This is a genomic window from Parabacteroides sp. AF21-43 (genome assembly GCF_003635435.1).
Taxonomy (GTDB): Bacteria; Bacteroidota; Bacteroidia; order Bacteroidales; family Tannerellaceae; genus Parabacteroides; species Parabacteroides distasonis.
Map to the genome: position 1 here is coordinate 230,686 of NZ_QTMG01000002.1, position 57,671 is coordinate 288,356.

The 57,671-nt window shown below is 47.0% G+C and carries 42 protein-coding genes (2 of these 42 only partly in view); 20 read left to right on the forward strand and 22 right to left on the reverse strand.

The window, feature by feature from the left end; all coding sequences use genetic code 11:
* The 4 genes from DWX84_RS02860 to recQ form a co-directional block, all read right to left on the reverse strand.
* Positions 1-266, reverse strand: partial view of a TonB-dependent receptor gene (locus DWX84_RS02860; RefSeq protein WP_122377417.1) — the 5' portion only. The gene continues 2,224 nt to the left of window position 1, outside the view; 266 of the gene's 2,490 nt are visible here — the first part of the coding sequence; the start codon lies at positions 264-266; its stop codon lies beyond the left edge, outside the window.
* Positions 267-280: 14 nt separating this feature from the next.
* Positions 281-1,798: a DUF6850 family outer membrane beta-barrel protein gene (locus DWX84_RS02865; RefSeq protein ID WP_005862189.1), complete on the reverse strand. Its 1,518-nt coding sequence runs from the start codon at positions 1,796-1,798 to the stop codon at positions 281-283.
* A gap of 6 nt (positions 1,799-1,804) precedes the next feature.
* On the reverse strand, positions 1,805-2,983 hold the full coding sequence (locus tag DWX84_RS02870; RefSeq protein WP_005862191.1) for a DUF4876 domain-containing protein: 1,179 nt from the start codon (positions 2,981-2,983) through the stop codon (positions 1,805-1,807).
* Positions 2,984-3,077: 94 nt separating this feature from the next.
* The gene (gene recQ / locus DWX84_RS02875; protein WP_005862193.1) at positions 3,078-4,913 is read right to left on the reverse strand and encodes a DNA helicase RecQ; all 1,836 of its coding nucleotides are present in this window, start codon (positions 4,911-4,913) and stop codon (positions 3,078-3,080) included.
* A 108-nt stretch (positions 4,914-5,021) separates the two neighbouring features.
* Here recQ and DWX84_RS02880 point away from each other — a divergent pair, with 108 nt between their 5' ends.
* The 10 genes from DWX84_RS02880 (at position 5,022) to DWX84_RS02925 (ending at position 23,317) form a co-directional block, all read left to right on the forward strand.
* Positions 5,022-6,287: a DEAD/DEAH box helicase gene (locus tag DWX84_RS02880; protein ID WP_005862195.1), complete on the forward strand. Its 1,266-nt coding sequence runs from the start codon at positions 5,022-5,024 to the stop codon at positions 6,285-6,287.
* A gap of 284 nt (positions 6,288-6,571) precedes the next feature.
* Positions 6,572-7,174 (forward strand): RNA polymerase sigma-70 factor, encoded by a 603-nt coding sequence (locus DWX84_RS02885; protein WP_008772119.1) that lies wholly within the window; start codon positions 6,572-6,574, stop codon positions 7,172-7,174.
* Positions 7,175-7,255: 81 nt separating this feature from the next.
* On the forward strand, positions 7,256-8,278 hold the full coding sequence (locus DWX84_RS02890; RefSeq protein ID WP_057318931.1) for a FecR family protein: 1,023 nt from the start codon (positions 7,256-7,258) through the stop codon (positions 8,276-8,278).
* Between the two features lie 77 nt (positions 8,279-8,355).
* Complete coding sequence (locus DWX84_RS02895) at positions 8,356-11,658, forward strand: SusC/RagA family TonB-linked outer membrane protein (protein WP_122377418.1); 3,303 nt, start codon at positions 8,356-8,358, stop codon at positions 11,656-11,658.
* Between the two features lie 14 nt (positions 11,659-11,672).
* A complete protein-coding gene (locus DWX84_RS02900; RefSeq protein ID WP_044545791.1) occupies positions 11,673-13,364 on the forward strand; it encodes a RagB/SusD family nutrient uptake outer membrane protein in 1,692 nt (563 codons plus the stop codon).
* Between the two features lie 6 nt (positions 13,365-13,370).
* Positions 13,371-14,897, forward strand: a complete 1,527-nt coding sequence (locus tag DWX84_RS02905) for an arylsulfatase (protein WP_122297347.1) — start codon at positions 13,371-13,373, stop codon at positions 14,895-14,897.
* A gap of 100 nt (positions 14,898-14,997) precedes the next feature.
* A complete protein-coding gene (locus DWX84_RS02910; RefSeq protein WP_048927325.1) occupies positions 14,998-16,398 on the forward strand; it encodes a Gfo/Idh/MocA family protein in 1,401 nt (466 codons plus the stop codon).
* 145 nt (positions 16,399-16,543) lie between these two features.
* Positions 16,544-17,800, forward strand: coding sequence for a Gfo/Idh/MocA family oxidoreductase (locus tag DWX84_RS02915; RefSeq protein ID WP_005856828.1), 1,257 nt, complete (start codon positions 16,544-16,546; stop codon positions 17,798-17,800).
* A 12-nt stretch (positions 17,801-17,812) separates the two neighbouring features.
* Complete coding sequence (locus DWX84_RS02920; protein ID WP_122377419.1) at positions 17,813-21,280, forward strand: DUF1080 domain-containing protein; 3,468 nt, start codon at positions 17,813-17,815, stop codon at positions 21,278-21,280.
* A gap of 138 nt (positions 21,281-21,418) precedes the next feature.
* The gene (locus DWX84_RS02925) at positions 21,419-23,317 is read left to right on the forward strand and encodes a PAS domain-containing sensor histidine kinase (RefSeq protein WP_048927323.1); all 1,899 of its coding nucleotides are present in this window, start codon (positions 21,419-21,421) and stop codon (positions 23,315-23,317) included.
* Here DWX84_RS02925 and upp read toward each other — a convergent pair.
* The 3 genes from upp to DWX84_RS02940 all read right to left on the reverse strand — a co-directional run bounded on the left by upp (position 23,260) and on the right by DWX84_RS02940 (position 25,370).
* The gene (upp, locus tag DWX84_RS02930) at positions 23,260-23,913 is read right to left on the reverse strand and encodes a uracil phosphoribosyltransferase (protein WP_005862213.1); all 654 of its coding nucleotides are present in this window, start codon (positions 23,911-23,913) and stop codon (positions 23,260-23,262) included. The genes DWX84_RS02925 and upp overlap by 58 nt on opposite strands.
* A gap of 153 nt (positions 23,914-24,066) precedes the next feature.
* Positions 24,067-24,351 (reverse strand): HU family DNA-binding protein, encoded by a 285-nt coding sequence (locus tag DWX84_RS02935; RefSeq protein WP_005856836.1) that lies wholly within the window; start codon positions 24,349-24,351, stop codon positions 24,067-24,069.
* A 182-nt stretch (positions 24,352-24,533) separates the two neighbouring features.
* A complete protein-coding gene (locus DWX84_RS02940) occupies positions 24,534-25,370 on the reverse strand; it encodes a hypothetical protein (RefSeq protein WP_022192159.1) in 837 nt (278 codons plus the stop codon).
* A 100-nt stretch (positions 25,371-25,470) separates the two neighbouring features.
* Here DWX84_RS02940 and murB point away from each other — a divergent pair, with 100 nt between their 5' ends.
* The 4 genes from murB to DWX84_RS02960 all read left to right on the forward strand — a co-directional run bounded on the left by murB (position 25,471) and on the right by DWX84_RS02960 (position 30,848).
* Complete coding sequence (murB, locus tag DWX84_RS02945; protein ID WP_022192160.1) at positions 25,471-26,484, forward strand: UDP-N-acetylmuramate dehydrogenase; 1,014 nt, start codon at positions 25,471-25,473, stop codon at positions 26,482-26,484.
* The gene (locus DWX84_RS02950; RefSeq protein WP_005862219.1) at positions 26,484-27,239 is read left to right on the forward strand and encodes an MBL fold metallo-hydrolase; all 756 of its coding nucleotides are present in this window, start codon (positions 26,484-26,486) and stop codon (positions 27,237-27,239) included. The genes murB and DWX84_RS02950 overlap by 1 nt, the downstream gene beginning before the upstream one ends.
* 117 nt (positions 27,240-27,356) lie before the next feature.
* Positions 27,357-29,735: an SLBB domain-containing protein gene (locus DWX84_RS02955; RefSeq protein WP_048927322.1), complete on the forward strand. Its 2,379-nt coding sequence runs from the start codon at positions 27,357-27,359 to the stop codon at positions 29,733-29,735.
* A gap of 6 nt (positions 29,736-29,741) precedes the next feature.
* Positions 29,742-30,848: a Wzz/FepE/Etk N-terminal domain-containing protein gene (locus DWX84_RS02960; protein ID WP_048927321.1), complete on the forward strand. Its 1,107-nt coding sequence runs from the start codon at positions 29,742-29,744 to the stop codon at positions 30,846-30,848.
* On the opposite strand, the gene DWX84_RS02965 is transcribed toward DWX84_RS02960, so the two are convergent.
* The 13 genes from DWX84_RS02965 to DWX84_RS03025 all read right to left on the reverse strand — a co-directional run bounded on the left by DWX84_RS02965 (position 30,845) and on the right by DWX84_RS03025 (position 48,640).
* Positions 30,845-31,702 carry a hypothetical protein gene (locus DWX84_RS02965; RefSeq protein WP_229040535.1) on the reverse strand — a complete coding sequence of 286 codons (858 nt, stop codon included), beginning with the start codon at positions 31,700-31,702 and terminating at the stop codon, positions 30,845-30,847. The two genes, DWX84_RS02960 and DWX84_RS02965, sit on opposite strands and share 4 nt — an antisense overlap.
* 20 nt (positions 31,703-31,722) lie before the next feature.
* On the reverse strand, positions 31,723-32,361 hold the full coding sequence (gene nth, locus DWX84_RS02970) for an endonuclease III (protein ID WP_048927319.1): 639 nt from the start codon (positions 32,359-32,361) through the stop codon (positions 31,723-31,725).
* 168 nt (positions 32,362-32,529) lie between these two features.
* Complete coding sequence (locus DWX84_RS02975) at positions 32,530-35,043, reverse strand: beta-N-acetylglucosaminidase domain-containing protein (protein ID WP_048927318.1); 2,514 nt, start codon at positions 35,041-35,043, stop codon at positions 32,530-32,532.
* Positions 35,044-35,145: 102 nt separating this feature from the next.
* Positions 35,146-36,744, reverse strand: coding sequence for a DUF3857 domain-containing protein (locus tag DWX84_RS02980; RefSeq protein ID WP_048927317.1), 1,599 nt, complete (start codon positions 36,742-36,744; stop codon positions 35,146-35,148).
* 13 nt (positions 36,745-36,757) lie between these two features.
* Positions 36,758-38,719: a DUF3857 domain-containing protein gene (locus DWX84_RS02985; RefSeq protein WP_048927316.1), complete on the reverse strand. Its 1,962-nt coding sequence runs from the start codon at positions 38,717-38,719 to the stop codon at positions 36,758-36,760.
* Between the two features lie 2 nt (positions 38,720-38,721).
* Positions 38,722-39,720, reverse strand: a complete 999-nt coding sequence (locus DWX84_RS02990; RefSeq protein WP_048927315.1) for an AMP-binding protein — start codon at positions 39,718-39,720, stop codon at positions 38,722-38,724.
* Between the two features lie 3 nt (positions 39,721-39,723).
* Positions 39,724-40,776 carry an o-succinylbenzoate synthase gene (locus tag DWX84_RS02995; RefSeq protein WP_048927314.1) on the reverse strand — a complete coding sequence of 351 codons (1,053 nt, stop codon included), beginning with the start codon at positions 40,774-40,776 and terminating at the stop codon, positions 39,724-39,726.
* Positions 40,777-40,803: 27 nt separating this feature from the next.
* Entirely contained in the window at positions 40,804-41,628 is an 825-nt protein-coding gene (menB, locus tag DWX84_RS03000) for a 1,4-dihydroxy-2-naphthoyl-CoA synthase (protein WP_048927313.1), read from the reverse strand.
* A gap of 3 nt (positions 41,629-41,631) precedes the next feature.
* Positions 41,632-43,320, reverse strand: a complete 1,689-nt coding sequence (gene menD, locus DWX84_RS03005) for a 2-succinyl-5-enolpyruvyl-6-hydroxy-3-cyclohexene-1-carboxylic-acid synthase (RefSeq protein ID WP_022192642.1) — start codon at positions 43,318-43,320, stop codon at positions 41,632-41,634.
* Between the two features lie 14 nt (positions 43,321-43,334).
* Positions 43,335-44,432 (reverse strand): isochorismate synthase, encoded by a 1,098-nt coding sequence (locus tag DWX84_RS03010; RefSeq protein WP_048927312.1) that lies wholly within the window; start codon positions 44,430-44,432, stop codon positions 43,335-43,337.
* Positions 44,429-45,661, reverse strand: coding sequence for a Cof-type HAD-IIB family hydrolase (locus tag DWX84_RS03015; protein WP_005862246.1), 1,233 nt, complete (start codon positions 45,659-45,661; stop codon positions 44,429-44,431). Before DWX84_RS03015 ends, DWX84_RS03010 begins: the two co-directional genes overlap by 4 nt.
* 260 nt (positions 45,662-45,921) lie before the next feature.
* On the reverse strand, positions 45,922-46,728 hold the full coding sequence (locus tag DWX84_RS03020; protein ID WP_121961046.1) for a Cof-type HAD-IIB family hydrolase: 807 nt from the start codon (positions 46,726-46,728) through the stop codon (positions 45,922-45,924).
* A complete protein-coding gene (locus tag DWX84_RS03025; RefSeq protein WP_048927311.1) occupies positions 46,718-48,640 on the reverse strand; it encodes an AAA domain-containing protein in 1,923 nt (640 codons plus the stop codon). Before DWX84_RS03025 ends, DWX84_RS03020 begins: the two co-directional genes overlap by 11 nt.
* Before the next feature lie 185 nt (positions 48,641-48,825).
* On the opposite strand from DWX84_RS03025, the gene DWX84_RS03030 reads away from it, so the two are divergent.
* Genes DWX84_RS03030 through guaD form a run of 4 tightly spaced genes read left to right on the forward strand, consistent with a single transcriptional unit; the run spans position 48,826 to position 52,799 of the window.
* The gene (locus DWX84_RS03030) at positions 48,826-49,197 is read left to right on the forward strand and encodes an Hpt domain-containing protein (RefSeq protein WP_005856873.1); all 372 of its coding nucleotides are present in this window, start codon (positions 48,826-48,828) and stop codon (positions 49,195-49,197) included.
* Positions 49,198-49,241: 44 nt separating this feature from the next.
* Entirely contained in the window at positions 49,242-50,534 is a 1,293-nt protein-coding gene (locus DWX84_RS03035) for a serine dehydratase subunit alpha family protein (protein WP_048927310.1), read from the forward strand.
* Between the two features lie 9 nt (positions 50,535-50,543).
* Positions 50,544-51,446: a cation diffusion facilitator family transporter gene (locus DWX84_RS03040; protein ID WP_009017469.1), complete on the forward strand. Its 903-nt coding sequence runs from the start codon at positions 50,544-50,546 to the stop codon at positions 51,444-51,446.
* Positions 51,447-51,458: 12 nt separating this feature from the next.
* Complete coding sequence (gene guaD, locus DWX84_RS03045; RefSeq protein WP_083434101.1) at positions 51,459-52,799, forward strand: guanine deaminase; 1,341 nt, start codon at positions 51,459-51,461, stop codon at positions 52,797-52,799.
* Here the strand turns inward: guaD and DWX84_RS03050 are convergent.
* Positions 52,764-53,732: a 4Fe-4S binding protein gene (locus DWX84_RS03050; RefSeq protein ID WP_048927308.1), complete on the reverse strand. Its 969-nt coding sequence runs from the start codon at positions 53,730-53,732 to the stop codon at positions 52,764-52,766. The two genes, guaD and DWX84_RS03050, sit on opposite strands and share 36 nt — an antisense overlap.
* Before the next feature lie 44 nt (positions 53,733-53,776).
* On the reverse strand, positions 53,777-55,045 hold the full coding sequence (locus DWX84_RS03055; RefSeq protein ID WP_005856883.1) for a DUF5103 domain-containing protein: 1,269 nt from the start codon (positions 55,043-55,045) through the stop codon (positions 53,777-53,779).
* 132 nt (positions 55,046-55,177) lie between these two features.
* On the opposite strand from DWX84_RS03055, the gene DWX84_RS03060 reads away from it, so the two are divergent.
* Both DWX84_RS03060 and DWX84_RS03065 read left to right on the forward strand, forming a co-directional pair.
* Positions 55,178-56,524, forward strand: a complete 1,347-nt coding sequence (locus tag DWX84_RS03060; protein ID WP_008772142.1) for a Na(+)-translocating NADH-quinone reductase subunit A — start codon at positions 55,178-55,180, stop codon at positions 56,522-56,524.
* Between the two features lie 23 nt (positions 56,525-56,547).
* Positions 56,548-57,671, forward strand: partial view of an NADH:ubiquinone reductase (Na(+)-transporting) subunit B gene (locus tag DWX84_RS03065; protein WP_048927307.1) — the 5' portion only. 79 nt of this gene lie beyond the right edge of the window; only the first 1,124 of its 1,203 coding nucleotides appear in the window; the start codon lies at positions 56,548-56,550; the stop codon falls past the right edge of the window.

The window sequence follows — 57,671 nt, forward strand, 5'->3', positions numbered from 1 at the left end:
GAATTATTGGTGAGACCTCCCGGTAATAATTGTGTCAGATCAGCGATCGTGATCGGTTGCGTGTGTTCTAATGTTGATGCAGGAAGCAAGGAAACCGTACCCGGAGTCTTAGACTCGATGGCTGTTACCAAAATGTTGGGTAAATAAAAGGACAGAGTATCCGGTTGCTTTTGCCCGTGAAGGTAATTGCCCGGATGAAGTGATGACAATAAGAGAAATATCGTCACGATCTTTATTGGTGTTTTGTACAAAGTTGAGTAACGCATAGTATTAAGACCTATTATAGCCAGATGACAATACTGAGATTTCCGCCCCCTCCGAGGGGCGATTGAGGACTTGTCGTTTGTTCGAGACTACCTATTAAACGAAATCCCGCTGATAAGGCGGAATGAATGGGATGCCGATATTCCATTTCCGCACCGATACCCAGACGGGTTGCCGTGCGAGCAATAAAATCCTCGTTCACTTTTTGCATGTTCTGCTCTAGCTTGATTTCTGCAGAGCCATTCTCATCCTTCTGCGTTTCCTTCTCCCATTTGATCTCGGTGCCATAGCCCGACACGATATACACGGACGGGCGGATACTTAGCTTGTTTTCTTTAGGTAGGCGGATTTGTCGAAGAAACGCGATCTCTCCGTGGAAGAGTCCTGTATATTGTTTGACCGTAAAAGGATATATGTAGAAATCATTTTCCAAACGATTCCATCCGACAGTCATTTGCCATGTGGATACCTTTTCGCCCGAAGTATCATTCTTTGTCGCCTCGTAACTTAGTTGGGTAGATAACATCCGTTGCCTTGCTAGGCGATAGGTGGCGAATGTAGTCCATATGGCAGACGAGCTTGTGGTGGGATTCCGTTGTAATATGCGGTTGGCCGTAGTTTGGTTGAATCGGGCTGTGGGCGACCAGATATGCGTCCACGATTTATTCGTTCGGGTAAAACGACCTTGGTAACTGATTTGATGCAGCCGTTCTTCCCAGCCTCTCAAGTTGCCGGAGTTATTTGGATTGTCCGCTAATTGCTGGGTCTCGTAGAAGAGATCATGGAAAAGACTCCAATGCTCTTTTAGGGTTTCCGTTTGCAAGGAAACACCTAGGCGTTTTCCTTGGCTGCGAAACAGGAAACTTCCCGATAATTCTTGCATCGGAAGCCAATACCCCAGAGGAAATGTATAAAGTTTATCTTTACTATCCGTATCATACGTTAATTCCTCTGTTCGATGGGTATAATGGATCGAGGCTCCAAAACGTCTGCGTACTTGTTCGTAAACGACACCTCCTGATATCCGGATTAAGTGTGCCATCCCATGGTAGATATGGTAAGAGGAGCGATCTTCGTTGCTTGTAGCTGTATAGTCTCCATCTATCCCGACCTTGATTTTCGGGGATAAGACGTAAGCCGCTTGTCCGTAGATCCTGTATTTCTCGATGCGTTGTGGCTCTCCCAAGGAATCGCCGGCCGTAATCAGATAGTCCGGTTGCGATAATAAATTCCATTTTCTCCCTTCCAGTAGGCTTTGCGACCAATCGATACCACCCGCCAGCCAAAGCAGACCCAGCTTTCGGTTACCGGATACATAAGCCCTATAGGTCTGTGTTTGATCCGGCTGGTCGCTGGCAGGTAAGGCGGCTTGATGGATCAAATAACTTAAACCAGCTTCCATAGCGCTGTCCTTAGGCACATAGCTGATGCTGACAGGATTGGCGGATAAAGCCCATGCGCTCTCTTGTTGAGCCCATGACCGTGAGGCATAGACAGATAGTGATATCATATATAGAATGATAGTGATCTTCATAGAGGCTTACCGTTTTAAGGAAGGTGGACTTTTCTCGAAATCCTCGGCGGTGTTATTGGAATCTTTCCAGCGGAAGCGTTTCCCCTCTTGCTCATATTTCCGACGCATTGCCAGGCCGGAGCCGCCGGACGTGGCTATACCCGGACTCACATCCATAGAAGATGGGATACGTGTGTAAGCTACCGTAGAGGTTGAAGAGACGAAATTTGCGATATCCAGCACCCAATCAGCGGGTATATGGAGGTATTTTAGCGTATTGAAACTCTCAGGTTCTTTTTGGATGTGATCCGGATTGGCGATCCATTCTCTTAAGTCCGTTTTGGGACGGAACAAGAGGATCGTCGGGCCGTTCATGGAAAACAGATAGGAGAAACCGGTGCCACGCCATACCAAGTTTAGAGGTTTTACACCGGCGGAGATTTGGCTTCCGGTCAAGATAGGATCCCAAAAAGCCCATTCCACGCTGGATAAATCGAGCGAGGCCGGAACTCCCACTTCGCTATTGGTATGGTTTATGGCGTTAATCGCTATCGTTTGTCGCTCCCCCGGTTGAATGGGATATTCGGCTCCCGTTCCCGGAAACTCCCAGCACATCATGAATAAAGGTATTTCTTTCATATCGGTATGGAGCATCCATCCGGAAGGCTTTGTCACGCTTACGGGTCCTGCTTGTGCGATACATAGGCCATCTAGGAAAATCAAGTCATCGGAGTTATTGACCAACGTGAGGTATTGATCTTTGTTATAGACATTTTTCCCGTCAGGCCAGAGACAACCGCTGAAATAAATCTCGCTAATCAGTAGACGGCCTCGTTCGGACACTTCCAAAGGTATTTCCACGGATCGTTCTTCTCCATTGGCCTCGAACTGGATATTGGAGAGGCTACCACTCAATATATAATCCCTGTTGCCAGTCGTGGTTTCCTGATTTGCGGAGATTGCGCATATGCCAGCGGTTAGTTCAAATAGAGCGAGTCCATTTGTGTCGGTGGTCGTGGTGTAGACACAGCCTATACTTTGATTGATTAGTGTGACCGGGATATTCGCCAAGGAGATATCTGCGTATCCGGAAGGTTTCTTCAATTGGATATGGATACTCCCCGTTTTGAAATACTCATTCTCGCATCCTGCCAGAAAACACAGACAGAGCAGGTGGGTGAGGAGAGAAAGATGTTTGTCTATCATGAATATGGGGCATTGTGCTTAATAACTGTAGACAAATATATGTGATTTTTTTATATTTCCATTTAGGAGCTAAAAACATTAACATGTGTTCTTCTTATTTCGGTAGCTTCAGCACGAACCGGATCAAGGCCACGAACACCTTCCCGTACCGGTCCAGCTTGATTTGCCCCACGCCCCGGATGTCGCTGAACTGGTCCAAGGTGACCGGTTTCTTCTCCACCATGTCTTCCAAGGAATCGTCGGAGAAGATGATATAAGCCGGCGTATGCTCTCGCTCGGCAATTTGCTTGCGAAGCTGTCGGAGGGAGTCCAGCAAGGTCTCGTCCGTGGAGGCGGACCGGATCGGCCGGATCGGCTGGGCTTTGAAGGAAGATTTCCGCTCGCCTCTCCGGACGGGGCGTGTCAGCTCATCCGGTTCCCGATAGATGACGAGCTGGGCCTTTTGCTCCCCGTACAGGACACGCCTGCCTAACGGGGTCATCCGCAAGACACGCTCGGCGGCGTAGTCGATCTCCATGTACCCGAGTTGGATCATCTGGTAAATGTACTCCTTCCATTCCTTATAAGAGAGGTCCCGTCCGGCGCCGTACGTCTTTAGCTTATCGTATCCTCTCTCCAAGAGTTCCGCCCGACCGGAGGCACGTAATATGTCGATCAGCATTTGCATGCCTACATGCTCGCCGGTCCGGATGACGGCGCTCAGCGCTTTTTGTATCAAGACACTGCCATCGAAGCGTTGCGGAGGGTTCTTGCACACGTCGCAGTTGCCGCAATCATGGTCCGCTTCCTCGCCGAAGTAACTGAGCAGGACACGGCGGCGGCACATATCGGACTCGCAATACCGTCTCATCCGGTTTAGCTTCTCCAAGTTCACCTCGCTTTGGCCACTCTCCTCGGCGAAACGGCGAAGTACGATCAAGTCGCTCAAGGAATAGAACAGGAGGGTATCGCTTTTCATCCCGTCCCTTCCGGCACGGCCGATCTCTTGGTAGTAATTCTCGATACTCCCCGGCATGCTGTAATGCACGACCCAACGGACATTACTCTTGTCGATACCCATCCCGAAAGCTACCGTGGCGCACACCACGTCCACCCGGTCGTTGATGAAATCGTTCTGGGCCTGTTCCCGTTGGGCGGGCAGGAGGCCGGCGTGGTAGGCGATCGCCTTGATATTATACATCGCCAACTCATCGGCCAGCTCGGTCGTATCGTTGCGGCGCATGCAATAGATGATACCGCTCTGCTCCCGGTGCCCCCGGATGAAATGGACGATGGCGGCGATCTTCTCTTTCTTGTTAAGTCCCCGGCGTACCGTGAGGGAGATATTCGGGCGGTCGAATGACGATATGAACGTTTGGGGCGTGCGAAGCCGTAACTGCTCTAGGATATCCTTCCGGGTGATTTTATCGGCGGTAGCGGTCAGGGCCACGACCGGGACTTTCGGGAAACGTTCCTTCAAGATCGCCAGTTGCGTGTATTCCGGACGGAAGTCATGTCCCCAATGCGATACGCAATGCGCCTCGTCGATAGCGATGAGCGAGATGTCCAGCCGGGGCAGGAACCAGTCCGCTTCCATCTTGATCCGTTCCGGGGAGATATACAATAATTTGATCTTGCCCTGCACGCAAAGTTGCTTCACCTGTTGTTGCTCCTCTTCCGGCATCATACTGTTCAACGCCGCCGCCGGGATGCCGTTGGCGATCAACCCCTCTACTTGATCCTTCATCAAGGCGATCAAGGGGGACACCACCAAAGCCGTACCCGGCAGATAGATAGCCGGTAGCTGGAAACAGATCGACTTGCCTCCACCCGTGGGCATCAGCACCAACGAGTCCTCTTTCTGTAAGATACGCTGTATGATGTCCGCCTGCAAGGGACGGAAGGAGGTATATCCGAAGAACTTCTTCAGTAGTAGTAATAATTCTTTCATATCGCTTTACGGGCATAAAAAGCGCAAAGATAGTTTATATCATAAAGTTTTACTACCTTTGCCCGCATTATTTACATAACGAGCCGTGATGGCTCACCCTATTTTAGAATGACATTTGAAGATTTAGATTTGATAGAGCCGATACGTAAGGCTCTCGTGCAAGAAGGTTATACGACTCCAACACCTATACAATCAGAAGCGATTCCCATCGTTTCGCAAGGTTATGATTTATTGGGTTGCGCCCAGACAGGAACCGGTAAGACGGCGGCGTTCTCCATCCCGATTATCCAGCGGTTATATCTCCAGAAGAAGAAAGGTTACAAACGGGGTATCAAGGCATTGATCCTTACGCCTACCCGTGAGCTTGCCATCCAGATCGGAGAGAGCTTTGCCGCTTACGGCCGTTTCGCCGGATTACGCCATACGGTGATATTCGGCGGGGTGGGACAGAAGCCCCAGACGGAAGCCTTGGAAAGAGGCATCGATATATTAATCGCTACGCCGGGACGTCTGCTGGACTTGATCGGACAAGGATTCATCCACTTGGATACCTTGGAGTATTTCGTCTTAGACGAGGCGGACCGTATGTTGGACATGGGCTTTATCCATGACATCAAGCGTATTTTACCGCTATTGCCCAAGAAACGCCAGTCCTTGTTCTTCTCCGCTACCATGCCCCCTGAGATCGAGCGCTTGGCAGGTACGATCTTGAGCGAGCCGCAAAAGGTGGAAGTAACCCCGGCCTCATCGACCGTGGATGCGATCGACCAATCCGTTTATTTCGTCGAGAAGGCCGAGAAGATCAACTTGCTGAAAAGCTTGTTGGAGAACCCGGAACTGGAATCCGTATTGATCTTTACCCGTACGAAACACGGGGCGGACAAGGTGGCCCGTGTCTTGTCGAAAGCGGAGATAGGGGCGGAGGCGATCCATGGCAACAAGAGCCAGACCGCTCGCCAGCGTGCCTTGACGAATTTCAAGGATCATACGACCCGTGTGCTGATCGCTACGGATATCGCCGCCCGTGGAATCGACGTGGATCATCTGACGCACGTCATTAACTATGAGCTTCCTAACGTACCCGAGACTTATGTACATCGGATCGGGCGTACGGGTCGTGCGGGCCGTGAAGGTGTGGCTTTCTCTTTCTGCGACGCCGAGGAGGTACCTTTGTTGAAAGATATCCAGAAACTGATCGGCAAGGAAGTCCCCGTAGCTGGTGGCCATATGTATGAGACCAAGGAGGTGAAAGCCGCCGTAGCCGAGAAGAAAGAAGCGATCAAGCAAGAGTCGAAACGCCGTAATATGTTCGGAAGCAAACGTGACGGCAGTTACTGGCGTAACAAGAAGCGTGCCGCCAATTCCTCTAAGTAATCTAAGTTATTGTATTGCAACGATGTATAGTGCCAGTCCTTTCCATAGCATTGGCACAGTCGTGCCACGCCGGTGGCATAGCCGTGCCACAACGATGGCAAGGGCGTGCCATAAGGATGGCACAGCTATGCCACCCATATGCCACCCGGTTCGTCACCTAAGTATCCAAACAGTCCGCTTTAGCGAGCTGTTTGGCGCTATTACCCTATACTTTCTTTTAAAATGAGGTAATCTCTGGAATATTTCATTATTTTTGTGATTCAATTGTGAGTGAAACTTAAGGGTTGACGTTTGTGCTGATTGTAAAGGAGGACATAATATCTCGGATCAATAATGGCGATGCCAAAGCATTTGAACAATTATATACGACCTTCTACGTGTACTTGTGCGCCGTAGCGACTAAATATGTCTATAATTCGGAGGCGGCACGTGAGATCGTTAATGATGTTTTTATGAATGTATGGAATCACCATTCGGCGTTAATACATCCGGTAAACGCTTATTTAATTCGCTCGGTACGTAATTATTGCCTGAATTATTTAAGAGATAAACGCCAGCAAGAAGTCCCTTTATCAGATGTACAAGAAAACTTATTGTCGATACAAGAGTTGCAGATAGACGCCGATCCCCATCCGTTGGCTTATCTGGAGAATAAGGAATTCGAGGAGAAAATCTATCGTGCCGTGGATTCCTTGCCCGCTAAATGCCGGGATATCTTCGTGCAATATCTTTACCATAACAAGACCTATGAGGAAATAGCGATAACAAATCATATCAGTTCCAGTACGGTACGAGTACAGATCAAGATCGGTTTGGCGAAGTTGCGTGAACTTTTAGGCGATCTTTACCCTCTTTTCTTACTTATATTTAATTTTTTCGAAAAATAATTGGAATCTCCTTAAACGGAATCTCTAAAACATGTGTATATAATAGAAACCGGGTTAAAAACCGGCTCCTTTGTTAATATCATGGAAATAGAGAATAAACACATAGAAGATTTAATTTATAGCTACCTCATGGGAGATATATCCGAGGAGGGGCGAAATGAATTACTACAATGGTTGGAAACGGATGACGCTCATAAACAGTGCCTTTCCGAGATGGCGGATTGTTGGGCGACGGCGCATGTACCTTTGTTTGCCTCTGATATGAAAGCCGATTTCCAAAAACATTTCGGGGCACTTATCGATCCCGCTATTCCTTCTGAAAAGAATCATTGGCTAAATTTTCGGTTTTTAGGAAAAGTTGCCGCCTCGGTCTTGATCGTGGTATCGGTGGGGACTGCCTCTTATTATATAGGTACGAGACATAATCAGCCGAAATCTGCCGCCTTGGCTTATTTTGAGACGACAACTCCTATGGGAGCCCAAACGAAAGTCGTTTTGCCGGATCAATCCGTGGTTTGGGTCAACGCAGGTTCCACGTTGAGATATGGCAGTGATTTCAATACGAACGGACGTAGCGTACAATTGGATGGTGAGGCTTACTTCGAGATTACCCGGGATTCCCTTAAGCCTTTTATCGTAAAATCAAAGAGATTGGATATCAAGGTTCTAGGAACTAGCTTTAACGTAAAGGCTTACGGAATGGATGAAACGACCGATGTCACTCTGGTGTCGGGAAAAGTAAACGTGAGCTTGCGGGATGAGGTTGCCCATGCGGGCGATGTGACCTTGACTCCAAACCGGAAACTAAGCTTTAATAAGCAGACCAATAAGGTAAGAGTCAGTGAGGTGGATGCCAAGGATGCTCTCTCTTGGATGGACGGTAGCCTGAAATTCTCCGAACAACCTTTCATGAGTATCGCCAAGGATTTGGAACGTAAGTTCAACGTGCGTATCCGCGTCGAGAGCGATCCTTTGAGAAAGGAAATCTTCTCCGGCAGCTTTACGAAAGATTATTCGTTGGATAAGATCCTTCGTGAGGTGGACGTGGATCACAAATATGTGTGGACTCGTTCGGGAGATGAGATTATTATAAAAGATAAATAAAAATACAAACCTTAATCCTAAGGTGTAAGTGTGGAAAATAGTATAAACGAGAAAATTATTTATTAAATCTAACTTTAATGGAAATGAACTATTTCAAGAAGACCGGTAAGATGATGGTAGCCGCATGTATGCTTGCGGGACTGCCGTTTATTCCCGGTACGGTTTCAGCGTCCGAACTTCAGACACAAATGATGTCTGTTCAAATGGAAAGTACGACATTAAAAGAACTTTTCGATTTGATCGAGGAAAAATTTAATTACACGTTCCTTATCCGTAACAATGACATCAATCTGAATGAGCGTATCTCAATCGACATGTCGAACCGTTCGGTCGAGGAGATTTTGACGACGGCGCTGAAAAATCAGCATGCTGATTTTATTGTAAACAACAATAGGATTGTTGTTTACAAGTCATCTTCTAATCCAAATGAATTGAGAAACGCGGAGAGAATGGTGGCGCAGCAGACAATTACGATTTCAGGTACCATTGTTGACGCGGTGACGGGTGAGCCGGTAATCGGCGCGAACGTGCTTGTGAAAGGCACTACGAACGGTACCAGTACCGATTTCGATGGAAAGTTTAGTTTGGAAGCTCCGGCCGGAGCTACTTTAGTCGTTTCTTACATCGGTTATGTGAACCACGAGGTTAAGGCGACTAGCGCTCCGATGACTATCCGTATCAAGGAAGACACTCAGAACCTTGAGGAGGTGGTTGTTGTTGGTTACGGCGTGCAAAAAAAGGAAAGCTTGACGGGTGCCATGCAGGTGGTGAGCAACGAGAAATTGTTGGATGCCACTAGCCCTACGGTCGAGAACTTATTGTCTGGTAAGGCTCCGGGCGTACAGGTTACTTCGGGTGGTGGTCAGCCGGGCGCTGCCGGTAAGGTGGTGATCCGTGGTAAGTCTACGGTAAACGGTAGCACGGACCCTCTTTGGATCGTGGATGGCGTAATCGTCGGTACGGATGCGGGTAGCTTGAACCCGGCTGATATCGAGTCTATGTCTATCTTGAAGGATGCCGCTTCAACCGCTATCTATGGTTCTCAAGGAGCGAACGGTGTTATCGTGGTGACTACGAAGAAAGGTAAGATCGGAAAAGCTACGATTAACGCTTCCGTAAAGATGGGTGTGAACCAGTTGCACCGTGGAAACATGAATATGATGAACGGCGAGGAATTATATGATTATTATAAATCTTTCGCAAATCAAGACGCCCTTCCGAGTTATTTTACGGAGGATTTGCGCAACCGTAACTTCGACTGGTGGAAAGAGGGTACGCATCTGGGCTTCGCTCAAGATTACAATGTTTCTGTTTCCGGAGGTTCCGAGAAGATCAAGACTTATACTTCCGTTGGTTACTACGATGAGGATGGTGCCGTGAAAGGATATGACTACAAGCGTTATAACTTACGTTTCAATGTGGATTACCAAGCGACGGATTGGTTGACTATCAAACCTAAAGTATGGGCTACCCGTAGCGACGTGATGGACCAGCAACAAGATCTAGGCGCTATCATGTACGTTAATTTCCCTTGGGACTCCCCGTATGACGAGAATGGCGACTTGATCCAGCAATACAGACCTTCAAACTGGATTAATAGTGATGCTACCAATTACTTGTATGATCTGCAATGGAATTACGACAAAAGCACCTCTTATGAGTTCATGGGTAACTTTGACTTCGATATCAAGTTTACCGATTGGTTGACTTTCTCATCCGTGAATAACTATAAATATAATAGTATCCTTTTTAAGAGCTATCAGGATCCTCGTTCTAAGGCGGGAGAGGCAGATAACGGATTATTGCAAGATAAAACCACTGCCTCCTATAGAGTATACAGTAACCAATTGCTCCGTTTCAACAAAGTATTCGATAAGCACTCTATCAACGCTATCTTGGCTTATGAGTGGAATACCTATACACAAGAGATCAAGGATCAGACAGCGGCTAGTTTCGCTCCGGGTTTCTCTGTAGCCGATGTCGCTACTACTCCTAAGACGATAAAGGGAGAGCAAAAAGAGTGGGCCGTACAATCTTATTTGTTCAATGCCAACTATGCGTATGATAATCGTTATTTGTTGTCTTTCTCATTCCGTCGGGATGGTGCCTCCAACTTTGGTACGGACGCTAAATATGGTAATTTCTTCTCCGTCAGCGGTGGTTGGAATATCCATCAGGAGGAATTCTTCAAGGCTAAGGATTGGGTACAACAGTTGAAGTTACGTGCAAGTTATGGTTCCGTAGGTAACCGTCCGACCGAATTATATTCTCAATATACGGTGTACGCCATGTCTACGGGATATAATGGTGATCCGGGTGCGGTAATCGAACAGAAGGAAAACAAGAACCTGACTTGGGAGAAGACTTATACGGCAGGTGTAGGTATCGACGCTATCTTGTTTGATCGTTTGACTATCAACTTGGATTATTATAATAAGAAAACAACCGATTTGCTTTACAAAGTGCCTCTGCCTGGTGTAACGGGTATTGTTGGTATCTATCGTAATGTGGGTGCCGTCAAGAATAATGGTTTCGAGGTCTCGATGAACGTGGACATCTTGAAAGGGGGCGATTGGAGTTGGAGCGTCGCAGCTAACTTAGGTCTGAACCGTAATAAGATCACTGAGTTATATGGTGGCAAGAGCGAGATCATCACTTCTAACGCCGGTTCAAGTTATGCCATTTCGATGGATAAGATATTGACTCCGGGACAAGACGTGGATACTTGGTATGGTACCGAATGGGCAGGCGTAGATCCGGAGACAGGTTCTCCGTTATGGTATACCACGAATGAGAATGGGGAACGTGTAACGACCTCGAATTATAGTGACGCATCTAAGCACCAGACTATAATAGGTAAGTTGAGCCCCGATTTCTACGGAGGTTTCTCTACTGACTTATCTTGGAAAAACATTGATCTCTCCGCTGTCTTCGGTTATTCCGTAGGAGGTGATATTTATAATTACGACCGTTCGATGTATGATAGTGACGGCGCTTATGTAAATTATAACCAGATGAATTTGAAGGAAGGTTGGAATCGTTGGGAAAAACCGGGCGATATCGCTACCCACCCCAAGGCGGAATATGGCAATAAGAGCCAATCCAGCAAGGGATCTTCCCGTTATCTGGAGGACGCTAGCTACTTACGCTTACGTAGCTTGACGTTAGGCTATACATTACCTTGGAAGATTCAGTATGTAGATAATATCCGTCTTTCTTTCTCGGGTGAGAACTTGTTTGTCCTTTCCGGTTTCTCCGGAGTTGACCCGGAACTTCCGGCTGAGGTTGGCAATAAATACAAGGCAGGCTCGGTTGGTGTGGCGATCTCTCCGTACCCACAAGCTCGTAAATTCATGTTTGGTCTAAATGTTACATTTTAATTAAAGGAATCATAATGAAAAAAATCGCTATAGTGGCTCTTGCGGCAGCGGCCACGTTCATAACAAGCTGTGATATCGAACGTCTACCTTACGATAAGTACACGGAAGACAAGATCATGGAGGACAAAGATGCCGCGGTGGATGTTTTGCTAAACGGTTGTTACGCAAAACTGAAAAAGGCATCCGAACACTTGCATTATTGTGGTGAGTTCCCGGGGGATAACGTTTGTAAGGATAAACCGACAACCAATCCGTTCGGTACTTATTTTACCTATCAGCATACGGTAAATAACGGTGGTCTTACTACGGTTTGGAACAGTGCCTATAATATCATCTCACAGACTAGTTCTTTGATGAAGATGATTAATGAGGGCGAGTCTGCTGAGTTGGATCAGAAGTTGGGCGAGGCTTATTATATGCGCGGCATGATGTACTTCTATCTTTGCCGTGTGTTTGGCCGTCCTTATTATCAGGAACCGGAGAAGAATCTGGGCTTGCCGATCGTAAACGGTATGCCTGAGGATATGGATAATCTGGATCTTCCGGATCGTTCGTCCGTGAAGGATACGTATGATCAAGCTCTGTCTGACTTGAAAAAGGCGGAAGAGCTGATGACAACGTTTAAATCTACCGCTTATGCCTCAAAATATGCGGCTCAAGCTTTATTGGCGAAGGTCTATATGTATATGAGTGGCACGTTTGAGAATCCGAATAAGGAATATGCCCAATTATCTTATGATTATGCGAATACGGTAATCGAGAGTGGCCAGTTCTCTATGTTGGACCGTGCTAACTTTATGCGTTATAATGAGTTCGCTCCGGATGCCGCTTCACAGACAGAGACTATTTTCGCCGTGAAGTTTATAGCCTCAGACTGGGAAGATTGGGGTGATCCGCTAGGAAGTATGTACGCTGAGATCGATGGTCAAGGCTGGGGTGAGGTTTACGCCAGCGCTAAGTATATGGATTTGTTGCATGAGACAGGAAAAGGAACCGATGCACGTGAGGCGTTTATCCATCCGCAATATAAGGAAGACGCCAATGGAAATCAGATCCCCGCTTTCCGTTTTGTAGCTAACTTATATACGGACGGCAAGATTTCCGGTTACGTATATCGTCAAGGTGAGACCAAGGAAGTAGGAGGTAAGTTAATCGCTACGGTAGATGGTGAAGAATATACATTAACTCCGGTAGATGTGGACAATAAGCGTTATTCTATTAGCTATAAGGGAGAAACGTATGAGGGAGATTATGACTACTTTATGTTGGAAAGTCAAGGTAACCCGAAATTCTATAGCTATAAGTGCTCTAAGCAAGATGGCTATCCTCACCTTTATTCTCCGGTTATCTCTCGCTTAGGTGAGTTATACCTGATTCGCGCCGAGGCTAGCGCTAAATTAGGAAACTATACAAAAGCATTAGCCGATTTGAATACCGTTCGTACCCGTTCCTTACCTAACGCCGGATATAAATCTTTGGATGCGACAAACGCTCATGAGCTTATCATGAAAGAACGTCAGTTGGAATTAGCTTATGAGGCTGACCGTGGTTTTGATGTATATCGTGTAGGCGATACGATGAAACGTCATTACCCGGGATTCCATGACGGCGTGCCTGAATATCCTGCTACCAGCCCGTTGGCTATCCAGTATATTCCGCAGTCTGAGATTAACGCTTATCCGGGTACATTAACTCAGAATCCGTAATAAGCGATGAATAAGTATTGTATAATGAGTGTGTTGGCAGGGTTTTCCTTGCCAACAACTTTAATAGCTCAATCAGCTCCCCGGCAACCTAACGTGGTGATCATCGTAGCTGATGATCTCGGGTATGGTGATCTAAGCTGTTACGGGGCTCATCGCATACAGACTCCGGGAATGGATCGTATCGCAAATGAAGGCATACGCTTTACGCAAGGTTATTGTACGGCGGCTACTTCTACCCCCAGCCGGTATTCCTTGCTTACCGGATTATATCCTTGGACAAATAGGGAAGCCAAAATACTTCCCGGCAATGCGGCTCTGATTATCAATACTCAACAGGTTACCTTGCCGAAGGTGATGAAGCAAGCGGGCTATGTCACCGGCTCGGTCGGCAAATGGCATCTGGGATTAGGTGACGGGGCGGTAGACTGGAACAAGCTGGTTTATCCCGGAGCGAAAGAGATCGGTTACGACTATTCTTTTATCCAAGCTGCTACCAATGACCGGGTTCCCTGTATCTTTATCGAGAATGGGAGAGGTGTAAACCTCGATCCGAACGATCCTCTCTATGTCAGTTATAAGGAGAATTTCCCCGGGGAACCGACTGGGAGGGATAATCCTGAATTACTGAGAATGCTCCCGAGTGTCGGGCATGCCGGCGCTATCGTAAACGGTGTACCTCGAATTGGTTTCCAGAAAGGAGGCAAGACCGCCCAATGGAAAGATGAGGATATGGCAGAGTTGTTCCTTGAGGAGGCGAAAGGTTTTATGAAAGAGAATAAGGATAAACCTTTCTTCCTGTACTATGGCTTGCATCAACCGCATGTACCTCGTGTACCGAACGAGAGATTTGCGGGTAAGTCGGGGATGGGACCTCGTGGAGATGTTATCTTGGAAGCGGATTGGTGCGTGACCGAATTCTTGAAGGAAATGGATAAGTTGGGGCTAACGGAAAATACATTAGTTATTTTCACTAGCGATAACGGACCGGTTCTGGATGACGGTTATCAAGATCAAGCCGTGGAATTGGTAGGGGATCATAAGATGGCCGGACCGCTTCGTGGAGGAAAGACGAGCTTGTATGATGGTGGGACCTGTATCCCGTTCATGCTTCGTTGGCCTGCGGAAGTTAAGCCGGGCGCTGTGTCGGATGCCTTGGTTTGCCAGATGGATTTGTTAGCCTCGCTGTCGGCGTTGATCGGACAGACCTATTCTGATAAGGTAGATAGCCAAAACACCTTGCCTGTATTTCTAGGAAAAGGTGGTAATGGGCGAAAGGAACTTGTCTTGGAAGGTTATTTCAATTATGCGCTACGTGATGGTGATTGGGTCATGATCCCACCGTATCCGGATACCTATGGCGATGCGGAGGAGGCTGCCTTTGCCGGAAATAGTAACTGTTATCAATTATATAATGTAAAGGAAGACATCGGTCAGCAAGTTAATTTGGCGGAAAAAGAACCTATAAGACTTCGACAGATGATGATGACCTTCGAGAGGCTAAAAAGGGAAACCGGAAAGATAACGAACTTTTAGTCTTGGACTCTTTATTTTTCAAAATACTCAATAACGTTTTGATTGAAAAAATATTTTTTTAATTTTGTATCCTCAAAACACAAACTAATTTATAAAATATATGGAAAACACTCGTCGTTCATTCCTTAAGAAAGTATCTGCCGCCGGTATTGGTGCCGCAGGCTTGGCAATGGCCGGAAACGCCGGAGCTACAACAACCGCCGCTGAACCCCAAAAGAAAAAAACAGCCGGTAAAGATGATGGTAAATTACGTTTCGGTTTCATCGGAACGGGTTCTAGATGCCATGAGCATATTAATAATGTATTGGCGATCCCCGGTAATAAGATCGTAGCGATTTGCGATATCCAACAGGGCCCGATCGATAGTACCTTGAAACATATCGCTAAATTTAATGTTCCTGCTCCGAAAGTTTACAAAGGGGGTGAACGTGAATTTGAGAATATGTTGAACAACGAGGAATTTGATTGCGTGATTATCGCTAGTCCTTGGGAATGGCACGTTCCGATGTCTGTCGCCGCTATGAAGGCTGGTGTTCCTTATGTAGGCGTGGAGGTTTCCGCCGCTAATACGATCGAGGAGTGCTGGGATTTGGTAAATGTTTCGGAAGCAACCGGAAGCCATTTGAATATCATGGAGAACGTATGTTATCGTCGTGACTGTATGGCTGCGTTGAATATGGTTCGCCAAGGTTTGTTCGGCGAGATATTGCATGGTACTTGTGGTTATGAGCATGACTTGCGTGAGGTGAAATTCAACGATGGAACTCATTACAACTATGTACCGGGCAGTGGTGATCTTCGTATGGGCCCGACGGCTTTCGCCGAGGCTCAATGGCGTACGAACCATTCCGTACATCGTAATGGCGATATCTATCCGACTCACGGTATCGGACCGATAGCAAATTGCATGGATATCAACCGTGGTAACCGCTTCCTTTCTTTATCCGCTATGGCTACTCAATCTCGTGGATTGCATAAGTTTATCGTGGATAATGGGGGTGAGAATCATCCGTTGGCGAAGGTCAACTTCAATTTGGGAGATATCGTGACTTCTATGATTAAGTGTTCTAATGGACAAACGATCATCGTAACCCATGATACCAATTCTCCTCGCCCTTATTCATTAGGTTTCCGTGTTCAGGGAACTGAGGGTTTATGGATGAATGATGGCGATCATGTATATGTACAGGGTAAATCCAAACCTCACCGTTGGGATGATTCGGAGGAATGGTTCAAGCAATATGACCATAAATTATGGGCACAGCATTCCGCTGAGGCGGCTGAGGCCGGACATGGTGGTATGGACTATATCATGATGTACGACTTGATCGACGCTATCCGTAATAAGAAACCGGCTCCAATGGATTGCTATGACGCTGCCGCTTGGAGCGCTATCTCCGGCTTGTCAGAGATGTCAATCGCTCGTGGCGGTGCTTTGGTAGACTTCCCGGATTTCACCCGTGGACAATGGATTCACCGTCAACCGCAATTCGCTTTGTAATAAATTTTCATAAAATACTAGGGAAGGATGTCTTTGCTAAAGGCATCCTTTTCTTTTTTATATACATTTTTCTTGTCTCTTCGAGTATTATGATTATTTTTGTCACTCAAGTTAATCTATTCTATCTAAATTTTAAATTCGTACTATGAAGACAAACAGAAGAGACTTCCTGAAGACTCTTGGAGGAATCGCGGCATTTACGATTGTACCGCGCCACGTGTTGGGTAATGGATTCATCGCTCCAAGTGATCAATTGACAAAAGGAATTATCGGTACAGGTGGTATGGGCCGTGGACATGTGGACTATGCCGGAACTCGTCTTGTCGCCGTGTGTGACGTCGATAAGAATCATCTGGAGCTAGGTAAACAGTTGGTAAAGGATAAGATTGCCGCATACCATGATTTTCGTGATTTGATTCTGGATCCTAATGTAGATATCGTTCATATAGCTACGCCTCCTCACTGGCATGGTATCATGTCTGTCGAGGCCGCTAAAGCAGGAAAAGATATTTGGTGTGAGAAGCCTATGACCCGTACGATCGGGGAGGGTAAACGGGTAATGGAAGCGATGAAGCAATACGGACGTATGTTCCGCTTGAACACTTGGTTCCGTTTCGCAGACCCGTTCTATGGATTGGGCACTCCCGTGAAACCTTTGAAGAAACTGGTTCAAAGTGGTATGTTGGGCTGGCCGCTAAAGGTAACGATCAGCAAGCATACCGGTTTCGACTGGAAGTTCTATTGGGTTGGTAAAGAATATCTGGAACCGCAATCGGTGCCTAGTGAGCTGGATTATGATTTTTGGTTGGGTCCGGCTCCTTACAAACCTTATAACCCGCATCGTGTGCATCAGACATTCCGTGGATACTGGGATTATGACGGCGGTGGTTTAGGGGATATGGGACAGCATTATATTGACCCTGTACAATATTTTCTAGGAAAAGATAATACCAGCCCGGTTAAGGTAGAGGTGGATGCTCCGCAACAACATCCGGACGCCGTGGGTACTTGGCGCTCGATTACGTATACCTATGAGGATGGTTGCCAGATCGTACTTTGGGGAGGTGATTACGGGGATCCGAACACACCTTATATTTCCGGACCGAACGGGAATGTCTATAAGAATTTCGTATGTGATATCCCGGATTGGGAGAAAAAGTTATCCGATTATCCCGAACCCGAGCCACAGGTTACCGACTTTATCGAGTGCGTAAAGACTCGTCAGCCTTTTGCCTTGAATGAGCGTAATGGCTTCCGTTCCGCTACGATCGTGAACATGGGTGCCGTAGCCCTTCGTTTGAATCGTACGCTTCACTTTGATCCCGTAAAACTGGAATTTATTAATGATGAGGCCGCTAATCGTTTGTTGGATCAGCCGATGAGAGCACCTTGGAATATTTAAACACATACACATATGAAAAAAGTATATATATCAATTGCCAGCTTATTGTTGTGCGGTAGCATGTTAATGGCTCAAAGCCCGGCTAATCGTACATCGAAGACGATCGTTGCCGATGTACTGGCACAGATGCCGGCGGAGCAACAAGCTGAATATAACAAATTAATTAATGACCTAAGCTCCACTGGCGAGGAAGGGGTCTTGATGTTGATTAATAAGATTAACGCTCCGGGAAAAGGCAGTAACTCGAACGTGGATTATGCGTTGAGCGGATTGACTCATTACGTGATGGCGAAAGGTGAGGAAAATGCCCGTCTAGCAACAGCCAACGCATATTTGAAAGCCTTGGATAAGGTGAGCGACCGGGAGACAAAGGCTTTTATTATCCGACAGCTTCAATTACTGGGAAAAGATGAGTGTGTGGATACGCTGGCTAGCTATTTGAACGATGAGAGCCTAAGCGGTCCTGCTGCCCGTGCGTTATCCGCGATCCGTACCGATAACGCTAAGAAGGTTTTGGTGGCTTCCTTGATGCGTCGATCCGGTACTCCGAAGACGCAAAAGGATATTATCCGTGCGATCGCTGACGTGCAAATCGCTGATGCGGAAAATGTATTGAAAGTGATGCTTGGTTCCAGCGATGAGAATATGCAGAAAGAGGTTCTTTATGCGTTGAGTCGTGTAGGTTCTAAAGCTTCTCTAGGCGATTTAGCCGCCGCTGCGGAGAAAGTCGGTTATAAAATGGAAAAGACCGGGGCGAATGAGGCATATATCGCTTTGATAAAACGTGTCCTTGAGCAAGGCGATACCAAAGATGCGGAGAAAGCAGCGAATGATTTATTGAAGAAGTCTACGAAAGCGGGCATGACACAGACCCGTGAGGCCGCTCTTCAGATTCTATTAGCCGCTAAGCCGGAAGCTGCTACGAAGAATTTATTATCGGCTTTGAAAGATACGGATAAGGGATACCGTAATGCGGCTTTGAACTTCGCTTCGGGTTTCGCTGATCAAAATGTTTATATCGAGGTCATGAAACACATGTTAAAGGCGAAGCCGGAAGTCAAGGTGGATATCTTGAACTGGATAGGCCGTGAAAGCAAATGCCCGTCTAAACATGACATGATCAAGAATCTGGAACTTCGTTTTGATCTACCAGCGAGACAAGTTCTTTTGGACCAATTGAAAGATAAGGATTTCTATGTGCAACAGGCCGCTGTTTGGGCTTTGGTTAAAATCGGTGATAAGAGTGTCATTCCTGTGCTGGCGGATTTGTTGAAGAGCAATGACAAGCAAGTGATATTATTGGGTCAAGATGCTTTGATGGCATTTAACGGCGATATTGATCAAGCGGTCGCTAAAGTGATCCCGTCCGCTTCCGATGCCGGGAAAATCGCTGGTTTGGAGCTGTTGGCGATACGTATGGCCGACGCGAATCTAAATACGGTACTGGATCAGATTAAATCCGGCTCATCAGAGGTGAAGAAAGCCGCTTATACCGCATTGAAAGATGTAGTATCCGAGAAAGATTTCACTTTATTGTGCGGAATGTTGGAGACTGCGGAGGCTTCAGCTGTCGCTCCGCTTCAAGATGCGATCATTGCCGCTATCTCTAAACAACCGGCGGCAACTCAAGTATCTAACGTGAATCGCCGTATGATACAAGCGGGAGACAGCAAGAGATATCTTTATTATAAGGTCTTATCAGCGACTGGCGAGAAAGAGGCTTTGGCTACGATCGTGGAAGGATTGAATAAAGGGAATGGAGCGGCCAAGGATGCGGCTCTTGACGCTTTGTTGGCGTGGAAGGGTATTGAGGCTGCCGATGAACTATTTACGGTTTGCCAATCCGCCGCTTCCGATCAAGTATTCGATAGGGCGTTAAAGCGTTATGTGCAGTTGGTATCTAATCCGGCATTTACGAGAGAGAATCGTTTGTTGAGCTTGCGGAAAGTCATGGAGATCGCCCGGACGAGCGAGCAAAAGGCTCTTATTTTACGTCAGATCCAACGGGCGGATACCTTCTTGGCATTGATGTATGCGTCGGAATTCTTGGATTCAAGCGATGCGGCTGTTCGTTCTGCGGCTGTTTATGCGGTTTGGAATATCGCTCGTAACCATCCGGAATATAAGGGTGACAATGTGAAGGCAATCTTGAAACGTGTTTTGACCATGTTCGACGGGGAAGACGCTCGTTATGATATCGATGCCTTGAAGCAACATTTGGATGCGATGCCGGACGAGGTCGGATTTGTCTCTATCTTTAATGGTAAGGATTTAACGGGTTGGAAAGGTTTGGTCGAGAATCCGATCGCCCGCGCCAAAATGAAACCGGCTCAATTGGCGAAAGCGCAGGAAAAGGCGGATGAGAATATGCGTCGTGACTGGAAAGTGGAGAATGGCCTATTAGTATTTGACGGTACTGGGTACGATAACCTATGTACTGAAAAGCAATATGGTGATTTCGAGATGTATGTTGATTGGATGTTGGATCCGAAAGGACCAGAGGCTGATGCCGGTATTTATCTGCGTGGTACTCCTCAAGTCCAGATCTGGGATACTTCTCGGGTAAATGTAGGTGCGCAAGTAGGTTCCGGTGGCTTGTACAACAATCAGGTAAACGAGAGCAAGCCTTCGAAAGTGGCCGACAATAAATTGGGTGAATGGAATTCCTTCTATATTAAGATGGTTGGCGACCGTGTGACGGTTGTCTTGAACGGAGAAAAAGTGGTAGATAACGTGATTCTGGAAAACTATTGGGATCGCAAGCTTCCGATTTTCCCGGTAGAGCAAATCGAGATGCAAGCTCATGGCAGCAAGGTCTATTACCGTAATATCTACGTAAAGGAATTGGAAAAACAAGAACCGTTCAAATTATCGCCGGAAGAGGAAAAAGAAGGCTTCAAGGTTTTGTTTGACGGAACGAATATGCATGAATGGACTGGAAACACGGTTGATTATATCTTGGAAGACGGCTGTATCTCTATGGTTCCAAGCAGTAGTTTCGGAGGTAATCTGTACACCAAGAAGGAATACGGAAACTTTATCTATCGTTTTGATTTCCAGTTAACCCCGGGAGCTAATAACGGTGTCGGTATCCGTACGCCGATGGAAGGAGACGCAGCATATGTAGGTATGGAAGTGCAGGTCTTGGATTGTGAACATCCTATTTACCAAGGAAACATCACTCCGCTGCAACATCATGGTTCCGTATACGGTATCATTCCCGCCCGTGAGGATCATCCGAAAGCGTTCAAGCTGGTTGGAGAATGGAATACGGAAGAGATCATGGCGGATGGCGATCATATCCGTGTGACGGTGAATGGAGTCGTAATCTTGGATGGAAATATTCGGGATGCCGTGAAGAATGGTACGCCGGATGGAAAGGAGCATCCGGGTTTGTTTAACAAAAAAGGTCATATAGGTTTCTTAGGACATGGTTCCCCTGTCAAATTCCGCAATATTCGTATCAAGGAATTGAAATAATTTATATCAGGCTTTGAATATATAAAGAGATTGTCTTGAGTGATTCGAGACAATCTCTTTTTTATTATAGGGGATTTATACTATTTAAATTATATCTTTGTGAAATCATAGTGTAATTTTATCGGAAGGGATATTTTTATGGAGGATATACAGACTCAATTGGATCAATGTAAATTGTTATTAGATAGAGCGGAAGTTGGCTTGTGGGAAGCCGATTTTGTTCAAAGAGGTTATATCTGTTCCGATTATTTAATGAGTATATTTGGGAAGAAGGGGAATAATCTCTCTTTTTTTGAATTTTACTATATAATCCGGGAAGACTTTAGGGATCTGATTACTACGGATTTTTTATCGATCCAATCTGTCGATACGTATGAGCAGATATTTCCGATAATAACACCGACTGGGGAAAAATGGGTACGCTCCAGATTATGTGAGCGTAAGTTGAATAATGGAGTGTGCGTAAAAGCGTTGGGCATATTACAGATTTTACCTAATTTCAAACTGAAAGAGGAAAAGATTAGTAAGATGATCGATCATAATGAGATGATCTTCCGAAAGCTATATGTAAATTTACCTGTGGGGGTCGAGCTTTATGACAGGGACGGTTACTTGATTGACCTGAACGCAAAGGATATGGAGATATTCGGTATCCGGTCAAAGAAGGACGTTTTAGGAGTCAATATTTTTAGCAACCCGATTCTGCCTAAAGATGTGATCAAGAAACTCAAGGAGAATAAATCCGTGAATTTCCGGCTGAATTATTCGTTTAAGAAGGTCGATGATTATTATAACACCTCGAAAGTAGGCGAGATGGATATCGTTACCAAGGCCAGTATTTTATATGACCAAAGAGGTGAACCTTCCAGCTATTTACTTATTAATTTGGATAATACGGAAAAGATGATCGCCTATAACCGTATTTCTGAGTTTGAGAATGTATTTACCTTGGTCAGCGTATACGCTAAAGTCGGTTATGCCCTTTATGACTTATATACCTTTGAGGGCTATGCCATTAAGCAATGGTATGAGAATATGGGAGAGAAGGATGGAACCCCCTTGTCCCCAATTATTGGGATTTATTCTTATATTCATCCGAACGACGCTGGATATATAAACTCATTCTTTGAGGAGGTGAAACAGGGTAAAGCGCATCATTTCCGTAGGGAAGTGCGTGTGAAGTCTGGTGACGGATGGAAATGGATTTGCGCCAATATCACCCGTAACCCTCAAAGCGTAGACCCGAATAAACCGGAGATGATCTGTATTAATTACGATATCACGGAGTTAAAGGACTCTCAATTGAAAAGGGAAAGGGCGGAAGAACTGGATCGTTTGAAGTCTGCCTTCCTAGCGAATATGAGTCATGAGATTCGTACGCCATTAAATGCCATTGTCGGTTTTTCTCAATTATTGGCGGAAACGGATGATCCCGAGGAGAGGCATGAGTTTGTGGAAATCATCGATAGCAATAATCGGATGTTGCTTCAATTGATCAGTGATATTCTAGACTTGGCAAAAATTGAATCCGGTACGATGGATTTCAAGTTCGCCGATATGAACGTAAAAGAGGTGATCAATGAGATCGTGACCTCATTCCGTATCAAGATGCCCGATAACGTAGCTCTGATCGCTCCCCAAGATTCACCGGAATGCCAAATCTATAGCGATCGTATGCGGCTGACGCAGGTAATATCCAATTTCCTTAACAACGCGATCAAGTATACGAGCGAAGGTTGTATCACCTTAGCTTACGAGATCATAGGTGATGAGATAAAATTCTCCGTGACTGATACGGGGGATGGCATGAGCCAAGAGATACAAGCCCATATCTTTGATCGTTTCTATAAAGGAAATACGTTTAAACAAGGTACGGGCTTGGGGCTATCTATTTGCGAGACCATCGTAAATAGGCTAGGTGGTCGGATCGGTGTAAATTCCGAGTTGGGCAAAGGCAGTACGTTTTGGTTTACACATCCCTATTCCTTCTCGCCGAATGCTAAATCTCCTGCATCGCCTAATCCGGGAACGATATAAGAATGATCGTCGAGGTCATTATCTAATGCGGCGATCCAGATTGTAGTCTTGTCATCCGGCATTTTCTTCTGCAAGTATTCCAAGGCTTGTTTGCTTGAGATGATGGAGGCTACGTGTACATGGTCGGGTACTCCTTTGGTCAGCAGGGCCTCATACGCCAATTCCATAGAGCTTCCGGTGGCCAACATCGGGTCGGATATGATCAAGGTTTTACCTGTTAAGCGAGGAGAGGCGATATATTCGATATGAATATCAAAATTCAAACGGTCTTTATATTTGCGGTAAGCGGATACGAAAGCGTTCTCCGCATTATCCAGATACCGAAGGAAACCTTGGTGGAATGGAAGCCCGGCACGCAAGATCGTACTAATCACGATTTGATCGTCCGGCGTATTCATCGGGGCTATACCTAGCGGGGACTGGATGTCTTTCGTACTGTAATGAAATTCCTTACTGATCTCGTAAGCCATGATTTCTCCGATACGCTCAACATTGCGACGGAAACGAAGGCTGTCTTTTTGTATGTCTACATCTCTAAGTTCTGCAACAAACTTGTTTAATATGGAATTTGTGTCTCCAAGATTGACGATTCTCATGAGTCTTTTTTTTGAGTCCAAAAGTAATCATTTCCGGACACTAAAAATCATAAGTATGAAATTTTTCATTCATACTTATAAATGAAAGATTTCATACTCATGATTTTTTATCCCCTTACCGGGGATATTTTTACTACGTTTTCGGTTACTTTATTATTTCAGGTGGGCATTCATCGCCTCAAGGAGGAATTTACCCGGTTTGAATTTTACGGTCGTACGAGCGGGGATCATTACCGGAGTACCTGTTTTAGGATTTCTGGCAAGACGCTGTGTTTGCGGTCTTGGGATCAGTGTTCCAAATCCGACAAGTACGATTTCCTCATTTTCGGACATACGCTCAGTTACGATCTCGATGTAAGCATCCAATACTTTCTTTGCTTCTTGCTTTTGTAACCCGGTCTTGTCTGCTAAAGCCTCTATAAGTTCTGCTTTGTTCATAAATGCAAATTTTTTAAATTGTTAAACACTACAAATGTACACTTTGAAGCTGGTTTTATAGTTACGTTTTGCAAAGATACATTTGCATTTGAGTTTCTTATTAAACAAGGCCTACAGATGTTTGTTACATTTTTAAGAACAAAAAATGTTAATAATGTGTCAGTTTGCGAATTTCGAAACATTTATTGAATCTTGATATACCCGATTCGTGTGTACTTGATAGTACGGGATTCTATATGTTTTAAGACCTTAGCGGAAGTCAAAGTCAATTTTTCCCCTACTTGGAAAGCATGAGCGCCCGGTGGCAACGTTTGCGTGGTAAGACTACGATCTTTCGCTTTTATCCTCAATAAAAAGTAATTTCCGGCGATGTCCACGGCCGTGAGCAATTGATCTACATAGAAATATTCGGTACCACGGATAATCTGTGTCTTGTAAGAATCGTCTTCAATGCGGACTTTTGTGATTGTTAACTTTAAATCGCTCAATTTTTCTCCCGGTGTTCCTACAAAGCGGCTTACAGGCATTTTATATTTCTTACGGGTCTGTAGGTCGAGATAGATTTTACTGTAGGTCACCGCTAACTCTTTAAAACGCATCTCGCTTTTTACGTGAGGCTCATATTTATCGGCTATCCAAACGACGTATCGGGGATCGATCGTATAGATGTCATGCAAATGGTATCCTCTGTATTTACCGAAAGAAATAATATCGTCTCCATTATCGGGAGAGTCTTTGATATCTGTCGTTATAAATAAAGGTAGAAAGGAGTTGCTTACCATCTTAATCGCCTTATTCACCGAGCTGATGGCATTCAAGTCGAGATTCGCCAAATAGACCGTCGGATGATAAGTGGCCGAAGGCGTAAAGAACCAAAGCGTATAATATAAGGTCTTTGAGGTAGGCAAAAGAATGTAGTACCGCCCTTTGTCTGACGTTTTTCCTCGATTGAACGTGTTTAACTTGTCGAGGATCATCTTCTGTATTTCACCGGATAGGCCGGACGTGTTCTCATCCATACGATCAACTCTATATACAAATCTACTGAAAAAATCCGGAACTACATAATTTGCGGATGAGTTATTTATGACTACTTTTGCCCTAAAAATAAAATAGACGATGAGAATAGAGCAGAATTATTCGTTGGAGAAACACAATACGTTCCATCTCCCAGTAAAGACACGTTGGTTCATGGAGTATGAGACGGAGGAGGAGTTGCAACGAATCTTACATGATGAATACTTTCAGGAATGTTTATCCTTGCATATAGGAGGCGGGAGCAATCTATTGTTCATCAACGATTATAATGGCATTATCATCCATTCCCGAATCAAGGGGATTTCTATCTCGGCGGAAACGGACGAGTATGTATCGCTTCGTGTCGGGGCTGCGGAGATCTGGGATGATGTCGTGGCATACGCCGTATTGAAAGGTTGGGGAGGTATAGAGAATCTTTCTTTAATACCCGGTGAGGCGGGCGCTGCCGCTATCCAGAACATCGGGGCTTATGGTATGGAGATCAAGGATGTGATCGAGAGCGTGGAGGCTTATAACCAGTTGACATTCGAGAAACGGACTTTTACGAATACGGATTGTGAATATGGATATCGTAATAGTTATTTCAAGAATGAGCATCATGACCCCCACATCATAACTTATATTACGCTTCGACTATCCAAGAACCCTAGCTTTTCGGTTAATTATGGGAACTTAAAGGAGGAGTTGACGAAATATCCGGAAGTTACTTTGGAAACGATCCGTGAGGCTGTCATAACAATTCGCAGGCAGAAGCTTCCCGATCCGGAAGTATTAGGCAACGCAGGCAGTTTCTTTATGAACCCGATAATTACGGCAGAGCATTTTGAGAAATTGAAAAAGCAATTCCCGGAAATCCCGTCTTATCCCGCTTCGGAAGGAAAGATCAAGGTTCCGGCCGGTTGGTTGATCGAGCAATGTGGGTTTAAGGGTAAAAACCATGGGCCGGTAGGTGTTTACGAGAAACAAGCGTTGGTATTAGTGAATTTAGGAGATGCCCGGGGGCATGAGATCGCGTTGGTCGCGGAGAGCATTCGTACCGCCGTAAAAGATCGTTTCGGTATAGAGCTTATGCCTGAGGTTAAATATGTCGGATAATGAAAATCGTTTTTTTAGGAACAGGAACGTCTACGGGCAATCCTGAGATAGGTTGCCAATGTGAGGTATGTACTAGTAAAGACCCCCGTGATTGGCGTCTACGGGCTTCGATCTTGGTAGAGACGGAAGGGAAACGGATATTGATCGATTGTGGTCCGGACTTCCGTTGGCAAATGATAACCAATAAGATTTACTATTTTGACGCCGTTTTAGTAACTCATGAGCACTACGATCATGTAGGTGGCTTAGATGATCTACGTCCTTTTGGCCGGTATAAAGATGTGGATATTTATGCGGAAGACAATGTCGTGGAGGCGATAAAGACTCGCATCCCTTATGTCTTCCGGGAGCATAAATATCCGGGAGTGCCTAATTTGGTTTTGCATACGATCGGGACGAAACCGTTTGAGGCCGCCGGTGTCATGATCACTCCGATCCGTGTAATGCACGCTAAGCTGCCGATCTTAGGTTTCCGTATCGGCAATATGGCTTACTTGACCGACCTTAAATATCTTCCGGAAGAAGAGTACGCTAAGTTGGAAAACCTTGATGTATTGGTTATTGATGCCCTTCGGAAAGGAGAGCATCAATCGCATGAGAGTCTGGAGGAAGCCTTAGCGAATATATCCCGTATCCAGCCCAAGGAGGCCTATTTAATCCATATGAGTCATCGCATAGGGTTGCATGCGGTCATTGAAAAAGAGTTGCCTCCGCATGTACATTACTCATATGATGGATTAACGGTGACTTTTTAAGTCATATATTGAAAAGATTCTTTATCTTTGCCAGCTGAAAATCTAGAGAATAGCTGCTTTTTTAAGTTAGTCGCTTATAGCAGGAGTGGTATATAATAAAAAACAATAATAGACTGTATGAATTTATCGTTTAAGAACGTACTATGCGTATGTTGCTTATTGCTGTCGGGATCTGTGTATGCACAGGTTCCGCAAGACTTGATTGACAAGGCGAAAGCCGCTGGAATGTCGGATACGCAGATCCAGCAGGAATTAGCCAAGCGTATGAAACAAGAAGGGGGATCAGTCGGATCTCAAGCTACCGCTACCGATGCGAAGGTTAGCGACCGGGTAATGCCGGTAATCGATGAAGGACAATCCTTAGAAGCCCAACGTAGAAATAATCTTCCTGCTTCAGCCATGGAGAATACCGTATTCGGGCATGAAATCTTCTCAAACAAGAACTTATCTTTTGCCCCAGATTTAAACATCCCTACACCTAAGGATTATGTGCTTTCCGCTGGTGATGAGTTATTGATTAATGTATGGGGAGATTCCGAGCTAAACTTGAAATTAAAGATCTCTCCGGATGGTACGATCCTTGTACCAAATTTAGGTCCGGTGTCGGTCAGTGGATTGACGATCGCTGGCGCTGAGACTCGTCTGCGTCAGGAGTTGAGCCAGATTATGTCTACGCTGTCTGGTTCGGGAGAGGGGAATACCTTTGTTTCCGTCAGTTTGAGCCAGATTCGTAGCATGAAGGTGAATATTGTCGGCGAGGTAGTCGCTCCCGGTACGTATACATTACCTTCATTCGCCACATTATTTAATGCGTTGTATGCCGCCGGTGGTGTGAATAAGATCGGTTCTTTGCGTAGCATCAAGGTATATCGCAATAGCAAGGAAATCGCTAATCTCGACGTATATGATTATTTATTGAACGGAAAGTACACAACGAATGTTCGTTTGGAAGAGAACGATATGATTATGGTAGGCCCGTACGACCAGTTAGCGGTGGTTCGAGGTAAGGTGAAACGTAATCGTATTTTCGAGTTGCGCAAGGGTGAGACCTTGAAGCAATTGCTGGATATGGCCGGCGGATTTACCGGCGACGCTTATACGAAGGACGTACAAGTGAAGCGTAAATCAGATAGTCGTTACCAGATCTCTACGGTTTCGGAAGATAAGTTCGCTTCTTTCGTGATGCAGGATGGCGATTCTTTGCTGGTAGATTCCGTTATTCCTTTTTATGAGAATCGTTTGATCGTGACGGGAGCAGTATGGCGTCCGGGAGAATATGAGTTAAGTCCGTCGGTTCGTACGGTAAAGCAATTGGTAAAACAGGCCGCAGGTCTTAAAGGAGACGAGTTCGCCGGCCGTGCCTTGATTACCCGTTTGAATCCGGATTTCACGACTACGATGATCGCCGTGGATATTCGTGGTATCTTGAACGGTACCGCTCCAGATGTGGAGTTGCAAGCGGAAGACCAATTAAGCATTCCTTCCCTATTCGATTTGCGCGAACCTTATACGATCAAGGTTGGCGGAGCCGTGAATTATCCGGATACGGTGCTTCCGTATCGTCATAATTTGACAATAGAGGACGCTATCATGATGGCCGGTGGCTTAAGAGAGTCCGCTTCTTCTATTAATGTAGAGGTAGCCCGTCGTGTGAAGGATCCTAGTTCCAATCAGAATGTCAACCGGATCGCTGATGTATATAACTTCTCGTTGAGTGAGGACTTCAAGTTGAATGCGGGAGATACGATCTTTACGCTGGAGCCGTTCGATGAAGTTTATGTTCGTTTCTCCCCGGGGTATCATGAGCAACAGGTCGTGAAGGTGAACGGCGAGATCACTTTTGCCGGTAGCTATGTATTGGCTACGAAGAACGCACGTTTGAGTGACATTGTCGCGAAAGCGGGAGGCGTTACCCCAGAGGCTTATGTAAAAGGTGCCAGCTTGAAACGTCAGTTGACAGAAGATGAATTGAAACGCATGGAGACCCTTCTGGCTTTAAGTGAGGCGAATAAGCAAAGCCGGGATTCCATCGGTGTAGCGTTGATGAATGTGAAGGACTATTCCGTAGGTATTGATTTAGAGAAAGCGTTGGCAAATCCGGGCAGTATCGATGATGTCGTGCTTCGTGATGGTGATGAACTTTATATTCCGCAGTTGCAAAGTACGGTGAAGATGAGTGGAGCCGTGACTTATCCGAACAGCGTGACTTACACGAAAGGTATGTCAGTTACGGATTGCTTGTCTCAAGCCGGTGGTTATAATGATATCGCACGTAAGTATCCGATCGTAATATATATGAATGGTAAGGTCGCTACGACGAAGCGTACCGCTATCTTTTTCAAGCGTTATCCGAAAGTGGAGCCGGGCTGTGAGATCGTAGTTCCGACGAAGACGCAACGTGAGCGCCGAAGCTTGGCTGAGATCATGAGTATCAGTAGCTCCGCTACCTCTATGGCCGCGATGATTACCTCTATTGTTAACATGATTAAAAACTAATCAGGCATGGATACGATAAACGAGATAAAAAGACAAGAGTTACCTGAGGAGCAGGAGATCGATTTAATCGAACTGGCGCAAAAACTGTGGAAAGAGCGTAAGTTCTTATTGAAAGGCTGTGGTATTGCGGTGGTAGTAGGTTTGATTGTAGCTTTCAGTATTCCCAAGGAATATACAACTACGGTGAAATTGGCACCAGAGACACAGGATGCGGCAAAAAAATCTAGTCTTGGCGGTTTGGCTGCTATGGCTGGGATTAATCTGAATGCCGCTGCCGGTGCGGACGCGATCTCTCCGGATTTGTATCCGGATGTGGTGCAGAGTACCCCGTTTCTGTTGGAATTGTTTCCGGTAGAGGTTACCGATAAGGAAAAGGAGTTAAGCACTACATTGTATGATTATATGAGTGAACATCAACGTAAGGCTTGGTGGGGATATATTGTCTCCGCTCCATTCAAGGCGTTGGGTGCGGTAATGAGTTTAATCTCCGGTGACGAGGAAGAGTCTGAGGGCTTGAATCCTTACCATTTGACAAAGGATCAAGAAGAGGTGGTGAAGGCCTTGCAGGAGCGGGTTTCTGTTTCCGTGGACAAGAAGACCTTGGTTATCACGGCTTCCGTACAGATGCAGGACCCGGTTATTTCCGCTCAGATGACAAAGGTCGTTTTGGAAAACCTCCAGAATTATATTACGAATTATCGTACGCAGAAAGTAAAGCAAGATTTGGAATTTACCCAGAAGGTATTTGGCGAGTCACGTGACGCTTATTATAAAGCGCAACGTGCGTACGCTGCTTTCGAGGATGCCAACCGTAATATTATCTCTTCCAGCTACCGTACGGAGCAGGAACGTTTGAAGAATGAGATGACCCTTACGTTTAATGTTTACAATACGTTGGCGCAGAAGTTGGAGCAAGATAAATTGCGTGTACAGGAAGAAACTCCGGTGTATACCGTAATCGAGCCGGCTACCGTACCTTTGAAAGCATCTTCTCCTAAGAAGGCACTTATCTTGGTCGGTTTTGTCTTCCTCGCTTTATTCGGATGTATCGGATATTTATTCGTAAAAGATATGTTTGTGTCAGCATTCAAGAAAGAAGGGACTGAAGCTTAATTCCCGCAAACCGTAAAATAGACCACGGCCTCGTCATGACTGACTTGTGCCGTGGTTTTTATTTGTGGGAATAGCCGATTGATCCGAGTAGTTATCGTATCGCATAAGTTGGGGTAAAAGTTCTCCAAGGTTTCTTCATAGGGCTGCTCATTGAAGCAGCAAAGGCTTCCTTCATTATAGAATAAATCCATTGCCAACCATTGATTTTTCATTTTCCACTCCGTCGAGTCATTCATTTGAACCTGTAAATCTAAAGAGGCGCTTTGGATGAAGAGATTCATCGCGCCACTCTTGCCTTTTTTACTAATTAGATCAGCTAATTCCGGAATGATCTGTGCGGGGTACATCTGTTGCTTTTTCGCTGTCTCTACCAATAATTTTCGATTGTAGGACACCACGAATATACCCTCGTGGTAGTAACAACCTAGAAAATGCTTATCAACATCCGGATAGTATCTAACAGGAACGGAAGCTTCCTCTCGTTGCTGGGCAGGAAAAGTGAAAGAAGCGTCCAGTTGCTTGAAAATACGCTCTGCCGTATGACTATCCATAGGGGCGTACAAGATATCCCCTTGTGGATAATAAGCGATCAAGAAAGACGATAAATCCGGATTTTGCTGTATTAAAGAGAGGAAAATAGCGGGCGTATGATCCGAGAACGCCTTGCGTATATTCTCCATGGGTAATATCATCTTCTCGAATACAGGAGGACGATTGATAGCAAAAATTGCTGTGGGGGTCGGGATGACCAAGCTATAGGGATCTACCGTGGCGACAAATTGCTCGTCGCTCATATTCTTGTAAAAGTACCTCACGCAAACGATCGTAGCCAAAAACAAGACAATGAATGCCATTATGTCTTTCTTGCCGATCCTCATGTTTGCTTTAGGAAGTATTTACACCAAGGCTTTAATCCGCATTCCTCACATTTCGGTTTCCGGGCGAGGCAAACATATCTTCCATGTAATATCAACCAGTGATGGGCGATGGGGATCAGTTCTTCCGGAATGTTCTTCACTAGCTCCTTTTCCGTTTCCAAGGGTGTCTTGCTATTATTGGTCAAGCCGATCCGGTTGGAGACACGGAATACGTGCGTATCTACCGCCATGGCTGGCTTGTCATATACAACGGATGCGATTACGTTCGCAGTTTTTCTTCCTACACCCGGAAGTTTCTGTAGCTCGTCAATATCGGAGGGAACCACGCCTTTGAAGTCCTCTATCAGCATCTTCGCCATACCTACCAGATGTTTAGCCTTATTGTTCGGGTAAGATACGCTTCGTATGTATTCAAAGACGACTTCTGGTGTGCTAGCTGCCATTACCTCGGGAGTAGGGAAAGCCTCGAACAGGGCAGGAGTGATCATATTCACTCGCTTATCCGTGCATTGTGCGGATAGGATTACCGCTATCAATAATTGATATGGATTGTCATAATGTAGTTCAGTCTCGGCTACCGGTACGTTTTCCTTAAACCAGTTTAATACGCCTTTATATCTTTCTTCTTTTCGCATTGTTTTTTCGGTTTCTATTTTTCGCATCCTAAAGGTATAACTTTTAAAAGGAATATACAAGCGGAGATGTGCCAAAAATAAGATACTCCCGAATTGTACGAATAAATAAAAAAGTACCGATCTCCTTCTTCCATCTAAGAGAGAAAGAAATCGGTACTTTTTTATTTCTTATTCCCTAACGATCTGGTGGATATGTATAGGTTCTTTTCCTATTGTGGTGATTTCTAAAGAAGAGAAATCCTCGAACATGGTTTTATTTAATTTGATGTAGCCTACGTTTCCTTGATAGACGATGTTTTTCTCGCCATCTTGGGAGAGGCCGGTGATGGATACCAGATTCTCGTTACTTCCGGAGAGGAAGAAAGATACGGCGTTGATATCATCGCATTTTATGTGAATTATTTCTCCCGGATTCAAGTTCTTATACGTATCTAGGTTCATATCGTACATCATAAGAGCCTCATTGATTTGCGGGTCTTGTTGGGTTGTCGCCGTGAATCCTAGTACATATAGCTCCATTTGCTGATCCGAGTTATTTCGCATACGGATATAACGGGCTTTCGGATCGATGGTGCGGATCGTATCCTTAGCGTTTTCCGTGGAAACATTGGGGATTAAGCTCCAGCTCTTTCCGTCGGCGGACCACTCGAATACCCGTCCGGGTTGGTTGCTTTTCGGAAGATTGAAACAGAAGGATTCCGCTTCTTTCTGGATTTCCCAGCCGATACCCAAATATTGATTAGGCTGTACCTTGACTACCTCGAATAGGGGGACGTAACCGACCGTATTGTCACCCTTGGCACAAGGCTGGCTCTTCAATTGGTCGATATTCGTGAATATGGAAGGGATGCTAACCTTCACCTCGTCCGGGGCGATACCGTCCGTAGATAGCAGGTTACGACCTGTCTGGCGGTATAAATCTACGATGAAAGGGTGTAAGACTTTCGATCCGACTTTCACGCCTTTAGGCTGCGCCTTCTGGTTCAGCGTGCGGTTTATCAGTTTCATGCTATCTAGCAAAGCGGATGTTTCCAGATAGCGTTGCCACGTATAAGACCGGTCTTTCTCATACCAAGCGTGCGCCATATGCAGAGCGCTTGTACCGGCTTTTCCTAAGAACTCGAATTGGATAAGCCATGGATTGATTTGTTCGATCAAGCGTTTATTGGGACTTTGGCTGTAGATCATGCTCGGGGAAGCCGTGATTTGAGCGAATAAGGTTCCCAGAAGATTTGCGCTTTGCTCCGGGAACGTGTTTTTCTTATATCCGGTAAGGAATGTCTGGATAGGAGCTACATAGTTAGCAGACTCTTCCCGGCGGTATTGATGTCCGTTCGGACCCGGATCGCAGTTATGCTCGCAGAAAATGCGGAAAGCCATGGAGGCCTCCGGCATAATAAAGCCGCAAGCGTCTTTCCATGCCTGTGTAGGATCGTAATTCTCGATATTCCAAGTGTACATTCCAACGCCGAATATAGCGACCTTGGAAGCCTCGGCGTATTCCATAGGATTGGATACGAATCCGGTCATGGTGCCGGCGGCTTGCGTATCTAGGCCGTAGGCGGGTCCCATCAACAAATGATCTTGGCAATAATCGCTTACGGGGAAGTTCCACCAGATATAGGCGGGACGACGGATACGGCTGTTTACCCACTCGACGCCTTCTTTCGTGATATCGGCTACGACACGGTCTCCGGTCCACATGATTTGGATAGCGGGGTCGAGTTGGGTACCGAGGATATCCAGATAATCGGTCTTAGCCCATGAACGGTTGTATTCGGTAGGGCACATGATCAGGGGTTGCACGTCATTTTTCTTGGTAATAAACTCCTTATGGATGTAATTCAATAAGCCGGCTTGCTTTTCCGGGCGGGCTCCCTCTCCGGATATATCATCGAAGAAAACGGCGAAAGAGCGTACGCCCAAATCGTACATTTTCTCGAATTTGGAAAGGATGTTCATGCTGTCTGTCTGGTTCCATTGAATGTCTTGTCCCGGGTGGATGGCCCAAACGAAGTTCACCTTGTTATGGGCGGCCTCTTTCGCTAGTTCCTTGATATGCTCGGCTTCCTCGGCGGGATAAGGTTTGCGCCAGTTGGGGGAGCTGTGATAAGGATCATCTTTCGGACCATAGATATAGGTGTTCAGCTTGATCCTTCCGTAAAAGCGGATTTGCTCGATACGGTCGGCGTGGCTCCAAGGCTGTCCGTAGAATCCTTCCACGGTACCCCGGAATAATACGTCCGGATAGTCTTTGATCGAGCAGAGAGGCAGGATCTTTTTACCCTCGTCATATTTAGCTAATTGCTTGAGGGTTTGGGCGGCGTAAAACAAGGAATTATCGTCTACGATCCCGATCGTGATACCTTTTTTAGTGATCGTCAGCGTATAGGCACCCGAGCGTTGCATTTCCGGAGTTTTGTCTTTTAGTTTCTTGATCTCTAAAGGGAGAGATTTGCCGGATTTAGCGAAAGGTAGCGCTTCTTTAAGTAGTTTGACCGCGTCTGCGTCCGGATTATTTATACCCCGTAGGGTATATCCATGGGGCGGTGCGTATGTTTGGCTGGAAATAGTCACCTCTTGGGGCTCGGGGAAGATTCCTAGGGATAGCTTTTGGCTATACGTTAGACTGCAAACGCCTAGAAGGAGCATGGTGACGAGTAAATACTTTAGTGTTTTCATATGCGATATGATTTAATGTTAACGTTCGTAAATGTAGGGAATAATTAGACACGAAGCACACGGAGGGCACGGATTTGTTCCGTGTGCTCCGTGTTTTAGATCTTATAGGGAGAATAGCAATACCCGGTTATCCGGATTTGTCCATTCATGGATCAAGCTACGCACGTCGCTATATTCGGCGGGAGTGAACTGCTGCTTGTTCACCTCGATCATACGTACCACCTCGATCGTATTTCCTTTCGGCGTGATCGTGCGGGTTACTTTACCAAAAGGCTTGCTTATCACTTGCTCTTTTGTGGAGGTCTGCAACTTCATGCCCTCGGCGGGAGTAATCGTATATGTTACCTCTTCCTTGATTAGGGAGGGGAGTTCGAATAAGTTGGAACGCTTGCTGTTCAAGGCGCTCATGCCCCAGCTATCGATACCGCCTGTTATAGCCGGAAGGGTACAGATGGCGAATCCGTTTTGTGCTTCGTTCTTGGTGACGCTGACGGCTTTATTCTCCTTGATGATCGTAGGCTCTGCCTGTAGGCCGATCGACGTACCGTTCAACGTGAGTACCTGATCTAACTCACCCCGGGCTGTCAATGCGGAAGGGGCAAGGCTGACCGCCGAAAGGTATTTGTCTTTCCCCGCGACAGTCGCTTTTACGGCAAGATTCTTGATCGTGCTTAATCCACAAGCGTCTATATCCAGATTCCCTGGATATACGGCGACTACTTCCGATTGAATGCCGGCGGCGTTCAATAAGACGTTCAGAAGCTGGGTCTTCTCGGCTAATGTACCGTAAGCACTACGAAGGGCCGTATCGACATCGCGGATGGAATAACCCGTACAAGCGAGGGGGATGGCGCAATATCCCATGTTGTTGACTACATGGTTCCGGATGGCGTTCACCTTCTCTTCGTCGCTGGTAGCCTTTTCCGTGATATAAGAGCCGAACGTTTTGCTCTCGTAGTTTCCGGAAGTGTTAAAACGCTTATTTAGCGTAGATAATGCCTCCTTGTTGGAACTATAGCTTGAAGCGATTAGGCGGGGAATCCCGTCTTGGTTTTGAGGAAGGAAAGCTTCCCGGGAAGAGGCCGGCAGGTTACGTAAAGTCCAGCTTACCTCTTTAGCGCCGTTTCGGGTGACTTGGGATGCTTTCGCGTCGCTACCCAATAATTGCCAAGCGAGCGGACTGTTTTCCGGTACGGAGATAGAGACCTTGCATTCCTTCACGGGAGAAGTTTCTTGTAGTCGCTCGTTGATATCCATAGCCGGATAGTAGCCCGGTTTTGTGATAATAGAGTAATCCAAGTAAATCGTGGCCCCAAGTTCTAGGCCAGTGTGTACCACGACCATTTCCTTAAGTTGGTTATAGGCCGGAGCGTCGGCAGCGAAACGGGGTAGGACCTCTACAAAGGCGTTATCGGGTGTCTTTACGATCGTACCGTCTTTCTGCCTTGTATAGGATGAGTGGATCTTCAGTGTTTGGAAATCGGGATTGTAGACGATAAAACTCTCGCCATACGTGCTATTCATCGCAGTGTGCGTGAAGAGCGTCAATTCCATGGAGGATCGATATTCTTGGCTACCGTCGGCATGCAAGGTCCAAGCTTTCGATATCTTCCCGTACTCAGCCTCCGATGCGGCAAATGAAGTAACCGTCATCGCTAACAAGCTTAGGAGAAGAATCAGTTTATAGGTTATCTTAATCATTGTTTTTCTGTTTTTATTTCTTGATAATCAAATAGTCACCATAACTCTTATAGGCGTTCACAGCGGAACGGAAGCCTTTCCTGTCGGCTGGGTCGTAGACACGCTTCTTCAACGCTAGCTTCTGGCGCAAGACGATGTTCTGGTCGCCTTCCTGCGAAAGGGAACCTTCGAAATCGGCCGCATTGCTTTGCAGGGCGTCATTCTTCGAGGCGTTCAAGAGGGTATAGCCCTTGGGGAGGCGGATGGTCTCATCTTGTTCTACCAAACGGGAGCAAGCATCCTTGAATCCATACGCACGGTTTTCCGGTTTCGTATCGATACGCAAGAAACTCTTCACTTGATTGTAGAGGTTATTCATGACTAGCGGTTTGATAAGCATCTGGTCTCCGGCGATAATCGCATAATCGGGGATCTCATAAGAGAACGTGATCTTGATAGGGGCCGCTTGATAGTTCTTCGGGTCCTTACCGTAATCTACACGAAGCAGTTTGGCGTTGGGGGATACGGTCAGCAATTGCTTCTCCATCGTGTTCTGCCAGTCGGATTGCCATCCGGTGGTGAAGATGCGGCGGATATTGCTGTCGGATTGTCCCTCGGCGGTGATCGTGAATTGTCCGCGGAGCGTGCCTTTCTCGTCTAGGTGGTTGTCGGCGTGGATGCGGACGTAGTGGTTCTCCGGGGCGGAGACAGGGGTTAAGCGGAGGTCGGAGCCTTCGGGCACACCCGGGAGGTAGTTCTGCTGTTGCTCGGCGCTACTCCATAATTCCCGGCAGAAAGGAACCCAAGTCGGGTCGAGAGGCATATACGTACCGCTCGCCAGTTTTACCACCGCCACGCAATGGTTGAAATGGTCGGCGGGGATACTTTCTACACGGCTTCCCGCCATTGTCATCGCCGGGTAAGCCTCGAAGCCGGCCATGCGGAGGAAGGCGATCAACGTACCGGCGATATCCTTGCAGACACCGCAACGATCGGTATAATTCATCTTCAGGTTGTGGAGCGTGAAACCCTCGCCTTTACCCATCGAGATTCCGGAGTAACGGATGTTATCGGCCACCCAGTGGGTCAGCACGGCTATCTTCTCCATTTCCGTTTTCTTGCCTTTGATCAGCTCGTCTACCTTTTTCTGGGCTTCCGGGATCGCAGTAAAGCTTCCGTAATCCTCGTTAACCTTATTGAACCAAAGGGATTTATCCTCCCAGCGGGGAGTGCTGGACATCATGAGCTTCGGGGCAGCGTCGAATAGGTCTACCATGTTCGGTTCCTTGGCGAAAGGAAGGATATCGTCGGAGGCGAAGGTATATACTTTCCGTCCGTCCTCGTATCGCATCGAAGAGGTACATTCGCCTTGGTAGAACTGGAATTGCAACTCTTTCTCCATCGGCATGGATACCCGGTACACCTTGCGCACGGTAGGCTCGGTAGCCCAGAAGGGGACGATATCGTAAAACTGTCCTCGCATAGGAGGGATGAAACGCTCGTCGTCGTCACCCGCCGTCAGCAAGGCGTAGGTGAAACCTTTCTTGGCGATCTCGTACTCCACGATATCTCCCGGTTGCAAGCGGCCCACTTCCAGCATGATCTGCCGGGCGCCCCAGTAGATGGCACGTGCGGGGGCGGCGTAGTCGCAAGCTTGGGTTACGTCGAGATTGATCACGTCGCCGTTCGCACGGTAGATCGTGGCGTAACGAAACTCGGCGTGCGCCGTCAGCGGGTCGTAATCGTATTTGATGATACGGTTGGCGACGGCTCCTTTGGAAGTCTGTACCTTAAAAGCCTTGCATACGGCGAAAGCCCCCGAGCCGGTAGGTTGTACCGTTACGGCGGTGCTATCCAGCAAGGTGACGCAGTCGTATCCTGCATAGGCTTGCGATTTCTCCAAGGTAGGATCTTGCGGGTATCGGCAAGAATCCTGCCCGTACATAGGCGATAAGGCCAATAGGGAGACCGCGGTGATTGTTAGAATTCTTTTCATGTTTATAGTGTTTTTGTAATGATATTTCTCGCCAGCTCCCGGCAGGCGGCACGGTCGATCTTGCCGCTTCCGGTTTGGGGGATCTCGCTTACCTTTATGATGTGCCTCGGACGGAGGTACTTGGGCAGGCTGGCGAGAACCTCTGTTAGCATCTCACCTCGTAGGTTTGAGGCAAGCAGTAGCACGACCGCCTCTCCCAACCGAGGGTCGGGGGCGGCGGTGATGGCATAGGGGCGGTCGAGGTAGGGTCGTAGCCGCTCTTCCACCTCCTCGATCTGGATCTTGATACCTCCGCTATTGATGATATTATCTTTCCTTCCGATAATGGCGAAACTCCCGTCCGGCAGCAGGCGGGCGACATCGTTCGTCACCAGCCGCTCGTCGCAAACCAATGGGGCGTCTATCACCAAGGTATTGTCCGGTGACAAGGATAACGTCACTGAGGGGAAGGGATGGTAATAGGGCGAGGCTTCCGGCCCGTTCAGCCGGCGCAGGGCGATGTGGGACAGCGTCTCCGTCATTCCGTAGGTGGAATAAACCGTGTTTGGCATCTGCCGTATCTCCTGTTCCAAGGCCGCGTCGATCGCCCCGCCGCCGATAATCAGGATATCCGTTTGCTCCAGCCGCTTACGTTCCTCGGGTACTCGCAACGTATTGTAAACCTGCAAGGGGATCATGGCAACAAAGCGCAGGGGCGTATCCCCCCAATCCGCCAACGGGTGTCCGGAGGGTTCGCACACCTCCAGATCCAGTCCGGCGTATAGGGAGCGGACCACCATCATTTTTCCGGCTATATAGCGTAGGGGCATACATAACAAGGCCTTGTCGCCCTTCTTAAGCCCCAGATAATCGCAGGTAAGCCGGGCGCTGTTCAGCATCCGGTCCTTGCGTACTCGCATCCGCTTGGGCGTACCGGTGGAGCCAGAGGTCTGGACTTCCAGAAAAGGGGAGGGATCGTGCCATTCAGCTAAGAATGCCTGTAAATCTTCTTGTATCGGCATAGGTCAAAGGTCGTTGGTGAACCAGATGGTGTCTCCTTTTCGTTGGATCAACTTATGTTTATCGTCCTTGAAAATCTCGCCGGTTCCCAGACCTTGCGGTAGCGGGTTACCTAGCGTGGCGCACCATTGGGCGATAGCGTTCAGTCCGATTTGCGATTCCAGAGCGGAGGTGACCCACCATTTAGGTTGTTCAGGGGTACTCCCTAAGATAGTTTCCGCTAAGTGAATCCATTCCGTACATCCGGAGATACCTCCGTGGAGGGAAGGCTTTAATATAATGTATTGGGGATGGATCGTTTCCAACAACCGCTGTTTCTCGTCCGGGGCGTTACAGCCGATCAGTTCCTCGTCGAGAGCGATGGGAAGGGGTGACTCTGCCGCAAGGCGTGCCATCTCTTCCAACTGCCCGGCACGGATAGGCTGCTCGATGGAATGCAAGTCCATCTCGGCGAGCCGCTTCAGTTTGTCCATCGCCTCCGAGGGTGTGAAAGCGCCGTTGGCATCTACCCGAAGCTCTATTTCCTTGGCAGAGAAATGCGCACGGATGTGTTTCAATAAAGAGAGTTCCCGGTCGAAATCGATAGCGCCGATCTTCAGCTTGACGCAGCGGAAGCCCTCCTTCATCTTTTCCTCTACCTGTTCCAGCATGTACTTATAATCGCCCATCCAGATCAGTCCGTTGATGGGGATGCCCGCCTGCCCCTGCGAGAAGGGCGTGTCGTAATGCCGCCAACCGCCCTGTTCATAATGGCGCATGGCCGTCTCCAGCCCGAAAAGGATGGATGGGTAATGGCGCAAAGATTCGGTGTCAACATATCCCTTCTGTTCCAGATCGAGGCAAGCCTTGGATAACGTGATCTCGTAATCCACTCCATAATCGCAACTGAGATCCGGCAGGGGGGCACATTCTCCGATACCAATAACCGAGGGTTCGTCTTCCTTGCGGATTCGGACCTCCCACAATTTCCGGGTCGTGTAAACACCCCGTGAGGTTCCTGCCGGTCGCTTGAAAGTCAAGCACCGGGGAACCACCTCTATCTGATAATATCTTCTCATAACTGTCACTTGCCAACTGTCCACTCCCTACGGGAATTTCGGGTAATCCTCGAAGCGGGGACGGCGTTTCTCCAAGAATGCCTTACCGCCTTCCTGCGCCTCGTCCGTCATATAGTAAAGCATGGTAGCGTCTCCGGCCAACTCCTGTATACCGGCCTGTCCGTCCAACTCGGCGTTTAAGCCCGCCTTGATCATGCGCAAAGCCAACGGGCTAAGCAACATCATCTCCTCGGCCCATTGAACGTACTCGTCCTCTAATTTATCCAAGGGGACTACCTTATTTACCAGACCCATATCCAAAGCCTCCTGCGCATTGTACTTGCGGCATAGGAACCAGATCTCACGGGCCTTTTTCTGTCCGACCACACGGGCGAGGTAAGAAGAACCGAACCCGGCGTCGAAGCTACCCACACGAGGACCAGTCTGTCCGAAGATAGCGTTCTCGGAAGCGATCGTAAGGTCGCAAACCACGTGCAATACGTGTCCGCCGCCGATAGCGAAACCATTCACGGCCGCGATGACGGGTTTCGGGAGAGAGCGGATCTGCTTTTGTACGTCCAATACGTTCAAGCGAGGTACGCCGTCTTTACCCACGTAGCCGCCACGTCCTTTCACGTTCATATCGCCTCCCGCGCAAAAGGCCGTATCTCCGGCTCCTGTCAGAACGACTACGTTAATGTCCGGGCGTTCCCGGCAGATGTAAAAGGCGTCGCTCATCTCCGTGGTCGTAGTCGGGGTAAAAGCGTTGCGATACCGTTCCCGGTTGATTGTAATGCGGGCGATGCCGTTGTAGAAATCAAATAAGATCTCCTCATATTCGTTGATGGTTGTCCATTCTCTTTTCGTTTCCATATATTATATGTTTTGTGCTTGGGATGAATTTTTCAGTTGATGATAATATTCCTTGAGCAATCGTACGTCTTCCGCTTTGTCCGTGAAAACCTCCATGAATAGGGGATGTTCGCTCGGTTGCTCCGTTTGGGTAAAGGCGCTCATCGCCGCTGCCAACTCCTCGGCATTATGGACAGCGGAGTAGGAGAATCCCCTTTCCGTGGCCCATCCCTCCGCTGAGGTCTGGTGGGAGGCGGTAACGTAACGGTGCGTACGCTCGTTCATCTTGAATCCCGGCAAGGCTTGGAAGATCTCGCCACCTCCGTTGTTCAAGAGCAGGATGCGAAGGTTATTGTGCAAGTTACCGTTCCACAACGCATTCATATCATAGAAGAAACTAAGATCGCCTATAACGATAAAGTTTAGTTTTTGCGAGGCCGAGGCGTATCCGATGGCCGTAGACAAGGAGCCTTCGATCCCGCTCGTACCTCGGTTACAACAAACCTCAACCGTCTCGGGTACGGTGTACAATTGCGCGTAACGTACGGTGGAGCTATTCCCCAGATGCAAGGCCGATTCAGCCGGAAGCGAGCGTATCAAACCACCGATCGCCGCCATTTCGGAGTAAGCGAACTCCGGCTCCGGCAGGTTCCGGGATTTGTATTCCCAAGCCTTCGGATATTCAATCTGCCTATTCTCCAGCATATAAGCGATTTTCTCCAGAAACTCGAAAGGGTCCATCTCGATCACCGTGGTCAGGCTACCGAATAAATCCGCTACCTCTCCATCCAATGAGACATGCCAATGCTCCTTAGGCGGGTGTTTCCGCAAAAACTCTTTCAGCCGCTTGGAGACAATATGGCCACCGTAGGTGATTACGAGCTCGGGAACTAGCTTCTCTTTTTCCTCCTCCGGGGTAGCATACAGGATAGCGTCGAAATTCTTGATCGGTAATCCCGGTACGATACGGTTGCCGATGTGCTCGGAGAGCCAAGTGAAATGCTTGTATAGTAACTTGCATATTTTCTTCTCGAAGAGATAGATCAAGCTCATTTGTCCCGCTATCATCATCCGCTTGCTATATTTGTTCAAGCGCTCGATCAGGTCATCATATTTCCGGTCGTACACGTTCAAGCCTTGATAACGGGTGATTACCCGTACCTTCGGCAATTCGGGTGTCGTGAACTGAAATAAAGGCTCGGAGATCGGAACGTTGATATGCACCGGTCCTTTGCCGTGATGGTTCAGTTCCAACAACGCCTCGTTGATCAATCGATTGCAATACCATTCATCTTGATCCGTATGTATTTCCGGTAGCTGCACCGACTTCTTTACCAGCGAGCCGAACACCCCGGGTTGCGGCAAGGTCTGTCCGTCCATTTGCCCGATCCATGCGGCGGGGCGGTCGGCGGATATCACGACAAGTGGAACTTTCTGATAGAAAGCCTCCGCTACCGCCGGATGTATATTCAGCAAGGCCGTGCCCGAGGTACAGCAAACAGCCGCCGGCTTACCTCCGTGCAACGCTAGCCCTACGGCAAAGAATCCCGCGCTTCGTTCATCCGTCACGGAATGGCAATTGAAGAACGAATGGTTTGCCAATGTGTGCACAATCGGAGAGTTCCGGCTTCCCGGACATAGCACGATATTACTTACGCCGTGCTCTATCAGCAAGGCTACCAATTGAAGGATGTTCTTTTTATCGCTATACATTATATGATATAAAATTATAAATTACCCACTATTCTCCGCATCGTATCTAATTTATCCTCTGTCTCCTGCCACTCATCTTCTAGCTGCGAGGCCGCCAACAGACCGCCTCCGGCATACAGCGTAAAGGTTTGGGGGAGGATATTCATGCAACGGAGGTTTACGTACAGATCTGTTTTGCCTTTGGGATCCAGCCAACCGATGAAACCGGAGTAATAGCTACGATCGTACCCCTCATTCTCGATGATGAAATGATAAGCCTCCTCCTTGGGAAGACCGCAAACTGCTGGAGTAGGGTGTAATAGTTGAAGGACATCACCCAGCTTCTCGGGATTCGGCAAGGAGAAGAAGAAATCACTTTTCAAATGAGAAACCTCTCCGGCCCGGGCTGAATAAGGCCCCTTCTCCTCGGGAGTAATACCCAAGGTGGACAGCTGGCGGCGTATATAGGAGGCGACTAATTGCTGTTCTCTCCAATTCTTATGGTCCCAGCTTTTCGGTAATTTCCCGTCTCGTAAGGATTGGGTTCCGGCCAAAGCTACCGTTTGCCAGTCGCCTTTCTCGCCGGATAACAAGATTTCCGGTGTCCCACCCATCCAAGTTCCGGTTTCCGGGGTATGGCAAAGGTAGACATAGGAGCGGATATATCGTTCTTCCGCGGCGAAGAATGCCTTGCCGGGTGAGAAAGAGGGATCTTTCCAGATCGTTTTGCTACGGGATAGGACTAGTTTATCTTGGCTTCCTTTTAGCAAAGGGTTGGTAAACAGGGAGAAATGGTAAGCGTATCGTTCCTTCTCCTCGGATTCGGACGGGATTTCGATTTCATTCGAAGGGAATTCGTTTTTCTCTCGAGAGAAATCCCAATCGGATTCGGAGGGGATTTCAAAGCAATCCGGTTGGATTAAAACGATAGGTCGTTCCGCTGTCACCTGAAACGGAGCGATTACAAAACCGCTCCGTTCATTTAAGTCTTTTATGTCGTATAATAGGCAAGGAGAGCCGGCACTTTGCATCCTGAAATGGAGCCTATCCTCACCGGGAATACGCCAAATAGCGAAACTCCGGCCTTGCTTGATCAACGTGTCTATTATTTCGTAAGAATCTCTTGGAATCATTTCTTCTTTAGTATACTATTGATTACCCGTACAGAGGAAACCAGTTTGTCGGTAGAGGTGAATATGTCTACGTTCCACACATGGGATGAACGGCCTTTGTGGATAATCGTCCCGACGGCACGTACCGTGTCTCCCTCGTGGGCGGACGACATATGGCTGCCGCTAACTTGCATGCCGACTACCATCTCGTCCGGTTTCGCCAGAATCATGGAACCTAGTCCGGCCACGGTCTCTGCCAGAGCCAGTGTAGCGCCTCCGTGCAAGATACCGAAAGGCTGGCGGGTCCGTTCGTCTACAGGCATGGTCGCTTCCACACGATCCTCCGACGCATAGGTATATTGAATGCCTAGATTACCCATTAAAGCATGTTTGGCCCGTGCGTTTAGTTGATCTAACGGAACCTCTGTGGGTTTGATCGTGGCAAGGATCGCTTTCTCGATCGCTACCGCCACACCTTCCATATTATTGGGTAAGGTCGTGAAATCGGCACAAGCCTTTACGGAATCGCGTGCGTTACCCATCGCCACGCCGGTACCGGCTAATTGAAGCATGGATACGTCGGCCACGCCATCACCGATAGCGACAACCTCTTCGGTCGTGATATTCAGCATCTCCATCAATACCGCCAACGTATTTCCCTTATTGATGAAATGAGGAGCTACCTCCAAGAAATAGTCCTCGGAGCGGAAAGCTTCCAATACCCCGTCCAGACGTTTCTTCCAATGATTTTCGAGACCCACTAGATTGTTCTCGTCATCGCTGGTAAGAATACACTTACAGGGTGCGAAATCCACCGCTTCCGGGAAATTCTCCACACCGATGATGCGCATCTTATTGAGTTCGGCCTCCTCTTGGACATGTTTGTTTTCCGGGCTATCGGTTAGGATATAGTCCTTGTGATATGTGAAGATCGCGAAACCGTTTTCCTTCGCCTTCCGGTTTAAATAAGGAATCATGGCCGGATCGATTCGTTTCTCGAACATCAATTCTCCGGTCTGGGCATTGATGATCTGACCTCCGTTATAAGATAATATGAAACCACCGTAATGATTCAATTCAAGAGCCTCCGCCAAGGGTTGAACCCCGTTGGTGGGTCGGCCGGATGCCAATACAACATGAACTCCCATCTGCTGAGCCTTTAACAAGGCGGCATGGGTCCGGGGAGTTATCTCTTTCTTGTCGTTAAGCAACGTCCCATCTACGTCTAAGACTAATAATTTGTACTTCATGGCGTCTTATTTTTATGGTTTAGAATACAAATATACATAAAATAGTTGATAGTTAGAAGACATTTCCATGAAAGGAATTTACGTATATCGGCGCAAGCTCACGCCTATACTGGCGTAGCCCTACGGCACTACTGGTATAGGCGTATGCCGGTATAGGCATTGGCCTGTGTCGATACTGGTGTAAATGTCTCTGAAAAAACACGTACGTGTTCTCGCGAAAACATGTACATGTTTTTCGGAAAATACGTACGTGTTTTTTTTCAAAGCAATTCTTGGATGAAACGAGCCACTCCATCCTCATCGTTCGTGTATTGGGTGATGCGGTCGGCATTGGCCTTGACAGGGGGCTGGGCGTTGGCCATAGCGACTCCCAATCCGGCGAAACGGATCATGGATACATCGTTGAAACCGTCGCCGATAGCGATCCCTTCCTCCTGTTTTATCCGGGTTCGCTCTAGTAAGCGGGATAACGAGGCGGCTTTGTCGATGCCTTTGGGGACAAGCTCCAGATAGAATGCCTCGGAACGATATACGTTGATACGTTTCCCTAATTCTTGGCGGAGCTTCTCTTCCAACGGTACCAACATCTCCGGTTCGCCTACCACCAAGCATTTATCGGCTGGCTGATGCAAATCCCGCAGAAAATCGTCGGTAGCCTTGATCTTCATTTTGGTTAAGAAAGATTCGTATTGTACGTATTTATTTTCCGGATGCTCGCTTAAGATATATTTACCGTTGTAGGAAAGGATAGCCAGTCCCGCTTCTTTGGAGCGGTTGTATAAAACAGGTACGATATCGGGTGGCAAAGCCTGTTCGAAAAGTACTTTGTCTGTCATCAAGTCGATCACCTTACCGCCGTTGAAGGAAAGGATAAAACCACCATATTGCTTTATGTTCAGTTCTTCGGCTAAAGGCACGATACCGTAGGTGGGCCGGCCGGAGGCTAAGACCAGATGCAATCCTTTTTCCTGCGCTTGCAGAAGGGTTTCCCTCGTAAATGGGGTGATCTCTTTTTTACTGTTTGTCAGTGTACCGTCTAAATCCAGTACCAATAATTTATAGTTCATGCTCTTGTTTCGTGTTGATCGTGATTATTTTACCTCTTTGGGAGATATAATTATAGAGTTCTTTATAAAATGCGTGCCGGGTAAGGGTGGAACCGTCTCCCAAGATCATCAGTTTCATACGGGCACGGGTGATCGCTACGTTCATGCGCCGCAAGTCGTTCAAGAAGCCTATCTTTCCATCCTCGTTGGCCCTTACCAAACTGATCAAGATGACATCGCGTTCTTGCCCTTGGAAACCGTCAACGGTGTGTACGGTGATCAGTCTGCGTAAAGGCTTGAAGAAAGCGTCTTGTTTGATCAATTTACGGATGTATTGTACCTGCGCCTTATAAGGGGAGATCAATCCGAAGTCGATATTCTCTTCCAGCACTCTCTCCTTGGATATTTTCTGTATATAGGAGCGTAATTGTTCCACGAGCAATTCCGCCTCTTGCCTGTTGACACGGCTCATGGTCTCCTCTCTCGCATTTTCCGTGAAATCGCACTCGGACGTATCGAACCATACGATGGGAGTGTCCAGTCGCAAGATTCCCCGCCCACTTACCTCGGGAGCGGATTCGAGTTCGTTATGATAGAACCATTGGGAGGAGAAGCGCATGATATCCTCGTGCATACGATATTGGATCTTCAGGAGAGAGACCGTTTCCGGTTTCGTGTGGGCTATCTTTTGCATCAAGGTACGTCCTAAGCCTTCTCGTTCCGCTTCTATACATTTAATAGTAGGGGGCAATTGGTGATGATCGCCCGCTAGTATGACCCGGTCTGCCTTGCCGATCGCTATCCAGCAAGCGGCTTCCAAGGCTTGGGCGGCCTCATCGATAAACAAGGTCGTGAAGTGCCGGTTCATCATGACCCGGTTTGCGGAGCCAACCAAGGTGCAAGCGACAACACGAGCCTCGTCGAACAGCTCTGTATCGATCTTGACTTCCAGTTCGGTCGCCCGGAATTTCAAACGGGAGAGGCGGTTTCGGATCGTATCCCGTTCCTCCCGGCTTTTCTTTCGCATATTGGATTGTATATCCCGTACCGCTTTCCGGATGCTCCATAACTCGGGATAATCCGGATGCGACTCGAAACGGCGTTCATATGTGAAAGAGAGCATCTTGTCATTGATACGAGTGGGGTTCCCGATGCGCAGGACGTTAATGCCTCTATCTACCAGTTTCTCCGAGATGCAGTCTACGGCGGTATTGCTTTGAGCGCAAACGATCACTTGATTCTCCCGGTGAAGGGTCTCGTAAATGGCTTCCACCAAGGTGGTTGTTTTCCCGGTTCCGGGAGGGCCGTGTACGATAGATACTTGTTTCGCTCCCAATACCTTATTTACGGCTTCTTCCTGAGAACGGTTCAACCAAGGGAAGCGGATCGGGAATAATTCCCGCTGTCCCGGTTTTTCCTGCCCCAGCAATACATCCCTAAGATGAGAGAGTTGGTTGTTTTTTGCCCGCATCACGTCCGAGAGAGCGGAAAACATCGTTTTATAGCTGGTCTCGTCGAAGTAGAGTTGCACGCCGAGATCATTGCTTTTTCCTTGTATATCCATCAAGGCGGAAGGAGTGGGGAGAACTACCACCATCCGGTCCTCTTGCACGTAGCTGATCGTGGCGGAGAAATCCAGATACTTAAATTTACCACTGATATCTGCCGTAAAGAAGCAAATCGGGCGCCCGTACTCAAAATTATGCTCGATCTCCCGGTCTTCTGTCCTTTCGATCTCGATCACCAATTGGTTTAAGGAGTTATAATAACTGCGTCCCGGAGTGACCGGATACCAACAGAGGCCCTGCGCCACTCGTTTTCGCAAACCCGTACGCTCGGATTGCTGTCGGTATGTTTCCTTCTCATATTCATATTCTTTCTGCAGGAGATCATATTGATGTTGCAAATCTACAAGCGGCGATGAAATTCCCATTCCTTTTTCAATTCTATTAATCGGATAAATACAGCCCGGGCGTTCTAGGTCCCGAAGTAGGCGACAAAAGTACTAAAATTATCGTTCCGTACCCAAGTTGCGGTAAGTAAAGAAAAAGAATACCGCTAACGTTGGTAGTGTCTATAAAATTCCTAATTTTGTACGAAAACTAATATCATAAAAAAATGAATGAGAACGATGCTTTTTATAACGCATTAATAGATGTAGCTGCTTGGGATAAAGAGAATACCTTAGATCGTTTTATGAATAGTGATAGCCTCTTCAAAAAGTTTCTATATAAATTTATTACTACAGACGGTTCGTATGTGAAATTACGGAGCTCTTTAGTAGAGCGGGATTTGGAGAATGCCAAGCTATATTCGCATACCTTGAAAGGGATAGCCGCTAATTTAGGTCTGGTAAATCTATTCGATGTATCGAATAATATACTATCGCTGTTGAGAGAAGGGAATCTGGAAGAAGCGTTGCGTTATGAAGATGCATTGGGAAAACAATACGATGCCTTGCGAGATATCGTTGTTGAGTTTTGTTCTTAATCTATTGTATATTAACTATCTAATTCTAAATAAAGACTATCAGTATGGATACTATCATAAAAACTCAAATTATAGATTTGATTCACAGGGAGGTAATCCCTGCTATCGGATGTACGGAACCTATTGCCGTGGCTTTGGCGGCCGCAAAAGCGGCGGAAGTGCTGGGGCGTAAGCCAGAGAAGATAGAGGTTTATCTGAGCGCCAATATCCTGAAGAATGCCATGGGAGTAGGAATCCCGGGGACTGGCATGGTGGGGTTGCCTATCGCTATCGCTTTGGGATCGATCATCGGTAAGTCCGCTTATGGGCTAGAGGTGCTGAAAGACTTGACTCCGGAGGGATTGAAAGAAGGTAAGGAAATGGTCTGCAAGAAATGTATCAGTATAGACCTAAAAGAGAATGTAGATAAACTTTATATCGAAATTATAAGTTCTGCAGGGAACGATCGTTCAAGGGTGATCATTTGCCATGAGCATACCCATATAATATATGTAGAGAAAAACGGGGAGGTATTGACTGATTTACGTACGGCAAACGCTTCTGGCGAGGAAGTATGTGAGAATAAGGATTTACGTCTTTCCTTCTCTATGGTCTATGAGTTTGCCATGGAAATGCCATTGGATGAGATTCGTTTTATTTTAGAAACGGCCGAGTTGAATAAGAAAGCTGCCCAAGCTTCCATGAAAGGCAATTACGGACATACCGTAAGCAAGACAGTCTCGGGTGCTTTCGGCCGTAAGTTCATGGGAGATTCCGCTTATACGCATATGTTGATCATGACTTCCGCCGCTTGCGACGCTCGCATGGACGGCGCTATGATCCCGGTGATGAGTAATTCGGGAAGCGGTAATCAAGGAATCGCCGCTACGCTTCCGGTTCTTTCTTTCGCCGAGGATATCCAATGCTCGGAAGAGCAACTGATCCGTGCGTTGATGTTAAGCCATTTGATGGTGATCTATATCAAGCAAAGTCTGGGACGCTTGTCCGCCCTTTGCGGTTGTGTGGTTGCCGCTACGGGAGCGAGTTGCGCTATCACCTATTTGATGGGAGGAAATAAGGCGCGGATTTCTTATGCGATCAAGAATATGATCGGTAATATTACCGGAATGATCTGTGACGGTGCCAAGCCGAGTTGCGCGATGAAAGTATCTAGTGGCGTATCTACGGCGATGCTTTCCGCTTTGATGGCCATGGAGGATAAGGTGGTGACTTCCGTGGAAGGTATCATCGATGAGGATGTGGATAAATCGATCGCGAACTTGACCGCTATCGGTTCTAAAGGAATGGAGGCGACGGATCGTCTGGTGCTGGACATCATGACCGGTAAATCTTGTTAATGGGATTCTATGGAGGAGGCACCAAAGGCGAGGAAAAAAGAGATTATGCGAGTGACACTTTTAGGGTCATTCGCTAATTTTGTTTTATTGGTATTCAAGTTCGTGGCGGGTATCTGGGGGCATAGTAGCGCTATGATCGCCGATGCGGTGCATTCGTTATCTGATTTCGTAACGGATATAATCGTACTTCTTTTTGTCAATATATCTTCCAAGCCGAAGGACGAGAGCCATGATTACGGGCATGGTAAATACGAGACTTTGGCGACTTCAATTGTCGGTATCGTCTTGCTTTGTGTAGGTTTTGGCCTTTTCTGGGAGGGAGCGAACAAGATTTATGACTTTTATTTCAAGGGGATTCCGTTGGAAAGTCCGGGAATGATCGCTTTAGTTGCTGCTCTTATCTCTATCGTGATCAAGGAATTACTGTATCATATTACGGTTTGGGTAGGAAGGAAGCAGAATAGTCAAGTCGTTATCGCTAACGCTTGGCATCATCGCTCGGATGCCTTTTCCTCGATCGGTACGGCTTTAGGTATCGGAGGGGCGATTTTGTTGGGGGATAATTGGCGTGTGCTGGACCCGTTGGCGGCTGTGATTGTCAGTTTATTTATCGTAAAAGTAGCCTTACAACTAGTGATCCCGGCGATTAATGACTTATTGGAGAAATCTTTGCCGAAGGAGGTGGAGGATGAGATCTTGGCGATCATTAGTGAGGTTCCCGAGGTAAAGAGCCCGCATAATCTACGTACCCGCCGCATCGGTAATAATTTTGCTATCGAGGCGCATATACGGGTGGACGGACAGATAACCGTGACTCGTGCCCATGACTTGACGAAAGAGATCGAACAGAATCTGCGTGATAAGTTCGGTCAGGCTACGCACATCGCTTTGCACGTGGAACCAATTAAATAAACGAATTGTTATTTGACCATGATGAAGAACTTATATAGGGGAGAAGTGTTCTATTTGATCGCTTCCCCGCTGGATCATGTGGAGGCTTACCGCTATTTTGAGGATGGGGAACTGGCTGTTGTTGATGGAAAGATTGTAGAGGCGGGGCCGTTCGAGGCGATGCGTTCCCGTTACCCGGATTTCCCGGTGACAGACTATTCCGGTAAATTGATTACACCCGGCTTTATTGATTCCCATATCCATTTCTCCCAGTCGGAGATACAGGGAATGTATGGCAAGCAACTTCTGGATTGGCTGGACGAATATACGTTTCCCGCCGAGGAAGCTTTCTCTTCCATGGAATATGCACAAGATATCGCTCGCTTTTTCGTGAAGGAACTGGTGAAGAACGGAACTACGACTTGTGCCGCTTATGCCACGGTTCATCCTGCTTCCGTAACCGCATTATTTTCCGTGGCTACGGAGTATAATATGTGTATCTTGGCTGGAAAGGTGATGATGAACCGGAACGCTCCGGATTATCTGATGGATACCACGCATCAGGGTGAGTTGGACTGCCGTAGCTTAATCGAGGATTGGGACGGGAAAGGACGGAATCACTATGTGATCACGCCCCGTTTCGCCATAACCAGTACGCCGGATCAATTAAAGTCTGCCGGTCGTTTACATGCCGAATATCCCAGTACCTATATACAGACACATCTTTCGGAGAATCTGGGAGAGATTGAATCTGTCTTATCGCTCTGTCCCGGTCATGCGGATTATCTGGAGGTCTATGAGCGTGCCGGATTGTTGACCGATCGTTCGATATTCGGGCATTGTGTCCATCTAACCGATCGGGAATATAAGCGGTTGGGAGAAACGGGAGGCATTATCGCCCATTGCCCGACCTCGAACCTTTTCCTTGGAAGCGGATTATTCGATATGAGGGAAGCGAACCGTTACGGCGTACGTACTACCTTGGCGACAGATGTCGGTGCGGGTACATCTTTCTCTATGTGGCGTACGATGGGAGAGGCTTATAAGGTACAACAGTTGAACGGTTATCCGATGACAGCTTTGGAGGCTATCTATAAATGTACGCTAGGCTCTGCACGGGCCTTATCGTTGGACGACCGAATCGGAAGTTTCCTCCCTGGCCGTGAAGCGGATTTCATAGTCGTGGATTATGCCGCTACCTCTGTCCAGAAATTGCGTATGGAGTATCTTCGTTCGAGAGATAAATGGACGATCGAGAATAAGCTGTTTGGCCTGCAAACCCTCGGCGATGACCGGAATACGGTATGTACTTATATAATGGGCAAGCAAGTATACGGCTCAGATTCGTGCGATCATCAAGAAACAAGTATGTAATACGACCGTTACGACGATCCATAGGCGCTCGGCAGTAGTCGGGCGCAATCCCGGGAAATAATATTCTATAGCCCCGTGCTTGCAAGCGGAGAGGCAATCTCCGCAATAGGTACAGGTATAGCCGATCTTTCCCTTCTCGATCTCTTCTTTATGTAGGGCATCATAACGGCAAGCGTTTGTGCAAGCCATGCAATGGCAACAATCCGTGGTCAGTCGTACCCGGAAAGGAGAGAGGTATTTGAGGAAAGACACTAAAGTCCCGATCGGACAATAACTACTGCAATGCACCATCTTCCGTCTCTTTCTGGAAAACAATAGCATGACAAGTAGGCCGATAACTCCGACCGCTATTCCAAAAGCGGTGGCTATCCTGCCGCTCGCTCCGAATATTCGGAGTAGGATGGCCCCCAACATAACCAGAAATAATATGCTGTATCGCATTTGCTTGTGATAGGGGAACCTTTTTCGTTCCAATTTTCCCCGGGCACTCCATGCGTCGAATGCCCCGAAGTAACAAAGCTGGCTACACCAAGCGGGACCGGATAGTAATAAGGTGCTGATAAAAAGTATGGGCATGAATAATCCCTCGAAGCGATAAAGCGGTCCGGCCAAGATTACCGCAGGGATCGGTAAATGCAGTTTCCCGGTCATAAGGAAAATAGGATCGGCAAAAATCCCTAGAGCAAGTTGCCCGAAAAAAACGATCGAGAATAACAACCACGCTCGTTTTCTCCATTTGGGACGTTCTTGCCGATCTTGCATCTTATAGCAGAGCCAACCACCGTATAGCATGGCAAGTATCACTTGTATCCATCCTCCATACGGAAATAACCTTTCGCCTATCAACAGTGGATTTTTAGGCATGACTTGAACGATCGAGAGAAGTCCCCCGACTAATAATACGGTACTGATAACAATACGTCTCGTTTTCATGCTCAATTATTTTATGCGTAAAAGTATGCCTTTTACGCGAATAATTATAGCACGGGCATTGTATTTCTGATACTAGTTACACCGATTAAACGATCATACCGTGCTCCCATTGGACAATAGTAGACGTAAATGCTATATTCGTTCTCCGTCTGGAAGAAATTACCCTCGATAGGGCCGGTCTGTCCTACGGTCTGTCCGTTAGGGACAAAGAGGTACTGATAGTTGTAACTGCCTTGTTTCAGTAAGACGGATTTCTCGTATTGATGCGTCTCCGGATTATAGCCCATCTTACTTTTCTCGTCCAATACATTATTATATAATTCACCGTTCAAATACACGTTTCCATCGGGAATTAAGTCCATGGCGAGGGTAAAGTGAACGATGTAATAGTCCGCTTCCGTATCCGGGTCGTTACAATTACTGCAACGGATGAAAAAACGGCCGTCTTGGTCTTGATCGTATTGATACGATAATTGGTCACGCCGATAGTCCGTCATCAACTCTACATGGTAATATGGATTATGGAACGAGATACTTTCTACGTGCATGCCATTGTATTTGTTGCTCAAAAATTCCATACGGCGATATTCGTTTCCTGCGGGAAAGATCAAGTTCTGATTGTTCGTATAAGAGATCTGGTTTTCTAAAATAGTCATAGGCTGAAGACCTGTTACGGCATTATCCCTGCGGTTATTCTGATAAACCCAGATTTTCAAGTCGGTCTGAGGATAGGTGATGGGGAAATTCTTGTTATTGATCGCAAAGCTGACTTGTTGGTGTGACTGATTGGTATCGATATCCGTATTTCCGCTCACCGTAGCGGCGACACTAACCATCGGCTCGAAAATAGAAAAGCAAGCGGTAAATACGATCTGGGAGGGATCATCCTCGTTATATACTTGCAAGGCATAATTCCCCGAGACCTTCGGTTGAACGTCATCGTTTGGGAAAAGTAATCGGTAGTTGGTGTATTGCACCGTAGTACCCATCGCATTGGCGAAATCCTCGATCGTGCTCCCTTGGAAACCATTCATATACTCAATCGGGGAAAGATTCGATTGCGTCCAATCGGCGTTGCAATGAACCAGATTATAGGCGTATCGCCCGAAGCCCGGATTAAAAGCATCGAAATTAACTTCGATACGGTTTTCACCGCCCAGTTCAATGAATGGATCGGAGAACATCTCGCCGGCAACCTTCACTTGGAGGGTCTTTATTTGCTTATCGCTAACGTTGGTGAAGTAAGTCACTTGAGCGTTCAACGGTACTAAAACCGTGATAAGCAGCAGAAATAGGATTTTAAAAACTTTCATTTTCTTATTACTTTCTTTAACGACGCAAAATTATGGAATTATTTCTCTATTTATTTGCCTTTCCCTGCTCTAAAGCATGAAAAAATGTTTACTTTTGCAGGAAAATTACATATAAACAATTTTAGTTGTATCATGGCAAATGTGATTAAGATTAAAAAGGGTTTAGACATTAATCTGAAGGGCAAAGCTTCGGATGTACTGTTAAACGGCGGCAAGAGCGAGTCTTACGCGATCGTCCCCGATTATTATAACGGTATTCTCCCCAAAGTTGTTGCGAAAGTAGGAGAAAAAGTCAAAGCCGGTTCTGTACTGATGATTGACAAGAACCGCCCCGAGATCAAGTTTGTTTCGCCGGTCAGTGGCGAGGTAACTGCCGTAAACCGAGGAGAGAAGCGTAAGGTGCTAAGCATCGTTGTGAAGCCGGATGCGCAGATCGAGTATGAGGAGTTCGGTAAGAAGAACGTAGCATCCCTACAGGGAGCAGAGGTGAAAGAGGTACTTCTGAACGCTGGTATGTGGCCGTTTATCAAGCAACGCCCATACGATATCGTTGCCGCTCCATTGGATACTCCGCGTGATATCTTCGTTTCGGCTTTTTACTCCGCTCCTTTGGCTCCAAACTTCGATTTTATCGTAAAAGGTCAGGAGGCTGATTTCCAGACTGGATTAAACGCCCTAGCTAAATTAACGAATGGAAAAGTGTATGTGGGTGTAAGAAGTGGTTCTGTCGTGAGCGGAATGAAAGGTGTGGAGATCGTGGAAGTAGAAGGTCCGCATCCCGCAGCGAACGTTGGCGTGCAGATCAATCATATCAAGCCCGTTAACAAGGGTGAGGTAGTTTGGACGGTTAATCCGGCAGACGTGATCGTTATCGGACGCTTGTTTAACAAGGGTGTCGCCGATTTCAGCCGTATGGTTGCTATTACCGGTTCCGAGACTACCGAGAGAGGCTACGTTAAAACGATTTCAGGTTGTACGATTAAGAGCTTGGTTAACGGTAAAGTGTTAGGACAGGAACATATCCGTATTATCAGCGGTAATGTTTTGACAGGTACCAAGGTGAATATGGATGGTTACCTAGGCGCTTATGATAACCAGATCACCGTGATTCCGGAAGGTGATGAGACGCATGAGTTCTTAGGTTTCGCTATGCCTCGTTTCAACCAGTTCAGCGCTAGCCATAGTTACTTTAGCTGGTTAGGTACTAGCAAGGAATATGTGATCGACGCCCGTATCAAAGGTGGTAAACGTGCCATGATCATGTCTAATGAATACGATAAGGTGTTTCCGATGGACATCTATCCGGAGTATTTGTTGAAAGCGATCATTGCGTTCGATATCGACAAGATGGAGAACTTAGGTATCTATGAGGTGGCTCCCGAGGACTTCGCTCTTTGCGAGTTCGTGGACACTTCCAAGATCGAGTTGCAAAAGATCGTTCGCGACGGATTGAACCTGTTGTATAAGGAAATGAATTAATAACATAAAAAACTTATAATACATTGAAAGCGTTAAGGAATTATCTCGACAAGATTAAGCCTAACTTTGAGGAAGGCGGAAAGCTGGCGATGTTCCGTTCTGTTTTTGACGGTTTCGAAACATTCTTATTTGTTCCGAACGAGACCTCTAAAACGGGCGTACATATTCATGACTGTATTGATTCAAAGCGTGCCATGACCGTGGTTATCATCGCTTTGTTGCCTGCTTTGCTTTTTGGTATGTATAATGTCGGTTATCAGCACAATTTAGCTGTGGGGGCTGAGCCGGGATTTTTGATGACTTTTATTTTTGGATTTTTGGCGGTATTGCCTAAGATCATTGTTTCGTATGTGGTAGGTTTGGGTATAGAGTTCGCTGTCGCCCAAGTGAAGAAGGAAGAGATTCAAGAAGGATTCTTGGTTTCCGGTATCTTGATTCCGATGATCGTTCCGGTCGATACTCCGTTATGGATGATCGCTGTAGCTACTGCTTTCGCTGTTATTTTCGCGAAAGAGGTATTTGGTGGTACGGGATATAATATATTTAATGTAGCATTGGTTACACGTGCGTTCTTATTCTTCGCTTACCCGGCAGCAATGTCTGGTGATCAAGTGTTCGTTCGTACGGCTGATACGTTTGGTATCGGGGCTGGCCAAGTAGTTGACGGTTTTTCCGGAGCTACTCCGCTAGGACAAGTCGCTATCGCTGGTAAGGAGATGATCGGTTCTTTCCAAGCTGTTGACGTATTAGGCAACCCGATCTCTACTTGGGACGCGTTTATTGGTTTGATCCCGGGCTCTATCGGTGAGACTTCCGTATTGGCTATTTTGATCGGTGCGGTTATCTTGTTGGTTACGGGTATCGCAAGTTGGAAGACAATGGTTTCCGTGTTCGTGGGTGGTGCTTTCATGTCATTGATCTTTAATATGATCGGTACTACGGTCGCTATGTGCGTATCTCCGCTGGATCACTTGTTCTTAGGTGGTTTCGCTTTTGGTGCCGTGTTCATGGCTACAGACCCTGTGACTTCCGCTCGTACGGAGACAGGTAAATATATCTATGGTTTCCTTGTAGGTGCTATGGCCATTATTATTCGTGCGTTGAACCCGGGTTATCCAGAGGGTATGATGCTCGCTATCCTGTTGAT

Coding starts and splice junctions, on each gene's coding strand:
- murB (WP_022192160.1), top strand. CDS start 25,471: ATGAGAATAGAGCAGAATTATTCGTTGGAGAAACACAATACGTTCCAT.
- DWX84_RS02900 (WP_044545791.1), top strand. CDS start 11,673: ATGAAAAAAATCGCTATAGTGGCTCTTGCGGCAGCGGCCACGTTCATA.
- menD (WP_022192642.1), bottom strand. CDS start 43,320: ATGTATAGCGATAAAAAGAACATCCTTCAATTGGTAGCCTTGCTGATA.
- DWX84_RS02965 (WP_229040535.1), bottom strand. CDS start 31,702: ATGGCATTCATTGTCTTGTTTTTGGCTACGATCGTTTGCGTGAGGTAC.
- DWX84_RS02895 (WP_122377418.1), top strand. CDS start 8,356: ATGGAAATGAACTATTTCAAGAAGACCGGTAAGATGATGGTAGCCGCA.
- DWX84_RS02910 (WP_048927325.1), top strand. CDS start 14,998: ATGGAAAACACTCGTCGTTCATTCCTTAAGAAAGTATCTGCCGCCGGT.
- DWX84_RS03020 (WP_121961046.1), bottom strand. CDS start 46,728: ATGAACTATAAATTATTGGTACTGGATTTAGACGGTACACTGACAAAC.
- DWX84_RS02950 (WP_005862219.1), top strand. CDS start 26,484: ATGAAAATCGTTTTTTTAGGAACAGGAACGTCTACGGGCAATCCTGAG.
- upp (WP_005862213.1), bottom strand. CDS start 23,913: ATGAGAATCGTCAATCTTGGAGACACAAATTCCATATTAAACAAGTTT.
- DWX84_RS02880 (WP_005862195.1), top strand. CDS start 5,022: ATGACATTTGAAGATTTAGATTTGATAGAGCCGATACGTAAGGCTCTC.
- DWX84_RS03060 (WP_008772142.1), top strand. CDS start 55,178: ATGGCAAATGTGATTAAGATTAAAAAGGGTTTAGACATTAATCTGAAG.
- DWX84_RS02915 (WP_005856828.1), top strand. CDS start 16,544: ATGAAGACAAACAGAAGAGACTTCCTGAAGACTCTTGGAGGAATCGCG.
- DWX84_RS03015 (WP_005862246.1), bottom strand. CDS start 45,661: ATGAAGTACAAATTATTAGTCTTAGACGTAGATGGGACGTTGCTTAAC.
- DWX84_RS02870 (WP_005862191.1), bottom strand. CDS start 2,983: ATGATAGACAAACATCTTTCTCTCCTCACCCACCTGCTCTGTCTGTGT.
- DWX84_RS02865 (WP_005862189.1), bottom strand. CDS start 1,798: ATGAAGATCACTATCATTCTATATATGATATCACTATCTGTCTATGCC.
- DWX84_RS02980 (WP_048927317.1), bottom strand. CDS start 36,744: ATGATTAAGATAACCTATAAACTGATTCTTCTCCTAAGCTTGTTAGCG.
- DWX84_RS03040 (WP_009017469.1), top strand. CDS start 50,544: ATGGAGGAGGCACCAAAGGCGAGGAAAAAAGAGATTATGCGAGTGACA.
- DWX84_RS02935 (WP_005856836.1), bottom strand. CDS start 24,351: ATGAACAAAGCAGAACTTATAGAGGCTTTAGCAGACAAGACCGGGTTA.
- DWX84_RS02985 (WP_048927316.1), bottom strand. CDS start 38,719: ATGAAAAGAATTCTAACAATCACCGCGGTCTCCCTATTGGCCTTATCG.
- DWX84_RS03025 (WP_048927311.1), bottom strand. CDS start 48,640: ATGGGAATTTCATCGCCGCTTGTAGATTTGCAACATCAATATGATCTC.
- DWX84_RS02925 (WP_048927323.1), top strand. CDS start 21,419: ATGGAGGATATACAGACTCAATTGGATCAATGTAAATTGTTATTAGAT.
- nth (WP_048927319.1), bottom strand. CDS start 32,361: ATGCGAAAAGAAGAAAGATATAAAGGCGTATTAAACTGGTTTAAGGAA.
- DWX84_RS02955 (WP_048927322.1), top strand. CDS start 27,357: ATGAATTTATCGTTTAAGAACGTACTATGCGTATGTTGCTTATTGCTG.
- DWX84_RS03050 (WP_048927308.1), bottom strand. CDS start 53,732: ATGAAAACGAGACGTATTGTTATCAGTACCGTATTATTAGTCGGGGGA.
- DWX84_RS03010 (WP_048927312.1), bottom strand. CDS start 44,432: ATGATTCCAAGAGATTCTTACGAAATAATAGACACGTTGATCAAGCAA.
- DWX84_RS02995 (WP_048927314.1), bottom strand. CDS start 40,776: ATGAGAAGATATTATCAGATAGAGGTGGTTCCCCGGTGCTTGACTTTC.
- DWX84_RS02905 (WP_122297347.1), top strand. CDS start 13,371: ATGAATAAGTATTGTATAATGAGTGTGTTGGCAGGGTTTTCCTTGCCA.
- DWX84_RS02940 (WP_022192159.1), bottom strand. CDS start 25,370: ATGGATGAGAACACGTCCGGCCTATCCGGTGAAATACAGAAGATGATC.
- DWX84_RS03030 (WP_005856873.1), top strand. CDS start 48,826: ATGAATGAGAACGATGCTTTTTATAACGCATTAATAGATGTAGCTGCT.
- recQ (WP_005862193.1), bottom strand. CDS start 4,913: ATGAAAGAATTATTACTACTACTGAAGAAGTTCTTCGGATATACCTCC.
- menB (WP_048927313.1), bottom strand. CDS start 41,628: ATGGAAACGAAAAGAGAATGGACAACCATCAACGAATATGAGGAGATC.
- DWX84_RS02890 (WP_057318931.1), top strand. CDS start 7,256: ATGGAAATAGAGAATAAACACATAGAAGATTTAATTTATAGCTACCTC.
- DWX84_RS02990 (WP_048927315.1), bottom strand. CDS start 39,720: ATGCCGATACAAGAAGATTTACAGGCATTCTTAGCTGAATGGCACGAT.
- DWX84_RS03035 (WP_048927310.1), top strand. CDS start 49,242: ATGGATACTATCATAAAAACTCAAATTATAGATTTGATTCACAGGGAG.
- DWX84_RS02920 (WP_122377419.1), top strand. CDS start 17,813: ATGAAAAAAGTATATATATCAATTGCCAGCTTATTGTTGTGCGGTAGC.
- DWX84_RS02975 (WP_048927318.1), bottom strand. CDS start 35,043: ATGAAAACACTAAAGTATTTACTCGTCACCATGCTCCTTCTAGGCGTT.
- DWX84_RS03055 (WP_005856883.1), bottom strand. CDS start 55,045: ATGAAAGTTTTTAAAATCCTATTTCTGCTGCTTATCACGGTTTTAGTA.
- DWX84_RS02960 (WP_048927321.1), top strand. CDS start 29,742: ATGGATACGATAAACGAGATAAAAAGACAAGAGTTACCTGAGGAGCAG.